The 57,514-nt window shown below is 71.4% G+C and carries 53 protein-coding genes and 1 pseudogene (1 of these 54 only partly in view); 11 read left to right on the top strand and 43 right to left on the bottom strand.

Annotation, left to right across the window (positions count from 1 at the left end; translation table 11 throughout):
- Positions 1–384, top strand: a 384-nt coding sequence (locus ABZS58_RS04775) for a hypothetical protein (protein ID WP_354777616.1), incomplete at its 5' end; no start/stop codon positions are given.
- 1,331 nt (positions 385–1,715) lie between these two features.
- On the opposite strand, the gene ABZS58_RS04780 is transcribed toward ABZS58_RS04775, so the two are convergent.
- The 5 genes from ABZS58_RS04780 to ABZS58_RS04800 form a co-directional block, all read right to left on the bottom strand.
- Entirely contained in the window at positions 1,716–3,137 is a 1,422-nt protein-coding gene (locus ABZS58_RS04780) for a replication-associated recombination protein A (RefSeq protein ID WP_354777618.1), read from the bottom strand.
- A gap of 135 nt (positions 3,138–3,272) precedes the next feature.
- On the bottom strand, positions 3,273–4,049 hold the full coding sequence (locus tag ABZS58_RS04785) for a sugar nucleotide-binding protein (protein ID WP_354778038.1): 777 nt from the start codon (positions 4,047–4,049) through the stop codon (positions 3,273–3,275).
- A 2-nt stretch (positions 4,050–4,051) separates the two neighbouring features.
- Positions 4,052–5,869, bottom strand: a complete 1,818-nt coding sequence (gene aspS, locus ABZS58_RS04790) for an aspartate--tRNA ligase (RefSeq protein WP_354777620.1) — start codon at positions 5,867–5,869, stop codon at positions 4,052–4,054.
- A 57-nt stretch (positions 5,870–5,926) separates the two neighbouring features.
- On the bottom strand, positions 5,927–7,237 hold the full coding sequence (gene hisS / locus ABZS58_RS04795; protein WP_354777621.1) for a histidine--tRNA ligase: 1,311 nt from the start codon (positions 7,235–7,237) through the stop codon (positions 5,927–5,929).
- 6 nt (positions 7,238–7,243) lie between these two features.
- The gene (locus ABZS58_RS04800) at positions 7,244–7,915 is read right to left on the bottom strand and encodes an MBL fold metallo-hydrolase (RefSeq protein WP_354777623.1); all 672 of its coding nucleotides are present in this window, start codon (positions 7,913–7,915) and stop codon (positions 7,244–7,246) included.
- Positions 7,916–8,108: 193 nt separating this feature from the next.
- Between ABZS58_RS04800 and ABZS58_RS04805 the strand changes: the two genes are divergently transcribed.
- Together ABZS58_RS04805 and ABZS58_RS04810 are read left to right on the top strand one after the other, a co-directional pair.
- Positions 8,109–9,011, top strand: coding sequence for a peptidylprolyl isomerase (locus ABZS58_RS04805; protein ID WP_354777625.1), 903 nt, complete (start codon positions 8,109–8,111; stop codon positions 9,009–9,011).
- 37 nt (positions 9,012–9,048) lie between these two features.
- Positions 9,049–9,918, top strand: coding sequence for a peptidylprolyl isomerase (locus ABZS58_RS04810; protein ID WP_354777627.1), 870 nt, complete (start codon positions 9,049–9,051; stop codon positions 9,916–9,918).
- Positions 9,919–10,179: 261 nt separating this feature from the next.
- On the opposite strand, the gene ABZS58_RS04815 is transcribed toward ABZS58_RS04810, so the two are convergent.
- The 8 genes from ABZS58_RS04815 to ruvC form a co-directional block, all read right to left on the bottom strand.
- On the bottom strand, positions 10,180–12,741 hold the full coding sequence (locus tag ABZS58_RS04815) for a bifunctional (p)ppGpp synthetase/guanosine-3',5'-bis(diphosphate) 3'-pyrophosphohydrolase (protein WP_354777629.1): 2,562 nt from the start codon (positions 12,739–12,741) through the stop codon (positions 10,180–10,182).
- A gap of 145 nt (positions 12,742–12,886) precedes the next feature.
- A complete protein-coding gene (locus tag ABZS58_RS04820) occupies positions 12,887–13,414 on the bottom strand; it encodes an adenine phosphoribosyltransferase (protein WP_354777631.1) in 528 nt (175 codons plus the stop codon).
- Between the two features lie 80 nt (positions 13,415–13,494).
- Complete coding sequence (gene secF / locus ABZS58_RS04825; RefSeq protein WP_354777633.1) at positions 13,495–14,640, bottom strand: protein translocase subunit SecF; 1,146 nt, start codon at positions 14,638–14,640, stop codon at positions 13,495–13,497.
- A gap of 2 nt (positions 14,641–14,642) precedes the next feature.
- A complete protein-coding gene (secD, locus tag ABZS58_RS04830; protein ID WP_354777635.1) occupies positions 14,643–16,490 on the bottom strand; it encodes a protein translocase subunit SecD in 1,848 nt (615 codons plus the stop codon).
- Between the two features lie 63 nt (positions 16,491–16,553).
- Positions 16,554–16,931: a preprotein translocase subunit YajC gene (gene yajC, locus ABZS58_RS04835; protein ID WP_354777637.1), complete on the bottom strand. Its 378-nt coding sequence runs from the start codon at positions 16,929–16,931 to the stop codon at positions 16,554–16,556.
- A gap of 152 nt (positions 16,932–17,083) precedes the next feature.
- On the bottom strand, positions 17,084–18,151 hold the full coding sequence (gene ruvB, locus ABZS58_RS04840) for a Holliday junction branch migration DNA helicase RuvB (RefSeq protein ID WP_354777639.1): 1,068 nt from the start codon (positions 18,149–18,151) through the stop codon (positions 17,084–17,086).
- Positions 18,148–18,756, bottom strand: coding sequence for a Holliday junction branch migration protein RuvA (gene ruvA, locus ABZS58_RS04845; protein ID WP_354777641.1), 609 nt, complete (start codon positions 18,754–18,756; stop codon positions 18,148–18,150). The genes ruvB and ruvA overlap by 4 nt, the downstream gene beginning before the upstream one ends.
- Positions 18,753–19,265, bottom strand: a complete 513-nt coding sequence (ruvC, locus tag ABZS58_RS04850) for a crossover junction endodeoxyribonuclease RuvC (RefSeq protein ID WP_354777643.1) — start codon at positions 19,263–19,265, stop codon at positions 18,753–18,755. The genes ruvA and ruvC overlap by 4 nt, the downstream gene beginning before the upstream one ends.
- 150 nt (positions 19,266–19,415) lie before the next feature.
- Here ruvC and ABZS58_RS04855 point away from each other — a divergent pair, with 150 nt between their 5' ends.
- Positions 19,416–20,210, top strand: coding sequence for a 3-hydroxybutyrate dehydrogenase (locus ABZS58_RS04855; RefSeq protein ID WP_354777645.1), 795 nt, complete (start codon positions 19,416–19,418; stop codon positions 20,208–20,210).
- Positions 20,211–20,228: 18 nt separating this feature from the next.
- Complete coding sequence (locus ABZS58_RS04860) at positions 20,229–22,121, top strand: helix-turn-helix domain-containing protein (RefSeq protein ID WP_354778040.1); 1,893 nt, start codon at positions 20,229–20,231, stop codon at positions 22,119–22,121.
- A gap of 276 nt (positions 22,122–22,397) precedes the next feature.
- Here ABZS58_RS04860 and ABZS58_RS04865 read toward each other — a convergent pair whose 3' ends face one another.
- The 20 genes and pseudogenes from ABZS58_RS04865 to ABZS58_RS04960 all read right to left on the bottom strand — a co-directional run.
- Positions 22,398–23,015 carry a TetR/AcrR family transcriptional regulator gene (locus ABZS58_RS04865; RefSeq protein ID WP_354777647.1) on the bottom strand — a complete coding sequence of 206 codons (618 nt, stop codon included), beginning with the start codon at positions 23,013–23,015 and terminating at the stop codon, positions 22,398–22,400.
- Positions 23,016–23,073: 58 nt separating this feature from the next.
- Positions 23,074–24,660 (bottom strand): MFS transporter, encoded by a 1,587-nt coding sequence (locus tag ABZS58_RS04870; protein ID WP_354777649.1) that lies wholly within the window; start codon positions 24,658–24,660, stop codon positions 23,074–23,076.
- Positions 24,661–24,792: 132 nt separating this feature from the next.
- A complete protein-coding gene (locus ABZS58_RS04875; RefSeq protein ID WP_354777651.1) occupies positions 24,793–25,752 on the bottom strand; it encodes a branched-chain amino acid ABC transporter permease in 960 nt (319 codons plus the stop codon).
- A 174-nt stretch (positions 25,753–25,926) separates the two neighbouring features.
- Entirely contained in the window at positions 25,927–26,799 is an 873-nt protein-coding gene (locus tag ABZS58_RS04880; protein ID WP_354777653.1) for a branched-chain amino acid ABC transporter permease, read from the bottom strand.
- A 4-nt stretch (positions 26,800–26,803) separates the two neighbouring features.
- A complete protein-coding gene (locus ABZS58_RS04885) occupies positions 26,804–28,045 on the bottom strand; it encodes an ABC transporter substrate-binding protein (protein WP_354777655.1) in 1,242 nt (413 codons plus the stop codon).
- A gap of 10 nt (positions 28,046–28,055) precedes the next feature.
- Positions 28,056–28,748 (bottom strand): ABC transporter ATP-binding protein, encoded by a 693-nt coding sequence (locus ABZS58_RS04890; RefSeq protein ID WP_354777657.1) that lies wholly within the window; start codon positions 28,746–28,748, stop codon positions 28,056–28,058.
- Positions 28,735–29,496, bottom strand: a complete 762-nt coding sequence (locus ABZS58_RS04895; RefSeq protein WP_354777659.1) for an ABC transporter ATP-binding protein — start codon at positions 29,494–29,496, stop codon at positions 28,735–28,737. Before ABZS58_RS04895 ends, ABZS58_RS04890 begins: the two co-directional genes overlap by 14 nt.
- A 201-nt stretch (positions 29,497–29,697) precedes the next feature.
- Positions 29,698–30,789, bottom strand: a complete 1,092-nt coding sequence (locus tag ABZS58_RS04900) for a branched-chain amino acid ABC transporter permease (protein WP_354778042.1) — start codon at positions 30,787–30,789, stop codon at positions 29,698–29,700.
- Positions 30,789–31,676: a branched-chain amino acid ABC transporter permease gene (locus ABZS58_RS04905; RefSeq protein ID WP_354777661.1), complete on the bottom strand. Its 888-nt coding sequence runs from the start codon at positions 31,674–31,676 to the stop codon at positions 30,789–30,791. Before ABZS58_RS04905 ends, ABZS58_RS04900 begins: the two co-directional genes overlap by 1 nt.
- Before the next feature lie 85 nt (positions 31,677–31,761).
- Positions 31,762–32,484, bottom strand: a complete 723-nt coding sequence (locus ABZS58_RS04910) for an ABC transporter ATP-binding protein (RefSeq protein ID WP_354777663.1) — start codon at positions 32,482–32,484, stop codon at positions 31,762–31,764.
- Between the two features lie 121 nt (positions 32,485–32,605).
- Positions 32,606–33,349, bottom strand: a complete 744-nt coding sequence (locus ABZS58_RS04915; RefSeq protein ID WP_354778044.1) for an ABC transporter ATP-binding protein — start codon at positions 33,347–33,349, stop codon at positions 32,606–32,608.
- Between the two features lie 60 nt (positions 33,350–33,409).
- Positions 33,410–34,621 (bottom strand): substrate-binding domain-containing protein, encoded by a 1,212-nt coding sequence (locus ABZS58_RS04920; protein WP_354777665.1) that lies wholly within the window; start codon positions 34,619–34,621, stop codon positions 33,410–33,412.
- Positions 34,622–34,751: 130 nt separating this feature from the next.
- Positions 34,752–35,114 (bottom strand): hypothetical protein, encoded by a 363-nt coding sequence (locus ABZS58_RS04925; protein ID WP_354777667.1) that lies wholly within the window; start codon positions 35,112–35,114, stop codon positions 34,752–34,754.
- A gap of 145 nt (positions 35,115–35,259) precedes the next feature.
- Entirely contained in the window at positions 35,260–36,468 is a 1,209-nt protein-coding gene (locus tag ABZS58_RS04930; RefSeq protein WP_354777669.1) for a glycoside hydrolase family 5 protein, read from the bottom strand.
- Positions 36,469–36,555: 87 nt separating this feature from the next.
- Positions 36,556–37,215: a response regulator transcription factor gene (locus tag ABZS58_RS04935; RefSeq protein ID WP_354777671.1), complete on the bottom strand. Its 660-nt coding sequence runs from the start codon at positions 37,213–37,215 to the stop codon at positions 36,556–36,558.
- A gap of 28 nt (positions 37,216–37,243) precedes the next feature.
- Positions 37,244–38,296: an ATP-binding protein gene (locus ABZS58_RS04940; RefSeq protein ID WP_354777673.1), complete on the bottom strand. Its 1,053-nt coding sequence runs from the start codon at positions 38,294–38,296 to the stop codon at positions 37,244–37,246.
- Positions 38,297–38,301: 5 nt separating this feature from the next.
- Positions 38,302–39,789 (bottom strand): hypothetical protein, encoded by a 1,488-nt coding sequence (locus tag ABZS58_RS04945; RefSeq protein WP_354777675.1) that lies wholly within the window; start codon positions 39,787–39,789, stop codon positions 38,302–38,304.
- Positions 39,790–39,805: 16 nt separating this feature from the next.
- A complete protein-coding gene (locus ABZS58_RS04950; protein WP_354777677.1) occupies positions 39,806–41,410 on the bottom strand; it encodes a glycosyltransferase family 39 protein in 1,605 nt (534 codons plus the stop codon).
- The gene (locus ABZS58_RS04955) at positions 41,400–42,695 is read right to left on the bottom strand and encodes a glycosyltransferase (RefSeq protein ID WP_354777679.1); all 1,296 of its coding nucleotides are present in this window, start codon (positions 42,693–42,695) and stop codon (positions 41,400–41,402) included. Before ABZS58_RS04955 ends, ABZS58_RS04950 begins: the two co-directional genes overlap by 11 nt.
- 25 nt (positions 42,696–42,720) lie before the next feature.
- A pseudogene (locus ABZS58_RS04960) lies at positions 42,721–43,077 on the bottom strand (GtrA family protein); the annotation flags it as partial.
- A gap of 146 nt (positions 43,078–43,223) precedes the next feature.
- Here ABZS58_RS04960 and ABZS58_RS04965 point away from each other — a divergent pair.
- The 4 genes from ABZS58_RS04965 (at position 43,224) to ABZS58_RS04980 (ending at position 47,898) form a co-directional block, all read left to right on the top strand.
- A complete protein-coding gene (locus ABZS58_RS04965; protein WP_354777681.1) occupies positions 43,224–43,871 on the top strand; it encodes a response regulator transcription factor in 648 nt (215 codons plus the stop codon).
- Positions 43,868–44,926, top strand: coding sequence for a sensor histidine kinase (locus tag ABZS58_RS04970; RefSeq protein ID WP_354777683.1), 1,059 nt, complete (start codon positions 43,868–43,870; stop codon positions 44,924–44,926). The genes ABZS58_RS04965 and ABZS58_RS04970 overlap by 4 nt, the downstream gene beginning before the upstream one ends.
- Before the next feature lie 100 nt (positions 44,927–45,026).
- A complete protein-coding gene (locus ABZS58_RS04975; RefSeq protein WP_354777685.1) occupies positions 45,027–46,682 on the top strand; it encodes an FAD-dependent oxidoreductase in 1,656 nt (551 codons plus the stop codon).
- 64 nt (positions 46,683–46,746) lie between these two features.
- Complete coding sequence (locus ABZS58_RS04980; protein ID WP_354777687.1) at positions 46,747–47,898, top strand: cytochrome P450; 1,152 nt, start codon at positions 46,747–46,749, stop codon at positions 47,896–47,898.
- A gap of 39 nt (positions 47,899–47,937) precedes the next feature.
- Here the strand turns inward: ABZS58_RS04980 and ABZS58_RS04985 are convergent, their stop codons facing one another.
- Positions 47,938–49,290, bottom strand: coding sequence for a hypothetical protein (locus ABZS58_RS04985; RefSeq protein ID WP_354777689.1), 1,353 nt, complete (start codon positions 49,288–49,290; stop codon positions 47,938–47,940).
- A 162-nt stretch (positions 49,291–49,452) separates the two neighbouring features.
- Between ABZS58_RS04985 and ABZS58_RS04990 the strand changes: the two genes are divergently transcribed.
- Positions 49,453–50,580, top strand: a complete 1,128-nt coding sequence (locus tag ABZS58_RS04990) for a sensor histidine kinase (protein WP_354777691.1) — start codon at positions 49,453–49,455, stop codon at positions 50,578–50,580.
- The gene (locus ABZS58_RS04995; protein ID WP_354777693.1) at positions 50,577–51,227 is read left to right on the top strand and encodes a response regulator transcription factor; all 651 of its coding nucleotides are present in this window, start codon (positions 50,577–50,579) and stop codon (positions 51,225–51,227) included. The genes ABZS58_RS04990 and ABZS58_RS04995 overlap by 4 nt, the downstream gene beginning before the upstream one ends.
- Before the next feature lie 239 nt (positions 51,228–51,466).
- Here ABZS58_RS04995 and ABZS58_RS05000 read toward each other — a convergent pair whose 3' ends face one another.
- The 9 genes from ABZS58_RS05000 to pgsA form a co-directional block, all read right to left on the bottom strand.
- The gene (locus tag ABZS58_RS05000) at positions 51,467–51,877 is read right to left on the bottom strand and encodes a PIN domain-containing protein (protein WP_354777695.1); all 411 of its coding nucleotides are present in this window, start codon (positions 51,875–51,877) and stop codon (positions 51,467–51,469) included.
- On the bottom strand, positions 51,874–52,104 hold the full coding sequence (locus tag ABZS58_RS05005; RefSeq protein ID WP_354777697.1) for a DUF2191 domain-containing protein: 231 nt from the start codon (positions 52,102–52,104) through the stop codon (positions 51,874–51,876). The genes ABZS58_RS05000 and ABZS58_RS05005 overlap by 4 nt, the downstream gene beginning before the upstream one ends.
- Positions 52,105–52,220: 116 nt before the next feature.
- The gene (locus ABZS58_RS05010) at positions 52,221–52,976 is read right to left on the bottom strand and encodes a YebC/PmpR family DNA-binding transcriptional regulator (protein ID WP_354777699.1); all 756 of its coding nucleotides are present in this window, start codon (positions 52,974–52,976) and stop codon (positions 52,221–52,223) included.
- 2 nt (positions 52,977–52,978) lie between these two features.
- A complete protein-coding gene (gene pdxT, locus ABZS58_RS05015) occupies positions 52,979–53,590 on the bottom strand; it encodes a pyridoxal 5'-phosphate synthase glutaminase subunit PdxT (protein ID WP_354777701.1) in 612 nt (203 codons plus the stop codon).
- A gap of 8 nt (positions 53,591–53,598) precedes the next feature.
- Positions 53,599–54,507 (bottom strand): pyridoxal 5'-phosphate synthase lyase subunit PdxS, encoded by a 909-nt coding sequence (gene pdxS, locus ABZS58_RS05020; protein WP_354777703.1) that lies wholly within the window; start codon positions 54,505–54,507, stop codon positions 53,599–53,601.
- 195 nt (positions 54,508–54,702) lie between these two features.
- A complete protein-coding gene (locus ABZS58_RS05025; protein ID WP_354777705.1) occupies positions 54,703–55,170 on the bottom strand; it encodes a hypothetical protein in 468 nt (155 codons plus the stop codon).
- A gap of 128 nt (positions 55,171–55,298) precedes the next feature.
- The gene (locus ABZS58_RS05030) at positions 55,299–56,438 is read right to left on the bottom strand and encodes a glycosyltransferase family 4 protein (protein WP_354777707.1); all 1,140 of its coding nucleotides are present in this window, start codon (positions 56,436–56,438) and stop codon (positions 55,299–55,301) included.
- A gap of 8 nt (positions 56,439–56,446) precedes the next feature.
- Positions 56,447–57,373 carry a phosphatidylinositol mannoside acyltransferase gene (locus ABZS58_RS05035; protein WP_354777709.1) on the bottom strand — a complete coding sequence of 309 codons (927 nt, stop codon included), beginning with the start codon at positions 57,371–57,373 and terminating at the stop codon, positions 56,447–56,449.
- On the bottom strand, positions 57,370–57,514 hold the 3' end of the coding sequence (pgsA, locus tag ABZS58_RS05040; RefSeq protein ID WP_354777711.1) for a phosphatidylinositol phosphate synthase. Its footprint extends 509 nt past the window's final position; 145 of the gene's 654 nt are visible here — the last part of the coding sequence; its start codon lies beyond the right edge, outside the window — the gene reads right to left on this strand; the stop codon is at positions 57,370–57,372. Before pgsA ends, ABZS58_RS05035 begins: the two co-directional genes overlap by 4 nt.

A 57,514-nucleotide genomic window follows, 5' to 3' on the forward strand; every position in this document is an offset into this window, starting at 1 on the left:
CTCCAGGTCAGGCTCGCCACGACGCGGTTCGGGCACGGCCCGCTCGAAGGACCGGCGGCCACCGCTCTGCTCCAGGTCAGGCTCGCCACGACGCGGTTCGGGCACGGCCCGCTCGAAGGACCGGCGGCCACCGCTCTGCTCCAGGTCAGGCTCGCCACGACGCGGGTCCGGCACGGCCCGCTCGAACGACCGGCGGCCGCCGCTCTGCTCCAGGTCAGGCGCAGCACGCTCGAACGACCGGCGACCGCCGCTCTGCTCCAGGTCAGGCTCGCCACGACGCGGGTCCGGCACGGCCCGCTCGAACGACCGGCGGCCGCCGCTCTGCTCCAGGTCGGGTTCGGCTCGGCGGGGGTCGGGCGCGGCTCGGCGGCCGCGGGACGGTGACTCGTCGTCGGCGCGACGGTCGTCGACAGGGGCGCGGTGTCCGCCCGGGGTCGCTTCGCGGGCCGGTGAGTCCCATGGGGACGGCGCACCGCCCGGCACCGCACCCGGGCCGGCCTCGGGCACCGACGCCCGGCCGCTGCCAGGCCCGGACGCGCGACCGGCGACCGGGCCGGCGCCAGGGACCGCCGTGCGAACGGCGTCGGGACCGGTGCCGGGAGCGGAGGTGCGACCAGCGGCAGGGCCTGTGCCGGGGGCCGCCCGGCCGGCCGCGGGACCGGCGCCGGGAACCGACGGGCGACCAGCGGCGGGACCGCCCCCGGGAATCGGGGTGCGGCCGGCCGCGGAATCGCCTCCGGGGACCGGGGTGCGGCCGGCCACGGGGCCGCCCCCGGGAATTGGGGTGCGGCCGGCCGCGGGGCCGCTCCCGGGGACCGGGGTGCGGCCGGTGGCGGGGCCTGGCTCGGGGACCGGCGTACGGCCCGTCGCGGGGGCGGACTCGGGCACGGACGAACGACCGGCACCGGGCACGGACGTGCGGCCGGCGACGGGCCCTGTCTCGGGCGGCGGGCGCCGGCCGGCGACAGGCGCGGCACCGGCGGCGGGCACCCGTCCCGAAGGCGTGGCACCGGGCACGGATCCGGTCGACGGCTCGCGACGCCCCGCCGGCTCGGCCTGAGGCTGCCAGGGACCGGTGTCCGGGGCCGCGCGGCGCCCTGCGTCGGCGGCGGCGCGACGCCCGGCCGGCGGGATCTCGGCAGCCCCACGACGCCCGGCCGGCGGTGCCTCGGGGGCGGCGCGGCGACCGGTGGGCTCGGAGGCCTCGGGGGCGGCACGGCGACCGGGCTGGGAGGTCTCCGGCTGCCACGAAGGTGCGGGCTCCGGGGCGCGTCCCCGGGCGGGTACGCCACCCGACGGCGACTCACGCTCGGCCTCACCACGACCGGCAGCACGCCCCGACGACCACGCCGTCGTCGGATCGGCGGCACCACGACGGCCCGCGGCCGGTACGCCACCGGACGGCGACTCACGCTCAGCCTCACCACGACCGGCAGCACGCCCTGGCGACCGCGCGGTCGTCGGATCGGCGGCGGCGCGGCGGCCCGCGGCGGGTGCGCCGGCCGACGGGGACTCGCGGGGGGCGTGCCAGGGGTCGGCGGGCTGGTCCAGGACGTCGCGGGCGGGCTGGTGGGGTGGGGCAGGGGGTTGCTGGAGGCCGTCCTCGTCGCCCCGGGCGCTGCGGAGTTCGGCGAGCCAGCCGAGGTCCTCGTCGCTCGGGCCTTCTTCGGCCTTGCCGCGGCCGCGCCGCTTCTTGGCCTCGTCTCGACCCGATGTCACCGGTGCCGCTCCTCCACCATGCTGGTCGCGCCGTCGGACGCGGGTCCGGGCGCAGGCTCAATGGTCCCCCGCACGATACGCCGCAGTTTCGGCAATCGTTCCGCCACAGCGCGCTCAGCGCCATGGCCCGTAGGGCGGTAGTACTCCCGGTCGTCGAGTCCTTTCGGGGCGTACCGTTGCTGGACAACGCCTCGCGGGTCGTCGTGGGGGTATTTATACCCTTTGCCGTGCCCGAGGCTGGATGCGCCGCTGTAGTGCGAATCGCGTAAATGCGCGGGGACCGCACCGCCGTGTCCGGCGCGGACGTCGGTCATCGCGGCGCCGATCGCGGCGACCACCGCGTTGGACTTCGGGGCGAGCGCGAGATGGATCACCGCCTGGGCCAGGATGATCTGGACCTCGGGCAGGCCGACGAACTCGACGGCGTGCGCGGCGGCCGTCGCGGTCTGCAGCGCGGTCGGGTCGGCCATGCCGATGTCCTCGCTGGCGTGCACGATCAGGCGACGGGCGATGAACCGCGCGTCCTCCCCCGCGACGATCATGCGGGCGAGGTAGTGCAGGGCGGCGTCGACGTCGGAGCCGCGGATGCTCTTGATGAACGCGCTCACCACGTCGTAGTGCTCGTCGCCGTCCCGGTCGTAGCGCAGCGCGGCCACGTCGAAGGCCTGCTCGGCGGTCTCCAGGTCCACGACGGAGGACCCCTGCGCCAGTGCGGCTCCCGCGGCCGCCTCCAGAGCCGTGAGGGCCTTTCGCACGTCGCCGCTCGCCAGGTGTACCAGATGCGCCTCAGCCTCAGGTGCCAGGCTGATCGCGCCGTCGAGCCCCCGGGCGTCGGTGACGGCGCGGCGCACGAGGGTCCGGACGTCGTCGTCCGTCAGCGGCTGCAACGTCAGGTGCACGCAGCGTGACATGAGCGGCTTGATGACGGAGAAGAACGGGTTCTCGGTGGTGGCGGCGAGCAGCGAGACGGTGCGGTCCTCGACGGCGGCGAGCAGCGAGTCCTGCTGCGTCTTGCTGAAGCGGTGCACCTCGTCGATGAACAGCACGGTCGACGGCCCGCCCCGGCGCCGCTCGCGGCGTGCGACATCGATGACCGCCCGCACGTCCTTGACCCCGGCGTTGAGCGCGGACAGGGCCACGAACCTGCGGTCGGTGGCGGCCGCGGCCAGGTGCGCGACGGTGGTCTTGCCGCAGCCGGGCGGCCCGGACAGGATCACCGACATCGGCGAGTCCCCCGACACGAGCTGCCGCAGCGGCGAGCCGGGCACGAGCAGCCGCTCCTGCCCGACGAGCTCGTCGAGGGTCCGCGGGCGCATCCGCACCGCGAGGGGCGCGTCGGCGGCGACGTCGTCGAACCCGCCGGGGAGCGCGGGGTCTCCGCCACCGCCCGGGGGGTGCACCTCAAACAAGCCGTCCACGGCCCCAGACCCTACAGCTTCCAGCTCCACGACCCTTGCGGGCCGCGGTTTCGTGGGGGGCCGCGCCACCCCACACCCCAGTGCGAACGCTTCGCGTCCGCACGCAAGCTCTGCGTGCGCTGTGAAACCGTTTCGTCAGACGGTGCGCGCGGCGAGGCCGAGCAACTTCCCGGCGGCCGACGAGTCGAGGACCACCCGGGCCGGTCGGGTCAGGCCGCTCGCCGCGATGGTCGACGCGGGCACCCGCGACGGGTCCACGCCGTGCCGGGCGGCGACCCTGACACCGAGGTCGTGCCTGGACAGGGCTTCAGGACCTGCGATGTTGAGCACCCCGGCGTGGTCCGTCGCGGCCAGGGCGACGACAAAAGCGGCGAGGTCGTCGACGGCGATCGGGCAGCGGATCTCGTCGGTGAACAGGGCCCCCGCGGTCACGCCCGAGGCCAGGGCGAGGCAGGTCTGCTCGTGGCGGGACAGCGGACCCCGGCCGCCGGAGACGATCAGGGAGGTCCGCACGATCGCGGCGCCCGGGTCGACGGCGGCGACGGCCTCCTCGGCGGCGGCCTTCGCGGCGCCGTACTCGAAGACCGGCGACGGCGCGTCCGCCTCCGTGTACGGCGTGTCACGCCCGGCGAACACGGCGTCGGAGGAGACGTGCACGAGCCGGGCGCCGGCCGACCGCGCGGCGACCGCGACGTTGGCGGCACCGGCCGCGACGACGGCCCAGAGGTCCTCGGGGGACCCGCCGTTGTTGCCCAGGACGGTTGCCGTGTGGATGACGGTCGCTGGTCGTACCGACGCGAACAATGCCGAAAGGGCGGCCAGGTCCCTGACGTCGGTCCTCGGCGCCGGCACGGCCCCGCACAGGGCGGCGACGGCGCCTCCGAGATACCCGGAGGCGCCGGTCACGAGCACCGTCAAGCCTTCGCCTCTGCCTTCGCCTCGACCTTCGCCTCTGCCTTCGGCTTGCCGTCCACGCCCGCCTCGGCGCGCTGCTGCGCGGTGATCGGGGTCGGCGCGCCGGTCAGCGGGTCGAAGCCGCCGCCGGTCTTCGGGAACGCGATCACCTCACGGATCGAGTCCGCGCCCGCGAGGAGCATGCAGATGCGGTCCCAGCCGAAGGCGATGCCGGCGTGCGGCGGCGGGCCGTACTTGAACGCCTCGAGCAGGAAGCCGAACTTGTCCGCCGCGTCCTCCGCGCCGATGCCGAGGATGTCGAAGACCCTCCGCTGCACGTCGCCGCGGTGGATACGGACCGAGCCGCCGCCGATCTCGTTGCCGTTGCAGACGATGTCGTACGCGTAGGCGAGCGCCTCGCCCGGCGACTCCTCGAACCGGTCGATCCACTCCCGGTTGGGCGAGGTGAACGGGTGGTGCACGGCCGTCCAGCCCTTCGCGCCGCCGCCGGTGCCGCCGGCGTCGGGGTCGGTCGGCTCGAACATGGGCGCGTCGACGACCCAGCAGAACGACCACGCGGACTCGTCGACGAGCTTCGCCCGCTTGGCGATCTCGATGCGGGCCGCGCCGAGCAGCTCCTGCGCCTCGCGCCGCTCGGCGGAGGCGGCGAAGAACACCGCGTCGCCGGGCTTGGCGCCGACGGCGTCGGCGAGGCCGGCCAGGTGCTCCGCGGACAGGTTCTTCGCGACCGGGCCCTTCGGCTCGCCGGTCTCGGCGTCCAGCACCACGTAGGCGAGGCCGCGGGCGCCGCGTGCCTTGGCCCAGTCCTGCCAGCCGTCGAGCTCCTTGCGGGTCTGCGCGGCGCCGCCGGGCATGACGACCGCGCCGACGTAGCCGCCGCCGTCGATCGCGCCGGCGAAGACGCGGAACTCGGTGCCGCGCAGGTGGTCCGTCAGTTCGGTCAGCTCGACGGAGTACCGCAGGTCGGGCTTGTCGGAGCCGTACCGCGCGAGGGCGTCGTGCCAGGTCAGCTTCGGGATCTCGGCGGTGATCTCGTGCCCGGCGAGGTCGGACCACAGGGCACGCACGATCGACTCGCCGAGCTCGATGATGTCGTCCTGGGTCACGAACGACATCTCGATGTCCAGTTGCGTGAACTCCGGCTGCCGGTCGGCCCGGAAGCCTTCGTCGCGGTAGCAGCGGGCGATCTGGTAGTACCGCTCCAGGCCGCCGACCATGAGCAGCTGCTTGAACAGCTGCGGCGACTGCGGCAACGCGTACCAGGTGCCGGGCTGCAGCCGGACCGGGACCAGGAAGTCGCGGGCGCCCTCGGGCGTGGAGCGGGTCAGCGTCGGGGTCTCGACCTCGACGAAGTCACGGTCCGCGAGGAGGTTGCGGGCGATCTGGTTGGCCCGGGAGCGCAGCTTCATCGCCTTGTGCGGGCCGGAGCGGCGCAGGTCGAGGTAGCGGTAGCGGTAGCGGACGTCGTCGCTGGCGGCGTCGCCGTCGTCCACCGGCAGCGGCAGCGGCGCGGCCTCGGACAGCACCTCGAGGGCGGTGGCGACGACCTCGACCGCGCCGGTCGGCAGGTCGGGGTTCTCGTTGCCCTCGGGCCGGGCGCGCACCTCGCCGGTGACGAGCACGCAGTATTCGTTGCGCAGCGCGTGCGCGACCTGCATGTCCTCGCGGAAGACGACCTGGACCACGCCGGAGGCGTCCCGGAGATCCACGAAGATCACGCCGCCGTGGTCGCGCCGGCGGGCCACCCAGCCGGCGAGCGTCACGGTCGTGCCGGCGTCGCCGGCCCGCAGGGCGCCGGACTGATGGGATCGGATCACGGGATTTCTCTCTCCTTCGGGCGTGGGCAGGTCCTAGTACTAGCCCTGGTCATTCTGTCACCGCAGGGTCGGGGCCATGTCCTCGGCCGGGGGTGCCCACCCTTCGGCGTCGACCTGCTCCCCGCTCCTGATGTCCTTCACCTGGTCCGGGTTCTCCCCGTTGGCGGGGAACCAGACGAACGGGATGCCGCGCCGTTCGGCGTGGCGGATCTGCTTGCCGAGTTTCGCCGGCACGGGTGCCACCTCCGTCGCGATCCCGCGCGCCCGCAGCGAGGCGGCGATCCGGTTGCTGACGGCCCGCTCCTCCTCGCTCCACAACGCGACGAGGACCGCGGTGGGCACGGGCCGCGAGACGCCGAGCGCGTCGGCCTTGAACAGCAGGCCCAGCAGGCGGGAGACGCCGATGGAGATGCCGACGCCCGGGAAGACGTCCCGGCCCGCGCTGGCGAGGTTGTCGTACCGCCCACCGGAGCAGATCGAACCGAACCGCTCGAACCCGGCGAGCTCGGTCTCGTAGACGGTGCCGGTGTAGTAGTCGAGGCCGCGGGCGATCTTCAGGGTCGCCTGGACCAGGCCGGGGCTGTGCTCGCGGGCGGTCTCCACGACGGCGGTGAGCTCGGCGACGCCCTCGTCGAGCAGCGGGTGCTCGACGCCGAGCTTGCGGACCTCGTCGGCGAAGGACGCGTCCAGCGCGGTGATCCCGGCGAGCGCGAGACACGCCAAGGCCTGCGCCTCCGTGTGCTTCTGCGCGATTTCGTCCGCAACAGCGTTTGGACCAATTTTGTCCAATTTGTCGACTATTCTGAGAATTTCTTCCGGGTCCTCGATGCCGAGACCCCGGTAGAACCCCTCACACAACTTCCGGTTGTTCACCAGGATCTTGACCGGCGGGATCGGCAGTGACCGCAGCGCGTCGCCGATCACCAGCGGGATCTCGGCCTCGTAGTGGGAGGGCAGCGTGTCACGGTCGACGATGTCGATGTCGGCCTGCAGGAACTCGCGATAGCGGCCTTCCTGCGGCCGCTCCCCCCGCCAGACCTTCTGGATCTGGTACCGGCGGAACGGGAACTGCAGCTTGCCGGCATTCTCAAGGACATACCGCGCGAACGGGACGGTCAGGTCGAAGTGCAGCCCGAGGCTCTGCTCGTCTTCCCCGTCGGCGGCCTGCAGCCGGCGCAGCGTGTAGACCTCCTTGGAGGTCTCGCCCTTGCGCAGCAGCTGGTCGAGGGGCTCGACCGCGCGCGTCTCCAGGGGCGAGAAGCCGTACAGCTCGAAGGTGCGCCGCAGCCTGTCCAGGACCTGCTGCTCGGCGAGGCGCTGCTCGGGGAGCCACTCCGGGAACCCGGACAGCGGCGTGGGACGGGTCATCGGTCGCTACCAGCCTTTGTTCGGGGAGTTCTTCGCTTCGCGGAGGTAGGGGTTGCTGCCGCGTTCCCGGCCGATCGTGGTGCCCGGCCCGTGACCGGGCAGCACCACGAGCTCGTCGGGAAGCGTGAGCACCTTGTCGCGCAGGCTCGCGATCATCTGCGGCATGCTGCCGCCGGGCAGGTCGGTGCGGCCGATCGAGTCCTTGAACAGCACGTCGCCGGTGAAGATCTCCTCGGCGCCGCGGAACATCACGGAGCCGCGGGTGTGGCCCGGCGCGTGGTCGACGACCAGCTCGAGTCCGGCGATCTTGAGCACCAGGCCGTCCTCGAGGGGCGCCACGTCCTCGGGCTCGGTCCAGGTCAGCCTGCCGCCGAACAGCGCGGTAAGGTCGGTGCCGAGCCCCTTCGTCGGGTCGGCGAGCATCTCGTTGTCGTCCGGGTGGATGTATGCCGTGATGCCGCGCGCACCGCAGACCGGCGTGACGGAGAACGTGTGGTCCAGGTGGCCATGGGTGAGCAGGACAGCGGCGGGCTGGAGGCGGTGCTCGGCGAGCACGGCCTCGAGGCGGTCGACGACCCCGATCCCGGGATCGATGACGACGCACTGCTCACCGGGCGCGGGAGCGACCACGTAGCAGTTGGTCCCGAACGCTTCGGCGGGAAAACCGGCGACCAGCAAGACGGCTGTCCTCCCTCTGGATTTGACGGTTTCAGGGTCCGTCGATGTCCTCGCATTGACACCTCAGACCCTATCCGGAGGTCAGGTACAGCGAACCGTGACCGGGCGGCGACCATCATTCCGGTTTCTACCCGTACACTCTGGCGGGCGTGTGACGTGGCACCCAAACGTATTTTCCTGGAGGGGAGCACAGGTGGCTTCCAGTAAGAGCCGGCAACGCGCCTTGGCGCGGGCGAAGACCGAGCGGCAGATCGCCCGTCGGGCGGCATCGGCGAGGCGTCGTCGGCAATGGCAGGCCGGCATCGGCGGGGCGGTGGCACTCACCCTGCTGGTCTTGGCCGTGATCTGGAAGACCGGCGGGTTCGACCCCGAGCCGATCCGCGCTTCCGAGTGCGCCTGGACCCCGATCGACGCCGGCAACGGTGTGACCGACGTGGGCAAGCCGCGGACCAACGATGTCGTTCGCAACGGCGTGAAGACGATGACGGTCGCGCTCGGCCAGGGCACGGTGACGACCAAGCTCGACCCGAGCAAGGCGCCGTGCACCGTGGAGAGTTTCACGTACCTGGCGGGCAAGAAGTTCTTCGACAACACGACCTGCCACCGGATGCTCAACGACTCGCTGCTGCAGTGCGGCGACCCGTCGGGGACCGGCAGCGGCGGCCCGGCGTACCGCTTCCCGGACGAGAACAACCCGCCGCCCGCCGCGGCGCCGTCGTCCTCGGCCTCCGCGGACCCGTCGGCGCAGCCGGACACGAGCGTGCTCTACCCGGCCGGCACCGTCGCGATGGCCAACTCCGGCGCCGACACCAACGGCAGCCAGTTCTTCCTGGTCTTCAAGGACATCAAGCTGCCGCCGAACTACACCGTCTTCGGCACGATCGTCGGCGGCATGGACGTCCTGGCCAAGATCGGCGAGGGTGGCTCCGAGCCCGCGGGCGACGGCAAGCCGAAGACCGAGGCCAAGATCAGCTCGCTGACGGTCACCGACGTCGCGCCGCAGGAGGACCCGACGCCCGCCGCGGCGCCGTCCGTCTCCGCGCCGGCCGCGTCGACCTCCGCCAGCCCGGCGGCCAGCGCTTCCAGCAAGTCGTAACTCCACCCCAATCCCTGCTGAGCAAGGAGTACCAACCGTGACCTCCAACCGGGACCGCCAGCGCGCCGCAGCGCGTGCGCGGCTGGAGCGGGAGATGGCCGACCGCGCCGAGCGTTCAGCCGGCCGCCGGCGCAGGAACACGACGATCGCCGCGACGGCGGGCGGGTTGGTGGTCCTGCTCGGCGTGGCGTGGCTGGTGGTCGTCCTGACCAAGGGCGACGACAAGAACACCACGGCGAGCGCGGACCCGTCCGCCTCGGCCTCGGCGGCCTCGACCAGCTGCACCTGGCTGCCGCTGGTCGACCCGTCCGCGTCGCCCGCCCCGGAGATCCCCAAAGAGGTGAAGGACGTCGGCACCCCGCCCACGTCCGGCGAGCCCCGCACCGGGTCCCAGACCATGACCATGGACACCAGCGTCGGCACCATCAAGATCAAGGTGGACACCGCCAACGCCCCCTGCGCGGCCGCCAGCTTCACGTACCTGGCCAGCAAGAAGTTCTTCGACGGCTCGAAGTGCCACCGCCTGGTGACCCAGAGCATCTACGTGCTGCAGTGCGGCGACCCGTCCGGCACCAGCCTCGGCGGCCCGACGTACCGCTACGCCGAGGAGAACCTGCCGACCGGCCGCCGCCCCGCGTACACCGAGGGCATGGTCGCGATTGCCAAGACCCAGAACCCGGCCAGCAGCGGCAGCCAGTTCTTCATCGTCTACAAGGACATCGAGTCCCTGTCGGCCGACTACACGGTCCTCGGCCGTGTCACCGAGGGCCTCGACCTGGTCAAGAAGGTCGCCGAGGCCGGCACCGTCGCCGACCCGTCGGCCGACCCGGCCGCCGGCGCCTCGGGCGACGGCGCCCCGAAGACCGAGGTCAAAGTCAACGCCCTGACGATGAGCGCCGCGAGCTGACGCTCTGCTCGTAGGCAAGGGCCGCGGCTCACTCCGGTGAGCTGCGGCCCTTTTCTCATGTCCCGAGGCGGTTCGTACGCAGGGGTTCCCCGGTCACGGCTCCGCTTTGCTTCCTGGGAGACTCCCCCGCACTCCCGACTACCCGGTGGATCGCTGTCGTCCTGACCCAGCGATCCACCACGCTGTCGGCGGCGAGCGGCTCCGCGCGGCAGCAGGCGAGCCAGCAGGTCCTGCTGGAGGCCTGCGGTGCGGGAAGGGTGGTCAGGCGCCCGAGGTGACGCGGTAGGCGTCGTAGACACCGTCGATGCGGCGGACCGCGGCCAGGAGATGGTTGAGGTGTTTCGGGTCGGCCATCTCGAAGCTGAACCTGCTGATCGCCACCCTGTCGCGGGTCGTCGTCACGGTGGCGGAGAGGATGTTGACGCGCTCCTCGGAGAGCACACGGGTGACGTCGGCGAGGAGCTTGTGGCGGTCCAGGGCCTCGACCTGGATGGCGACGAGGAACGTGGAGGCGCTGGTGGGCTTCCAGTTGACCTCGAGGACGCGCTCCGGCTGCTCCTTGAGGTCGCCGGCGTTGGCGCAGTCGTCGCGGTGGACGCTGACGCCGCCGGAGCGGGTGACGAAGCCGAAGACGGCGTCGCCGGGGACCGGGGTGCAGCAGCGGGCGAGCTTGATCCAGACGTCGTCGACGCCGAGGACCTCGACGCCGGGGTCGGAGGCGGCGGTGCGGGTGCGGGCCGGGCGGGTCGGGGTGGCGGTCTCGGCGATGTCCTCGACGGCTCCCTCCTCGCCGCCGTAGCCGGCGACGAGGCGCTGGACGATCGACTGGGCCGAGGCCTGGCCGTCGCCGACGGCGGCATACAACGCCGCGACGTCGGCGAGGTGCAGCTCGCGGGCGATCGTCATGAGGGACTCGGAGGTCAGGAGGCGCTGCAGGGGCAGGCCCTGCTTGCGCATGGCCTTGACGATCGCCTCCTTGCCGGCCTCGATCGCCTCCTCGCGGCGCTCCTTGTTGAAATACTGCCGGATCTTGGTGCGGGCCCGGGGGCTCTTGACGAAGCCGAGCCAGTCCTGCGTCGGGCCGGCGGTCTCCGACTTCGAGGTGAAGATCTCGATGACGTCGCCGTTGGACAGCGTGCTCTCGAGAGGGACGAGCTTGCCGTTGACCCGGGCGCCGATGCACTTGTGACCGACCTCGGTGTGCACCGCATACGCGAAGTCGACCGGGGTCGAGCCCGTCGTCAGGGCGATCACGTCGCCCTTCGGGGTGAAGACGTAGACCTCCTGGCTGGACAGGTCGAAGCGCAGCGCGTCGAGGAACTCCGACGGGTCGCTCGCCTCCCGCTGCCAGTCCAGCAGCTGCCGCAGCCACGTCATCTCGTCGATGTGGGCGGGCGGGCCGGCGATCGTGGCGTTCTTCGACTCCTTGTAGCGCCAGTGCGCGGCGATGCCGTATTCGGCGGTGCGGTGCATCGCATAGCTGCGGATCTGCAGCTCGACGGGCTTGCCGGTGGGGCCGATCACGGTGGTGTGCAGCGACTGGTACATGTTGAACTTCGGCATCGCGATGTAGTCCTTGAACCGGCCCGGGACTGGCTGCCAGTTCGCGTGGATGACACCGAGTGCCGCGTAGCAGTCGCGGACCGTGTCGACGAGGATGCGCACGCCGACGAGGTCGTAGATGTCGCCGAAGTCGCGGCCCCGGACGATCATCTTCTGGTAGACGGAGTAGAGGTGCTTCGGCCGGCCGGTGACCTCCGACTTGATCTTCGCCGACTTGAGGTCGGTGGCGACCTTCTGGGTCACGGTGCGCAACAGCGAGTCGCGCTGCGGGGTGTGCTCGGCGATGAGCCGGCTGATCTCGTCGAACCGCTTCGGGAAGAGCGTGCGGAACGCGAGGTCCTCCAGCTCCCACTTGATCGTGTTCATACCGAGGCGGTGCGCGAGCGGCGCCAGGATCTCCAGGGTCTCCTTGGCCTTCTGCTCCTGCTTGGGGCGGGGCAGGAAGGTCAGGGTGCGCATGTTGTGCAGCCGGTCGGCGAGCTTGATGACCAGGACGCGGGGGTCCTTGGCCATGGCGACGACCATCTTGCGGATCGTCTCGGCCTTGGCCGCGTCGCCGAGCTTGACCTTGTCGAGCTTGGTGACGCCGTCGACGAGGAGCGTGACCTCGCCGCCGAAGTCGACCTGGATGCGCTCGATGGTGTATTCGGTGTCCTCGATCGTGTCGTGCAGCAGCGCCGCGACCAGGGTCGTGGTGTCCATGCCCAGGTCGGCGAGAATCGTGGCGACCGCGAGGGGATGCGTGATGTACGGGTCGCCGGACTTACGGTATTGCCCCTTGTGGAAGTGCTCGGCCATGTCATACGCGCGCTGGAGCAGCCGGACGTCGGCCTTCGGGTGGCTGGCCTTGTGCTGCGCGATGAGGGGCTCGAGGACCTCGCTGACCGACGGGCTCTGCCACGGCGCGTTGAACCTGGCCAGGCGCGCCCGGACCCGCCGGCCGGTCGGCGCGGCGCCGACCAGGCCCAGGGCGGTGCCGGCCATCGAGTTGGCCGCCTCGGTCAGGTCCTCGGTGTCCTCACCGAGATCGTCCACGGGCTTGCGCGCCGGCATGGCGGGCTGCGCCGAGGGCTGCGCCGCGGGCTGCGTCCCGGTGTAGCCGGGGTCGGTCGAGCGCCGGTTGTGCACCACGCCGCCGTCGGGGGTCGGGAACTGCAGCACGACACCGCCTGCCTCGGCCGTCTCAGGCTCGGTGCCCTGCGGTGCGTGTTGCTGGTCGTCCTGCACGTGGACCGCCTCCGGTGTCGACGCAGCGCCCATCCGCTTGACCGTACCCCCCTTCGGGGATGCGATGTCGCCGGTCACCGGCCGCTCCTCATCGCCGTCAACGCATGAACCGCAAGCGTACCCGCCCCCACCGACATTCCCAGGCTCCAAAAGGGCGGAACAACCGCCGGAACCCGGGTCAGGAGACGGTCAGCAGGGCATGAACCGGACGTGGCGCGATCCGGGACCGCCCGTCGAGGAAGCCCAGCTCCAGCAGCACGCTGAAGCCGCTGACCCGTCCGCCCGCGCGTTCGACGAGTCCGAGGGCGGCCTCGGCGGTGCCACCGGTCGCCAGCACGTCGTCGACGACGAGGACGCGCTCACCGGCGGCGAAGGCGTCCTCGTGCACCTCCAGGGCGGCCTCGCCGTACTCCAGGGCGTAGCTGGCCGAGACGACCGTGCGGGGCAGCTTGCCGGCCTTGCGCACCGGGACGACGCCCTTGCCGGTGGCGTACGCGACGGCGGCGGCGATCACGAAGCCCCGGGCCTCGATCCCGGCGACCACGTCGAAGCTGTCCGCGCCGTGCTCGGCGATGATCGCGTCGATGACGGCGGCGAACGCCGGCCCGTCGGAGAACAGCGGCATCAGGTCCTTGAACAGGATGCCGGGCTTGGGAAAGTCGGGCACGTCGACGGCCTTGCTCGCGATCAGCTCCGAGATCTCCACCGAACTACCTCCAGGCGAAATGCGGCACGGGCGCCGCTTGCGAAGCGACGCCCGTGCCGGTGAACGGAATTTGGTGAACCTCAGCGCCGGCCGGTGCCGGGCCGGCCGCCCGCCCGCGGGCGCTTCGGCTGCCCGGGACGGTTGCTGGGCCGGGCACCCGGGCGGGGCGCCGCGCCGGCCAGCTCGGAGCGCTCCCCCGACCGGCCGATCTCCACGCCGTCGCTGTCGACGACGGGCGCCTGGGTGGCCTGCTTGGCCAGGGCCGTGCGGCGGTTCGCCACGCGGGCCTCGTGCGCCATCAGCCGCGGCTCGCGGACCTTGAGCTCCGCCAGGACGGGCGTGGCGAAGAAGATCGACGAGTAGACCGCGACGCCCATGCCGATGAAGAGCACCAGGCCGAGGTCCTTCAGCGTGCCGGCGCCGAGGAGACCGGCACCGATGAAGAGCAGACCGCCGACGGGCAGCAGCGCGACCAGACCGGTGTTGATGGAGCGCATCAGGGTCTGGTTGACCGCCAGGTTGGCGGCCTCGCTGTAGGTGCTGTTGTTGTTGCCCGTGATGCCCCGGGTGTTCTCCTGCACCTTGTCGAACACGACGACGACGTCGTACAGCGCGAAACCGAGGATCGTGAGGAAGCCGATGACGGTGGAGGGGGTGACCTCGAAGCCGACGAGCGAGTAGACGCCGCCGGTGAGCACGAGGTCGAGCAGCAGCGACGCGATCGCCGCGACCGCCATCCGCCACTCGAAGCGGAACACCAGGTAGGCCGTCACCAGCGCCAGGAAGATCACCAGGCTCAGGAGGGCCTTGTTGGTGACCTGACCGCCCCAGGAGGTGCTGACGGCGCTGTCGCTGATCTGGGCCGGGTCGATGTTGAAGGTGTCGGCCACCTTCTCCTTGATCTCGGTCTGCCGGGCCGCGTCGGTGATCAGCTCGGTCTTGATGACGTACTGCTTGTCACCGACCGTCTGGCCCGTCTTGACCTCGACACCGGCGTCGCCGAACGCCTTCTCGACCGAGTCCAGCGTGCCGACGCTCACCGGCACGTTGTACTGGTTGCCACCCTCGAACTCGATGCCGAGCGTGAAGCCCTTGAACACCATGCTGCCGATCGCGATCAGCAGGGCGATCCCGGCGACCATGAACCAGAGCCGCCGGCGGCCGACGACGTTGACGTTGGCTTCACCACGGTAGAGCCGGGCTGCGATGCCACCTTTGCCACTCATCGTCAGACCTCCTTCGGGCGGTTACGACGGGGGGCGGAGGACGCCACACCGGTGCCTGGACGCTGCTGGTCGGCGACGATCCGGCCGAGGCCGGAGACCCTCGGCGACAAGAACGCTTTGCTGCGCGCGAACAACGTCATGATCGGATGGCGGAACAGGAAGACGACGACCAGGTCGAGGATGGTCGCGACGCCCAGGGCGAACGCGAAGCCCTTGACCGAGCCGATGGAGAAGAAGTACAGCACCGCGGCGGCGAGCAGGGTGATCGCGTTGGCGGAGATGATCGTGCGGCGGGCCCGGACCCATGCGCGCGGCACCGCGCTGCGCGGGCTGCGGCCTTCCCGGATCTCGTCCTTGAGCCGTTCGAAGTAGATGACGAACGAGTCGGCGGCGACGCCCAGCGACACGATGAAGCCGGCGAAACCGGCGAGCGTCAGGGTGAAGCCCATGGTCCGGCCGAGGACGATCAGGGCCATGTAGACCATCGCGCCGGACAGCACGAGGCTGAGCGTGATGACGAGGCCGAGGAGCCGGTAGTAGAAGAACGAGTAGAGCACGACCAGCAGCAGGCCGATGCCGGCGGCGAGGACGCCCGCCTCCAGGTGCGAGCTGCCCAGGGTGGCGGAGATGCTCTGCGCGTCCTGCGGGATGAAGGACAGCGGGAGCGCGCCGTACTGCAGCTGGTTGGCGAGCAGCTCGGTGTCACGCTTGGTGAACTGGCCCGTGATCCGCGCGTCGCCGGGGATGACGCTCTCGATGACCGGCGCGGAGACGACCGTGTTGTCCAGCACGACGGCGACCTGCTTGCTGTCGGTGCCGTTGTTGTAGGCCTCGCGGGTCAGGTCCGTCCACCGGTCCTGGCCGCCGCTCTTGAAGGAGATCGTGACGATCCACTTGCCGTTGGTCGAGTCGATCGACGAGTCGGCCTTCGACACGTCGGTGCCGAGCACCTTGGCGACGTCGAGGTTGTACTTGACGCCGGGCTGGCACGCGACGGCGGGCTGGTCCTCCTTGCGGATCGAGCCGACCGGGCGCTTGTCGAGCTGGGCGCACGTGATGAACGGGATGTTGAACTGGATCGACGGCGGCAGGACCGCGACCTCTTCGGGCGTCAGCGTCTTGAACGGCGCGTAGAGCTGGGCCTTGGCCGGGTCGGCGGACAGGTCGACCGGCGCGGTCTCGGCCGCGGCGGCCGCCAGGACCGAGTCGCCGAGCTTCTTCTGCACCTCGGCGCGCAGCTGCGCGACGTCCGCCGCCACGGGGGCCGCGGATGAGGCGGAACCCGACGCGGACGGCGCGGCGGAGGACGCCGGAGCCGAGGACGCGGGCGCTGAGGCGGAGGCCGACGTGGACGGCTTCGCGCTGGAGGACGCCGACCCCGACGCCGAGGGCGAGGCGGGCGCGGACCCGGACGCCGAGGGCGACGCGGACGCCGACGGCTTGGTGTCGCCGATGTCCTGGGTCTGCCCGAGCACCGTGCGGAAGCGCAGCTCGGCGGTCTGGCCGATCTGCTTCAGCCGGTCGTCGCTCTTGCCGGGCAGGGAGACGACGATGTTGGTGTCGCCCTCGATCAGCACCTCGGCCTCAGAGACACCGAGGCCGTTGACCCGGTTGTCGATGATGTCCTTGGCCGTGTTCATCTGCTCTTTTGTGGGCGGCTTGCCGGTGTCGGTCTTCGCCTGCAGCGTGACCGTGGTCCCGCCGATGAGGTCGAGGCCGAGGTTCGGCTCAAGCCGGTCGCGCCAGCCGCCGTCACCGCCGAACCACACCCAGATGGCGAGCAGAACGAAGATGGTGCCGAGCACACCGAGCTGACGGCCCGGGTGCATCGGTGCCTGAGGTTGTGCCACGGCTGTCGGGTCTCCCTGCACTAGCGCCGGCGGGGTGCGCGGCGTGCTTGTTCGTGGTGGCGGTCAGTCGATCGACTTGGGTGTGGCCCCGGGCGCCGGTTCCTCGTCCGCCGTCTCGGTGACCTCGTCGTCGACGGCGTCGTCGCTGACGGCCTTCTGGTTCACCTTGCCGATCGCAGCCTTGGCGTATCTGGCGGTGACGCCGGGCGCGATCTCCAGCAGGACACTCTCGTCGTCGATCCCACGGATCGTGCCATACAGGCCACCCACCGTGATGATCTCGTCGCCGATGTCCATCGTGGACTGCATGTTCTGGACTTCCCGGCGGCGCTTCTGCTGGGGGCGGATCATCATGAAGTAGATCAGGACGAAGACCCCGACGATCAGCAGCAAACTTGACAAGCCGCCGCCCCCTGAACCCTGCGCCTCGGCGAACAGCACGATCATGCCTTCCGGTCGGCTCGGAACCCAGTTGCCTGGGCGGCCCGAGCGAAGTATGAAGTCCGCGCGGCGGACCGCGGCGAGTCTAGTCGGTGTGTCGGAAGACACGCAGACCGGCATCTATCACGGTCCGATCACGACAGCTTGGGACGCTACGGCTCCAAGCTGAAAAGATCGGGCATTTGCGGCGATAGTCCCCCTGCGTGGGTCCCGCCACCGACGGTACCAGCGGGGACTGGGAGACCGAGATGGCGCCAGGCACTCGGCGTGGCCACCCGCCCACGCGGTGTGCGGGCGAGCAGACCCGTCCGCAGCAGGAAAGGTTCACAGACCTCTTCGACGGTGTCGGGTTGCTCACCGACGGCGACGGCGATGGTCGACAGCCCTACCGGTCCCCCGCCCTGGCGGATCAGCGCGCGCAGCACCGCCCGGTCCAGCCGGTCCAGACCGAGCTCGTCGACGTCGTAGACGGCGAGGGCGGCCTTCGCGGCGGCCAGGTCGACCACGCCGGTGCCCCGCACCTCGGCGTAGTCGCGGACGCGGCGCAGCAGCCGGTTGGCGATGCGTGGTGTGCCGCGGGAGCGCCGCCCGATCTCGACGGAGCCCTCGTCGGTGATCGGCACGTCCAGGATCCGCGCGGACCGGGCGATGATCAGCTCCAGCTCGTCCGGGTCGTAGAACTCCAGCTGGCCGACGAACCCGAAGCGGTCCCGCATCGGGCCGGTGAGCAGACCGCTGCGGGTCGTCGCGCCGACCAGCGTGAAGGGCTCCACGTCGAGCGGGATCGCGGTCGCCCCGGGGCCCTTGCCGACGACGACGTCGACGCGGAAGTCCTCCATGGCGCTGTACAGCAGCTCCTCGGCGGGCTTCGCGATGCGGTGGATCTCGTCGATGAACAGCACGTCGCCCTCGGACAGGCTGGTCAGCACCGCGGCGAGGTCGCCGGCGCGCTCGATCGCCGGGCCGCTGGTCATCCGCAGGCCGGCGGACAGCTCCGCGGCGACGATCATCGCGAGGGTCGTCTTGCCGAGCCCCGGCGGGCCGGACAGCAGGATGTGGTCCGGCGGGCTGCCGCGCCGCAGGGCGCTCTGCAGCAGCAGGTCGAGCTGCTCCCGGACCCGGTGCTGGCCGATCAGCTCGGCGAGCCGCTTCGGCCGGACGCTCTGCTCGGCGGCCCGGTCGTCCTCCCCGGCATAGGCACTGACGAGAGGGTCGGTCACCGGATGGTGCCCAGCATGCGGATCGCCTGCTTCAGCAGCACCGGCACCGGCGGGACGGTGCCCCCGTCGAGCTGCTCGGCGACGGCGGCGACGGCCTGGTCGGCCTGCCCGGCGGTCCAGCCGAGGCCGGTGAGCGCCTGGCGGACCTGCTCGGCCCACGCCGCGCCGGCGCCGACCCCGACGAGCGCCGCGCCGTCGCCGGGCAGCGCGCCGATCTTGTCGCGCAGCTCCAGGACGAGCCGCTCCGCGCCCTTCTTGCCGATGCCCGGCACCCGGGTCAGCGTCGACGTGTCGTTGCCGGCGATCGCCCGGCGCACGACCTCGGGGGTGTGCACGGCGAGGACCGCCTGGGCGAGGCGCGGCCCGACCCCGGACGCGGTCTGCAGCAGCTCGAACAGCTGCTTGGCCTCGTCGTCGGCGAAGCCGTACAGGGTCAGCGAGTCCTCGCGCACGATCAGCGACGTGGCGAGCCGCGCCTCCTGCCCGACCCGCAGGTCGGCGAGCACGTGCGGCGAGCACTGCACGGCGAGGCCGACCCCGCCCACCTCGATCACGGCCCCGTCCGGCGACACGGCGGCGACCCGCCCCCGCACACTCGCGATCATCGTGCTCTCCTCAGCGCCGCCTGGATGCGGTCCCTGGTGCCGCCCCTCCAGACATGACAGATTGCCAGAGCGAGGGCGTCGGCGGCATCGGCGGGGCGGGGCGCGACCGTCAGCCGCAGCAGCCGGGTGACCATCGCCGTCACCTGCGCCTTGTCGGCGGAGCCGTTGCCGCTCACGGCGGCCTTGACCTCGCTCGGCGTGTAGGTCTGCACCGGCAGGCCGGCCCGCGCGGCGACCAGGATCGCGACGGCGCCCGCCTGGGCGGTGCCCATGACGGTGCGGACGTTGTGCTGGCTGAAGACCCGCTCCACGGCGACCGACTCGGGACGGTGCTCGGCGACGAGGGCGGTCAGCCGCTCGTCGAGGTTGAGCAGCCGGTGCGCCAGGTCCGTGTCCGGGTCGCTGGTGACGACCTCGTAGTGCACGAGCTTGCACGGCTTGCCGGGCACGCCCTCGACCACGCCGACCCCGCACCGGGTCAGCCCCGGGTCGACCCCCAGCACGCGCACCGTGACCCCCTCAGACCCCCTCATACGTGTGTTCGACACAGTAGCCGACGCCACATCGGTCCCGGCGACGCGACACACACACCGAGTGCGGCGAAGGTATGTGGGCGGCCCCCATGGGACCCACGCGCGAAGGCTCGTACGTTTCCCGCCATGACGACGCCACATCCCGTCCCGCCGCACCAGGTGGTCTCCCTGGACCTGCGTGGCCGGACCGCACTGGTGACGGGCGCGGGCAGCGGCATCGGCCGCGGCGTCGCCGTCCGCCTGGCCGCCGCCGGGGCGAAGGTGGTCGCCGTCGACCGTGACGCTTCGTCGCTCGAGCTCCTCGCCGACGAGATCGGGCTGATCCCGGTGGTCGCCGACCTCTCCGACCTGTCCGCCGCCGAGCGGCTGCTCGACGGCCACTGGGACGCGGACATCCTGGTCAACAACGCCGGGCTGCAGCACGTCGCGCCGCTGGAGGAGTTCCCGCCGGAGCGCTTCGCCTACATCCAGACCGTCATGGTGGAGGCGCCGTTCCGGCTCACCCGGCGGGTCCTGCCGCACATGTACGCGCGGGGATGGGGCCGCGTCGTCAACATCTCCTCCGTGCACGGCCTGCGCTCGTCGCCGTTCAAGTCGGCGTACGTGACGGCGAAGCACGCCCTCGAAGGCCTCTCCAAGACCGTCGCCCTGGAAGGCGCACCGCACGGCGTCACGAGCAACTGCATCAACCCGTCCTACGTGCGCACCCCCCTCGTCGAGGGCCAGATCGCCGCGCAGGCGGCCACCCACGGCATCGACGAGACCGAGGTCGTGGAGAAGATCATGCTCACCAGCGCGGCGATCAAGCGGTTGATCGAGCCGTCCGAGGTCGCCGAGCTCGTCGCGTACCTGTGCACCGACGCGGCCGGGTTCATCACCGGCGCGTCGGTCGCGATCGACGGCGGCTGGACCGCGCACTAGCACAATGGGGGTGTGACGATGCTGGAGTACCTGGAGCTGCTCGCGCGGGAGGCCGCCGCCGTCGAGTTCGAGGGCCCGCTCGTCGCCGCCCGCAACGCCGGCCTGCCGCCGGACCGCCTCGCCGAGCTGGAGCAGGCGAAGATCGTCGCCCTGCGCGTCCGGGCGCTGCTGGAGCGCCGGCGGCGCCGCGAGGAGGAGCTGTCCGGCCTCTTCGACACCGCCAGCGACCTCGCCGGCCTCCGCGACGTCGACGCCGTCCTCGCCGCGATCGTGCACCGCGCCCGCACGCTGCTCGGCGCCGACGTGGCGTACATGACGCTCAACGACGAGCAGCACGGCGACACCTACATGCGGGTCACCGACGGCTCGATCTCCGCCAAGTTCCAGGCCCTGCGGCTGCCGATGGGTGCCGGGCTCGGCGGGCTCGTCGCGCAGACCGGCAGCCCGTACGTGACGGCGAACTACCCCGAGGACGCCCGCTTCCGGCACACCGGCGACATCGACGCCGGCGTCGGCGAGGAGGGCCTCGTCGCGATCCTCGGGGTGCCGCTGCGGCTCGGCTCGCGCATCATCGGCGTCCTGTACGCCGCGAACCGCTCCGCCCGCCCGTTCGCCCGCGAAGAGGTGTCGCTGCTCGTCTCGCTCGCCGCGAACGCCGCCGTCGCCATCGACACCGCGCGGCTGCTCGGCGAGACCCAGGCGGCCCTGGAGGAGCTCTCCGCCGCCAACGGCATGGTCCGCGCCCACAGCGACTCCGTCGAGCGCGCCGCCGCGGCCCACGACCGCATGACGGCCCTCGTCCTGCGCGGCGCCGGCGTCGAGGACATCGCCGAGGTCGTCACCGAGGTGCTCGGCGGCGACCTGCTGGTCCTGGACGCCGACGGCCGCCGGCAGGCCAGCGTCGGCGTCCTGGACCCACCGGACGCCAGCGCCTTCGCGGAGGCGCTCGCCGCCTCCCGTACCGAAGGCCGCAGCGTCCGGCGGGGACCGCTCTGGCTCGCCGCGGTCGTGGCGGGTGCGGAGAACCTCGGCGCGCTGGTGCTGCGACCAGACCGGCCCCTCGTCGACGCCGACCAGCGGATCCTGGAGCGGGCCGCGGTGGTCACGGCGCTGCTGCAGCTCTTCCGGCGCACCGTCGCCGAGGCCGAGGGCCGGGTCCGCGGCGAACTCCTCGACGACGTCATCACCCGCCCCGTCCGCGACGCCGACTCCCTGCGCACCCGCGCGAAACGTCTCGGCGTCGACCTGGACGCCCCCAGCGTCGTCGTGGCCGTCGGCGAGGACGCGGTCGCCGGCGGCTCGGCCCGCCAGCGTGCGGTGTCGTGGGCGCAGACGTACGCCCAGACCCGCGGCGGCCTGGCGGCGGCGCGCGACGGTCACGTGGTGCTGCTCCTGCCCGGCGACGCGGCCGGCCCCCTGGCCCGGGCCGTCGCCCGCGACCTCGGCAAGCTCCTCGGCCGTCCGGTCACCGCCGGCGCCGGCGGTCCCGCGACCGGTCCCGCGGGCATCGCGGCGGCGTACCGCGACGCGGACCGGTGCGTCATCGCCCTCGCCGCGCTCGGGCGGGGTGGGGCCGGGGCGAGCACGGCCGAGCTGGGCTTCGTGGGACTGCTGCTGGGTTCGGCACCGGACGGGCGGGACCGGGACGTGGACGCGTTCCTCGGCTCGACGATCGGCCCTGTCGTGGACTACGACGTGCGGCGTGGGACGGCGCTGGTCAAGACGCTCGAGGCGTACTTCGGCGTGGGCGGCAGCCTGGCCCGCGCGGCGGAGCTGCTGCACGTCCACGTGAACACGGTGACGCAACGCCTGGAGCGCATCGGCCAGCTGCTGGGCGCGGACTGGCAGAAACCGGAACGCGCCCTGGAGGTCCAGCTGGCCCTCCGCCTCAACCGCCTCCGCAGTCACTAGCCGGCTGTTACCCGCCGGTCGCCTTCGGCGATAGCTCGCTGCCCCACCGCTTCGCGGCGGGTCCCGCCGGGGGATTCTCACCCCGGACCCCCAATGCGCCGCAGGCGGCGCACAGCCGCGCGTGCCGCGCTGGCTGGGATCCGCTCACGCGGCATCCCGGTGGCCGCCCTCCCCATGATCCGGAAGACTTCGTGCAGCCAGAGGTACACAAGGTCTACCGGATCACTGCGGTGCGGCGTACGGCGCCGGGTTGGTCGAACGAGTGCCCGTGGAGCGTCAGGCGCGGGCGCCGCGGAGGACGGCGTCGACCAGGTGCTCGGCGAAGCCCTCGTCGGGCACCGCGGGATTCCACCGCAGTATGTTCTGCGCGATCGCCGGGCCCGACAGCATGAGCAGCGTCAGCTCCACGTCGAGGTCGGCACGCAGCTCGCCGCTCTCGACGCCGCGCAGCAGGACGCCGCGCATCACGTTGCGGCGGGGCTCGACGACGCCGGCCTGATACACCTTGTGCATCTCCTCGCCCTTGACGAGCTCGGGCAGCAGGCACGCGGTGACCTTGCCGTAGTGGTGCATGCGTTTGGTGCGCATGCCGGCGATCAGGGCGACCAGGTCGTCGCGGACAGAGACGCCCGCGGGCTCGGGGACGGGACCCTTCATCGTGGTGACGGCGTCGATGAGGAGGGCTTCCTTGTTGGGCCAGCGGCGGTAGATCGTCGCCTTGCCCACGCCGGCCCTCGCCGCGACCGCCTCGATCGAGAGGGCGTCGGCGCTCTGGCCGCCGCTGAGCAGCTCCAGGACCGCCTCGATGATCGCTTCGTCCGCGCGGGCGCTGCGGGGCCGGCCGGGACCCTTGCGGTCCTGGTCGGCCACCACATCCACGCTCGCCGTCGTCATGGCTTCCATTGTTCCCGAGATCCCACCCGGAAGCCACTGGCGGCTCGTTCGCCGGTCATCACACGTCTACCAGCTCGACACCCTGCTCCTCGGCGAGGCTCGCCGCGGTGCTGGGCGCGGGAGCGGTCGCCGGGCGCTTGCCGGGCAGCCAGATGAAGGCGACCGCGGCACCGAGGACCGCGAAGACCGCGGAGCCGATCGCCGAGTAGTGCATCGCGGTGATGAAGGCGTCGTTGGCGTGCTGGATCAGCGCCTGCCCGGCGGGCCCGGCGTTCGCCGCGACACCGTACGCACCGGAGATGGACTCGTCGGCGACGGCCTTCGCGGCGGCCGGCAGGCCGGTCGTGGAGGACTCGACGCCGCTGCGGTAGTAGGAGCTGATGACCGCGCCGAGGGTGGCCACGCCGAGGGCACCGCCGACCTGGCGGATGGTGTTGCTGACGGCCGATCCGACGCCGGCCTTCTCACGGGGCAGCGCGGCCATGATGGCCTCGGTGGCCGGCGGCATCACGTTGGCCATGCCGACGCCCATGATGAAGAACAGCGCACCGACGACCCAGATCGGCGTCGAGGCACCGATGAAGATCCAGCCGGTGAGGCCGAGCGCGACCAGGAGCAGACCGGTGGTGCTGACCGCCTTGGGGCCGAAGCGCTTGACCATGGCGGCGCTGCGCGGGGCGAAGACGATCTGACCGAGCGCGAACGGCACGAACAGCGCGCCGGAGGCGAGCGGGCCGTAGCCGCGGACCAGCTGCAGGTAGAAGGCGCTGGTGAACATGGCGCCCATCGCGGCGAAGAAGACCAGGCCGATCATCGCGGTGGAGGCCGAGAACTGGCGGTTGGCGAAGAGCCGCACGTCCAGCGACGGGAACTCGATGCGCCGCTCGTACAGGACGAACGCGGCGAGGACGACGACCGACGCGACCAGGGCGCCCCACGACTTGAGCTCGCCGAAGCCGGACTCGCCGCCTTCGATCACGCCGTACGTCAGCAGCGTCAGGCCGATGATGGACAGCACGACACCGACGAAGTCGATGCGGCCCGGACGCGGGTCCTTCGACTCGGGGATCAGCACGCTGACGAGGACGACGCCGGCGACGACGATCGGGACGTTGATCAGGAAGACCGAGCCCCACCAGAAGTGCTCCAGGAGCAGGCCGCCGACGATCGGGCCGATCGCGACGCCGAGGCCGACGGCGCCGGCCCAGACGCCGATCGCCTTGCCCCGCTCGCGCGGGTCGAAGACGTTGGCGATGATCGACAACGTGGACGGCATGACCGCCGCGGCGCCGAGGCCCATCAGGGCGCGGGCCCAGATCAGCTGGGTGGGCGAGTCGGCGTAGGCCGAGACCAGCGACGCGATGCCGAAGAGCACCAGACCGACGGTCAGCGTGATCCGCCGGCCGAGGCGGTCGGCGAGGATGCCGGCGGTGAAGAGCAGGCCGGCGAAGACCAGGGTGTAGGAGTTGATCGACCACTCCAGCTCGCTCTGGGTCGCGCCCAGGCCGTGCACGGGGTCGGCGATCGTGCGCATCGCGACGTTGAGGACGGTGTTGTCCAGCACGACGACGAGCAGGCTGATGACGAGCACGCCGAGGATGGCCCAGCGTCGGGGATGTCCTGTGTTGGGTGCGGCTGCGTCCATGTGTCGATGCCCCCATTGAGCGAACGCGCGATACGATACGGAACAGTTCCGTATCCTCAGCCAACGTAAGGGAAGGCGAAGCGATACGGAACCGTCTCGTATCAGAATGTGCGGACGGTCACAAAGCAGCGGTCAGCGGAATAACCGCCGCATCAGCACCACGGCCGATCCCCACAGCCCACGCCGGAAGAGCAGCACGACAAGCGCGAAGATGCCGCCGGTCACCAGGCCGATCAGCGTGAAGCCGGCCTGCGACAGCTGGTCCTCCAGGTTGACGACGAGCGCCGCGCCGACCACTCCGCCCCACAGCGTGCCGATCCCGCCGAGCACGACGAGGACCACGCCCTTGCCCGACGTCGTCCAGTGCACGACGTCCAGGGACACGAAGCCGTGCGCGACCGCGAACAGCCCGCCGCCCAGCCCCGCGACGAACGCCGACAGCACGAAGGCGAGGAGTTTGTACCGATGTGCCGGATACCCCAGCGCCCGGGCCCGCGCCGGGTTGTCCCGGATCGCCACGAGCACCCGGCCGAAGGGTGAGTGCACGATCCGCCACGCGAGCAGCATCCCGAGCGCCGCCAGGGGCAGCGCGGCGTAGTAGAAGTAGTACGGGTCGGACAGGTCGAGCCCGAACAGCTCCCGGGGCACGCTCTGCAGCCCGTTCTCGCCGCCGGTCACCGACGACCACTCGTTGGCCACGAAGTACACCATCTGCGCGAAGGCCAGGGTCACCATCGCGAAGTAGATCCCGGAGCGCTTCACCGCGAGATAACCGATCGGCACCGCGAGGGCCGCCGCGGCGAGCGCGCCGCCGAGCACCGCGACCGGGAAGGGCACGCCGGCCCGCGCCGCGATGAGCCCCGCGGTGTACGCCGAGGTGCCCCAGAAGGCGGCGTGCCCGAAGGACAGCAGGCCGCCGTACCCGAGCAGCAGATCGATGGCGACGGCGAACAGCGCCCAGCAGAGCATGTCGACGGCGACCGCCGGATAGAGCCCGTTGGGCAGCCAGAGCGCCACCAGCGCGCCGACGGCCAGCAGCAGCCAACCGGCCCACCGCGGAGTGCGGACCCGCTGCAGGATCAGCGCGGTCATGCCGCCACCTCCGCTGCGCTCCGGCGCCGGCCCGACCCAGCGACCGCACCCATGATGACCAGACCTCCGCTCCGCTCCAGCCTGGTCATGCCGTCACCTCCGCTGCGCTCCGGCGCCGGCCCGACCCAGCGACCGCGCTCATGATGACCAGACCTCCGCTCCGCTCCGGCCTGGTCATGTCGGCAGTTCCTCCCGCCCGAAGAGCCCGGCCGGCCGGAAGAGCAGTACCAGGGCCATGACCAGGAAGATGAGGGTCTGCGCGAGCAGCGCCGGGCCGTAGGCCTCGCTCCACGCCTGCAGCAGCCCGATGCCGAAGCCCGCGGCGACGCTGCCGAAGACCGAGCCGAGCCCGCCGATGACGACGACCGCGAAGACGCCGATGATGAGGTCGGCGCCCATGAGCGGGTTGACGGCCCGCATCGGCGCTGCCAGGACCCCGGCGAGCGCCGCGAGGGCGACCCCGAAGCCGAACACGGGTGCGATCCACCGGCCGACGTCGATGCCGAGGGCCCGGGTGAGCTCCGGCCGCTCGGTCGCGGCCCGCACGACGGTGCCGACCCGGGTACGGGTCAGCAGCCACCACACGGCGACGCACAGCAGCACCGCGACGCCGAAGACGAACACCCGGTACGCCGGGAAGTCGAACAGCCCGAGGTCGACGGTGCCGCGCAGGCCGGCCGGGGCGTCGTAGGGGTTGGACTGCGATCCGTACCGCGACTTCACCACGTCCTGCAGCATCAGCGTCAGCCCGAAGGTGAGCAGGAAGTTGTACAGCGGGTCCAATGTGGACAGCCGGCGGATCAGCCCCCGCTCCAGCAGGACCCCGAGGAGCCCGGCCACCAGCGGCACCGCGAGCAGTGCCCACCAGAACGAGACCCCGACCTCGGCGAGCAGCACGTAGGCGCCGAACGCGCCGATCATGTAGAACGCGCCGTGGGCGAAGTTCACCACCCGCAGCATGCCGAAGATCACGGCCAGGCCGAGGGCGAGCAACGCGTAGAAGCTGCCCCCGACCAGTCCGTTGAAGGTGTGGGTGAGGAAACCCATCGGACTAGAGCTTGCAGTCGGCCGACGGGGCGCGGAACGCCTCCTGGGCGGGGATCGTCTTCACGATCTGCTCGTAGTCCCAGGGCTCCTTGACCTCGCTGCCCGGCTTGACCTTGGCGAGGTAGACGTCGTGCAGGACCCGGTGGTCGGCGGCGCGGAACTCGCCGTTGCGGAGGAAGAAGTCGTTGACCTTCTTCCCTTCGAGCTGCCGCACGACGGCGTCGGCGTCGTCGGTGCCGGCGGCCTGCACCGCCTCCAGGTACTGCAGCGCCGCGGAGTAGTTGGCGGCGTGCGCGAAGGTCGGGCGCTGCCCGCCGGCCTTCGCGGCGAACTTGTCGGCCCAGGCGCGGTTCTCGGCGTCGAAGTTCCAGTACCACGCGTCGGTGAACGTCGTGCCGGCCAGGGCGTCCGGGGTCAGCGAGTGGATGTCGGTGAGGAACATGAGCCCGACGGCGAGCCCGACGCCCTTGTCCCGCAGCTTGAACTCGTTGTACTGCTTCACCAGGTTCACCAGGTCGGCACCGGCCTGCATGGTGCCGAGCACGTCCGGCTTCGGGTTCAGGGTCGGCGCCTTGAGCAGGAACGTGGAGAAGTTGTCGTTCGGGAACGGGGTCGGGTCGCTCGCCACGACGCTGCCGCCGCCCTTGGCGATCGCGGCCTTGAAGGACTTCTCCATGTCCTGGCCGAAGGCGTAGTCGGGGTAGACGATGTACCAGTTCTTCGCGCCGGCCTGGGTCGCCGCCGTGCCGGTGCCGTTGGCGAGCATCGCGGTGTCGTAGGCGTAGTGGAACGTGTACTTGTTGCAGGACTTGCCGGTCAGGTCGGTCGTGGCGCCGGAGATGTTGAAGTAGAGCTTCTTCTGCGCCTTCGCGACGTCGGCGACCTTCAGCGCGGCCGAGGACGTGGGCACGTCAAGGATCGCGTCGACGCCGAGCCGGTCGTACATCTCCGCGGCGCGGGTGTTCGCCACGTCGGGCTTGTTCTGGTGGTCGGCGGTCTCGACCGAGATGTTCTTCGTGATCGCCTTGTCACCGTACTTGGCCTTGAAGTCCTCGATCGCCATGTTCACGGCCACGACGGAGTTCTTGCCGGACAGCTGCGCGTAGACGCCGGACTGGTCGTTGAGGACGCCGAGCACCAGCTTGTCGCCGGTGAGCTTCGAGTCGCCGCCGCCGCGGGGACCACCGCCGCCGCAGCCTGACAGCGCGACGCAGAGCGCGGCACCGGCCGCGAGAGTCTTTTTCACGAAATATCCCCTAGATCCCGAGGTGTGCGAGGAGTTCGGCCTCGCGGGAGTGGATGTCGGTGTTGTCGAAGGTGCCGACGATCCGCCCCTCGGCGAGGAGGTAGTGGCGGTCGGCGACCGTGGTGGCGAAGTGCAGGTTCTGCTCGACGAGCAGGACCGTGACGCCGTGTTCCTTGGCCCGCCGCAGGATCTCGCCGACCTGCTGGACCAGCAGCGGTGAGAGCCCCTCGGTGGGTTCGTCGCAGAGCAGGACGGTGGCGCCCATCCGCAGGACACGGGCGAGGGCGAGCATCTGCTGCTCGCCGCCGGAGAGCTTGGTGGCGGGGCTGGAGCGGCGGGTGTACAGCGCCGGGAACGCCTCGTGGACCTGCTCCAGGCTCCACGGGGCGGGACCGACGACGGGCGGGAGCGTGAGATGTTCGGCGACGGTGAGGGTGGCGTAGGCGCCGCGGTCGTCGGGCACCCAGCCGAGGCCGCGGCGGGCCCGCTGGTGGACCTTGCGGCGGGTGAGATCGTCGCCGGCGAGCCGGACGGCACCGGACTGTTGAGCGTGCAGCCCCATGACGCAGCGCAGCAGGGTGGTCTTGCCGGCGCCGTTGCGCCCGCAGAGCGTGACCACCTCGCCCCGCTCGATGTTCAGGTCGACGTCGCGCAGCACCTGCGCTTCGCCGTACCACGCGGAAAGGCGCTCAATGTGCAGCATCGGAGCTCCCGAGATAGGCCTCGACGACCCGCGGGTCGGCGCGGACCTCCTCATAGGGGCCCTCGACCAGCACGCGGCCGGCCTGCAGGACCGTGACGGTGTCGGCGAGCCGGCCCACGACGCGCATGTTGTGCTCGACCAGCACCACCGTGCGGCCGTCCCGGACGGCGGCGATGAGCTCGACGGTGCGGTCGACGTCCTCCAGGCCCATGCCGGCGGTGGGCTCGTCCAGCAGGAGCACCTTCGGGTCGAGCGCGAGGGCGATCGCCAGCTCCAGGGCGCGTTTCCGCCCGTACGCGAGGCTGCCGGCCAGGGTCTCCCCCGCGTCGCCGAGGCCGACGAGGTCGAGCAGCTCCCCGGCGCGGGCCGAGAAGCGGTCCAGGAGCCGGTGGCTGCGCCAGAACGACCAGCCGAGACTGGTGGCGCTCTGCAGCGCGAGCTCCACGTGGGTGCGCGCGGTCTGCTGCGGGAACAGGCTGGTGATCTGGAACGACCGGGCGACACCGAGCCGGGCGACCCGCTCCGGCGGCAGGCCGGTGATGTCGTCGCCGCCGAGCTCGATCCGCCCGGCGGTCGGCGCGAGAAACCCGGTGAGCAGGTTGAACAGTGTGGTCTTGCCGGCGCCGTTGGGACCGACGAGCGCGTGCACGCTGCCGGCCGCGACGGTCAGGTCGACCGTGTCGACGGCCCGGAACCCACGGAAGTCACGGGTCAGACCGCGCGCGGTCAGGGCCGCGGGACCGTCCAAGGGTTTATCCAATGGGGACACACCTCCTCCAGGCGGGTGACGCGTTGCGGCGAACGCTATGACCGGCGCCACACCCAGGCCCATGGAGGCGATCCATACATTTACCGGCGTGACCGTGTGCCCGGTCGCCACACAAGAAAGACGCCGATCGATTCGAGGAAGATCGAATCGATCGGCGTCCGGAAAGGCAGGTGGATCCCGTTATCGGCGGTCGGGGATCCACCTGGCGAGTGGGCCCAGACGGGTCCGCAGCCCGGCGAGGCCGCCGGGGAAGAAGTACACGGCGAGGATGAACACGGTCCCCAGCACGAACAGCGGCTGGGACAGCGGACCGCTCAGCACACCCGGCAGGCCGTCGACCGCGTCGGACCGGCCGAACGCGACGAGGCGGTAGTCGAGGTACGTGAAGAGCATCCCGCCGATGAGCGGGCCCCACCGGGTGCCGGGGCCGCCGAGGACCACCATGACCAGCAACGTCAGCGTCTGGTCGGACGCCGCCACGTGCGGGGTGGCGCCGCCGATCAGCAGCGCGTACATGGCGCCGGCCATCCCGGCGAGGCCGCCCGCGACGGTGAACGCGAACAGCTTGTACCGGTAGGGATCCAGGCCGAGGACCCCGACGCGGCGTTCGTCGTCGCGGATCGCGGCGAGGACCCGCCCGGCGGGCGCGTCCGCGATGGCGTGCACGACCAGGACGGTGATGACGGCGACGCCGACCGCGAGCCAGTACAGGTTGACGGTGTTGGTGACGCCGATGAGCGCGTCCGGCACCCCGGACGTGTCCATCGGCAGGCCCTCCTCGCCGCCGGTGAGGCTGCCCGGGTCGCGGCCGATCGTGATCGCGCCGACCTGGGCGAAGGCGAGCGTGACCATGGCGAACGCGATGCCGTTGGTGCGCAGCGCGATCGCGCCGAGCGCCGCGGCGACGGCGGCGGTGCCGACGATCGCCAGCAGCACGGCCTGCCACAGCGGCAGGCCGGCCTTGGTGACGAGGACGTCGGTGCCGTAGACGCCGCCGGCGAAGTACAGCGCGTGCCCGAAGGACAGCAGGCCGGTGCGGCCGAACAGCAGGTCGTAGCCGGTGGCGAGGGCGCCGAACACCAGGCAGAGCGCGAGCAGCTGCAGGGTGCCGGGCTTGTTGACCGCCGCGTCGAAGACGCCCGGGATGGAGATCGACCAGTACGGCAGCGCGATGAGCACGACCAGGAAGACCAGCGGCCCGAAGCGGGCGGGATGCCACTTGCGGCGGTTCTTCGGCGAGGTGCCGCCGGGGGTCACCACGGTGTCCGTCATCATGAGGTGGCGACCTTTCCGGTGATGCCCTGCGGACGGACGAGCAGCACGATCGCCAGGAGCGCGACGACGCAGATGTCGCCGAGGCCCGGCGAGGTGTAGTTGACGAACTGCTGGAGCAGCCCGACGGCGACGGCGGCGTAGGCGGCGCCGACCACGGAGCCCATGCCACCGATGACGACGACGATGAAGCCGAAGATGAGCAGCGAGCTGCCGCCGGTCGGGGAGATCGACCCGGCGTAGACCCCGCCGAGCGCCCCGGCGAGCGCGGCCGCGGCGCCACCGATCGCGAAGACGAGCGTGAAGGCCCGCCGCACGTCGATGCCGAGCGCGGTGACCATCGACCGGTCCTCGACGCCGGCCCTGATGACCAGGCCGATGCGGGTGTACTTGAGGAAGGCGAGGAGCCCGCCGAGCACGAGGACGGCGGCGCCGATGAGCAGGAACCGGTCGTTGGGCACCCGGGCGCCGGCGATCTCGGTCAGCTCCTGCGTCCACTGCGGCCGCGGGTAGGTGCGCGGGTCGGCGCCCCACGACGCCTGCAGCAGCGCCACGCCGGCCAGGGACAGCCCGACGGTGACGAGGACCTGCTCGATGGTGCGCGAGTACAGCGGCCGGATGAGCACCAGCTCGACGAGCGCGGCGACGGCGGTGCCGCACACCACGCCGAAGATCACGGCGAGGACGAAGCCCCACCCGGACGGCCCGGCGCCGGGGAGGTTCGCCGACGCCCACCAGGTGCCGTACGCGCCGACGGACAGGAACAGCCCGTGCGCGAAGTTCAGCACGTCGGCGAGGCCGAACACGAGCGCGAGACCGGACGCGACGAGGAAGTACAGGGCGGCGAGCCCGAGCCCCGTCAGCGTCAAAAGCACAAACGTGCTCATGACGTCGCCTCCGCTGCGCTCCAGCGCCGGCCTGAGCCGATACTGAGCCCATGACGAGCGGCCCCTCCGCTACGCTCCAGCCCGCTCATGAGTGCTCCCCCTTGCCGACGCCGAGGAGCGCCTTCGTCTTCTCGGTGTAGTCGAGCAGGTCGCCCGCGCTGCCGGTGTACGCGACGCGGCCGTTGGCGATGACGACGGCGTGCCGGGCCATCCGGCGCACGACGGCCAGGTTCTGCTCGACGAGCAGCATCGGCACGACCCCGGCGACCGACTCCAGGGCGGCGGCGACCTCGGTGACGACCTTCGGGGCGAGGCCCTTCGTCGGCTCGTCGATGAGCAGCAGCCGGTTGGGGTTGAGCAGCACCCGGCCGATCGCCAGCATCTGCTGCTGACCGCCGGACAGGGTGCCGGCCCGCTGCCGGGCCCGCTTGCGCAGCTCGGGGAAGAGCCCGTGCACGGTGTCGTAGTCGGGGGTGACACCGGCCCGCTCGGCGAGCCGCAGGTTCTCCGCGACGGTGAGCCCGGCGAAGACGCCGCGGTCCTCGGGCACGTAGCCGAGGCCGTCGCGGATCAGCCGGAACGTCGGCTGCCGGAGGATGCTGCCACCGGAGTAGGCGACCCGGCCGGTGATCTCCGCAGCGCGGGGCATGAGGCCGAGAACGGCCTTCAGCGTGGTGGTCTTGCCGACGCCGTTGCGGCCCAGCAGCGCGGTCACGCCCTGCGGCTGCACGCTGAACGTCACGCCCTGCAGGATGTGCGAGCCGCCCACCTTGACCGACAAATCGGAGATATCGAGAATGGCGGTCACGGTGCCGCCTTCCCGGACATGTCCGCTGCGCGAACATATCCGAAATTTCGGTTATGTCGGGGAGCGAAGCGAGTCGACATAACCGCGCTCACGTGCCGGCCTGAGGTTGACAGAGGATGTCTCACAGCTTCTCCCCCAGGTAGGCCTCCTGGACGGTCCGGTCGGCCATGACGACCTCCGGGGTGTCGCAGATGAGCAGCGCGCCGTGGTGCATGACCGCGACCCGGTCCGCCAGGTCCAGAACGACGTCCATGTGGTGCTCCACCATGAGGACGCTGCGCCGCTCGTCGCGGGTCAGCGTCTTGATCAGGGCGACCAGGCCGGGGACGTCCTCGGCGCTGACGCCGGCCATCGGCTCGTCGAGCAGCAGGACCTTCGGCTCGCCGGCGAGCAGCAGCGCGATCTCCAGCTTCCGCTTCTCGCCGTGGGCGAGGGTGCCGGCCAGGGTCCGGGCGCGGTGGTCGAGCCCGACCCGCCACAGCACCCGGGCGCCCCGCTCGGCGATGTCCTTGTCGGACCCCGGCAGCGGGAAGGGCCGGATCGACCCGCCGCGGCGGGCCTGGACGGCGAGCCGCACGTTCTGCTCGACGGTGAGCGAGCCGAACACCGACGAGGACTGGAAGGTGCGGCCGAGACCCCGGCGGGCCCGGCGGTGCGGCGCGAGCCGCGTCACGTCCTGCCCGGCGAGCATGACCGAGCCGTCCGTCGGTCGGCGCAGCCCGGAGATCAGGTTGAACAGCGACGTCTTGCCGGCGCCGTTGGGGCCGATGACGGCGAGGAACTCGCCCTCGGCCAGGTCGACCGACACGTGGTCGACGATCGCGACCTCGCCGATCTTCCAGGTCAGCCGCCTGGTGGACAGCAGGCCGGTGGCCGGGGTGTCAACCACCCCGGCCGCCGGTGCGTTGCTTCGGGGGAACAAACCTCAGCCCTTCATCTGCACGACCGGCGGGGTCGCGTCGGCCGGGTCGATCGCCTTGACGAGTTCCGGCTTCATGTCGGCGCCGGAGCCGGAGAACTTGCCCTGGAACATCGGCTGGAGCAGGGCGTGGTCCTCCTTGCGGACGGTCAGCTTGCCCTTGACGCCGTCGAAGCTCCAGCCCTCCAGGGCGGTGACCATCTTGTCGGCGTCGTCGCCGCCCTCGCCGGCGGCCCGCACGACCATCTGCGCGGCGGTGAAGCCGTCCGGGTGGAACAGGTCGAGTTTGCCGCCCTCGACACCCTTGCGCAGCGCGGCGGTGGCCTCGTTGTCGCTGGCGCCGTCGAAGTAGTGCGCGAGCAGCGACAGCCGGCCGCCGGCCGCGCCGAACGTCGCCCACGACGCCCGCTGGTCGATGCCGGTGACGACCATGGTCGAGCCGAGCACGCCCTGCTGTTCGAGGGCCTGCCACATCGCGGGGGCGGTGGTGCCGGCCCACGCCACGAAGATCATGTCGGCCTTGGCGCCCTTGGCCTGCGCGGCGAAGCCGGTGAACTCGGTCGCGCTGGCCGGCACGAACAGGTTGTCGACGGTGGCGCCGGCGCCACCGATGACGGCCTTGACCGCGTCGGCGTTGGACTTGCCGAAGGTGCCCTCCTGCGCGAACACGAGGACCTTCTTGCCCGTGGGCGACGGCAGGTAGGACTTCGCCGCGAGGACGTCCTGGTAGGACTGGCGGCCGGAGCGGAAGGTGTACTTGTTGACGCCGGTGACCGCGTCGGACGCGGCCGGGCCGGAGATGAACAGCACCTTGTTCTGCGCGGCGAGCGGCGCGACCTGGCCGGCGACCGCCGAGCCCGTGCTGCCCGCGATGATCTTGTAGCCCTGGCCGATGAGGTCCTTGGCGGCGGAGACGGCCTTCGCCGGGTCACCGGCGTCGTCGACCTCCTTGACCTCGACCGGGCGGTCGCCGACCTTGCCGGTGCCCTTGGTCGCGAAGGCGAGGCCCGCCTTCCAGCCCTCGATGTACTGCTTGCCGTAGCCGGCGAGCGCACCGGTCTGGGAGTACACCAGGCCGACCTTGATCGGGGTGCCGTCCTTGGCCGGCTCCTGCGCCGCTTCCTGGGGGCTGCTGCACGCCGCCGTGAACGTCGCCGCGATGCCCAACCCGAGCGCCGCGAACAGTACCCGCCGCGGCGCAGTCGTCTGCCGAATCACGCTTCCTCCGTGTGAACGCCTTGTTAAGGCCAGCGCCTGCTGGCGGTGTTCGCACACGCTAGGAGTGGCGTAGGGCACCGAGCTATGTGGGGACACCACACAAGTCGGCCGGGTTGCCCGGTTTCAGGGCCTACGACAGCGCCACGAGGTCGAGGAACGCGCCCAGCATGGGCAGAAACACGGGCGAATGCTCACCCTCGGTGACGAACAGCATGTGGTCCGCACCCGGCAGGACGGCGATCGCATTGCTGCCGCGGTGCAGCCCGGGCAGCCGCTCGGCGAGCACCGCCACGCTGCGCTCGACGGGGACCTTCTCGTCGGCGGCGCCGAACAGCGCGAGGATCGGGCAGCGCAGGTGCGGGATGAGCGCGGCGGGGTCGGCGCTCATCGCCCGGGCGAAGAAGGCGAGGGTCTCCACCGTGTCGTATGGCGCGGCACTCACGATGCCGTGCCAGCCGAAGCCGGCGAGCCGGTCCCGTTCTTGAACAGGCATGAAGGCCCTCCCCGCGCTGAACATAACAGCGCGAGGAGGGCCATCGACGACGGCTCTCTCACCAGCTCCGCGGGGTGGCCCCCACGGTTCCGTGGGGGGTTCCCACCCCACACCCCCCATGCGCCGCGAGCGACGCACTCAAGCCTTAGGGCTTCTTGGCCGCCGGCGCCGACTGGTGCGACTTGAGCAGGTCCATCTTGGCCTGGTCGATCGTCTTCCAGTCGTCCTTCAGGACCCCGCCGGTGTCGCCGGAGTTGGGGTTCCACGACCAGTAGGTGTAGCTGAGGCCGTTCTCCTTCAGGTACGCGATGAGGTGCCGCTGCCAGATGCCCTCGAGGTCCTTGTTGCCCTGGGCGTCGACCTCCGCCACCGAGCGGCCGCCGAACTCACCCATCAGCACCGGCGCCACGTTGTTCTTCACCAGGTAGCCGAACTGCTTGTCCCACAGGGCCGGCATGTTGGCGGGGAACGCCTTGTCGGTGAACCACTGCTGCGACCACACCTTGGGGCTGTAGTCGTGCGCGGAGTACACCAGCTTCGACTGGTCCTTCAGGCGGACCGGGTCCTTGGCCGCGCCCTGGAGGTTGCCGCCCCACCAGTACCCGTCGCCGTCGTAGGACTCGATGCCCTCCACGACGATGAGCCAGTTGGGGTTCTCGGCGAGGATGGCGTTGCCGGCCCGCTCGGCGGCGGCGCGCCAGTCGGTCTTTTCACCGCCGGTGCCCCAGGTGGCCTCGCCGTGCGGCTCGTTGTGCAGGTCGGCGCCGACGACCAGCGGGTTGTCGCGGTACTGCTTCGCGAGCTTCTTCCAGTCGCCGATCCAGCGCTCCTCGCTGACCTTGTCGGTGTACCAGAGGTTGCTCTGGCCCTGCGAGGTCGGCCGGTGCCGGTCGAGGATGACCATCATGCCGCGCTTGGTGATGCCCTCGACGACCTTGTCCATGATCTGCGGGCCGGTGAGGCCCTCCAGGGTCGGGTTGAGTTTGTAGTCCACACCGTTGGGCTTGGCGGTGGCGTCGAAGAGCTCGTTGCTGAAGGGCAGGCGCACGGAGTTGAACCCCTGCGCCGCCATCTGGTCGAGCATCTCGTCCATGGAGCGGGACCACAGCCCGTGCGGGGCGAACGTGTTGGTCTCCAGGCCGAACCAGTTGACGCCGGTGAAGGTGACTGTGGCACCGCGAGCGTCGACGATCCGGTTGCCTTCGGTGTGCAGCGGCAGCTGCAACTGCCGGCCGGCCGCCGTCGGCGGGCCGGACTGCTCGTTGGAGTGCTTCATGACAAGACCACCGGTGGTGACAGCGGCGGCGGCGAGCGCAAGGGTGGCGCCGAGCCACACAAGACGGGAACGCTTCAAGACCTGTCCTCACGTACGACGACGTCGGGCAGGTCAAAACCTTACGGATTCGGAAATATCAGGTCAGCGTACGAATGTCCGAAATGCTCATGGTGCAAGTGTAGGAGCGTCCCAGTCCGCGGCTCGTACCACCGCCTCGAGCTTCGACCGGGCGCCCATCTTCGACAGCAGGTGCCGCACGTGGCTGCGCACGGTGGTGTAGCTGATGCTCAGCTCCCGGGCGATGTCACGGTTGTCCATGCCGGACGTCATCAGGCTGAGGATCTGCCGCTCCCGCGGGGTGAGACTGTCCAGGCGCCGGGCGTGCTCGGCGGAGCGGTGCGAGCGCTCCCGCCGCCGGGCGAGGAGCTTCGCCAGCTGGCGGGCCGGCACCAGGATCTCCCCGTCGATCGCGCGGCGGACCGCGTCGGCGACGTCGGCGCCGGCCGAGCTCTTCACCAGGTAGCCGGCGGCGCCGGCCTCCAGGGCGGCGAGGATGACCTCGTCGCTGTCGTCGGCGCTGAGGAACACGATCGCGACGTCCGGCTGGTGCGACCGCAGCGCGGCGACGGCCTCCGGTCCGGTGCCGTCGGGCAGCCAGTAGTCGCACAGCACGACGTCGACCCGCTCGACGTCGGCGAGGTGCTCGACGTCCCCCACGCCACCGGCGATGGCGACGACGCGCAGCTCCTTGTGCTCGTTGAGCAGCGCGGCGAGGCCTTCGGCGACCACCTGGTGGTCCTCGACGATCAGCACGCGGTAGCGCATCGGGTGGCTCCTTCGGACGGCAGGCGCATCAGGCGCCTCCTTTGGATTGCAGGTCGGCGCCACGCGGCACCCAGAACGTGACGGTCGTGCCGCTGCCGGGCGAGCTGCTGATCCGGAACCAGCCCCTGGCCAGGGCGGCGCGTTCCCGCATGAGGATGAGGCCGAGATGCCCGGCCGGGGTCTCGAAGTCGGTCTCGACGTGCTCGGTGCCGACGCCGTCGTCGACGACCCGGACCAGGTAGCCGCCGTCCCGGTCGCCGAGGATGACCCTGCACTCGTCGGCGTCGGCGTGCTTGGCGACGTTGGCGACGGCCTCCTGCAGCATCCGGTAGAGCAGCAGCCGGGTGGGCAGCGGCGGCTCTTCCTGCAGCCGGTTCTCCAGGTGTACGTCCAGCGAGTGGTCCTGCGCGAGCCCGTCCAGGAGGTCCTGGGTGGCGGCGGCGAGGCCGTCGCTGGACAGTTTCGGCGGCCGGAAGTCGAAGATCAGGCGCCGGAGCCGGTCGGCGGCCAGGGCCAGGCTGTCCTCCAGCTTGCCCAGCAGCTCCAGGTTGCGTGGCTCGCGCAGCCGGCGGCGCAGGTGCTGCAGCCGCAGCATGGCCGCGGTGATCACCTGCAGGCTGTCGTCGTGCACGCCGGCGGCGATGCGGGCCCGCTCCCGCTCCTGGTTGAGGATGACGTCACCGAGCGCCTGCCCCTGTTCCTCGCCCGCCTGCCGCATCCGCGCGAGGCGGTGCTCCAGGCTCGCCCGGGACAGCCCGCCGGACCCCTGGTCGTCGACGGCGAGCACGACCAGGCCGCTCGGATCCCCCGGCAGCGTGCGCAGCCGCACGTCGACCGGCAGCTCGGCTCCGTCGGGCCGGCGGATCGCGGACGTCGTGTAGACCGCCTCGTCGCCGCCGTCGGCGGCCGGCAGGGCGGCCCGCGGATCACTGATGAGGAGGTCCTCGACGCGGCGGCCGACGAGGTCGGCGGTGGCCCGGTCGAAGAGCGACTCGGCGGCACTGCTGGCGAGCCGGACCACCCCGGCGGCGTCGAGCACGACCAACGCCTCCGGGGCGGCCCGAAAAGCCTGCCAGTACACCGGGGCTACTTCTCCAGATCCTTCGGCAGCACGTACGGCTTCGGGGTCGGGATGTCGACCGGGCCGCCGGAGCTGTCGACCTTGAAGTTGATCGTCGCGGTCGAGCCGCTGAGCTGCCCCCGCAGCTCGAAGATGACGCTGTTCTCGGTGTCGCCGGGGATCGTGTACTGCCCGACGGCGCGGGCCGCGCCGCTCTTGTTCACCCGGAACGCCGACACCAGGTCACCCTTGGCGCCCTTGGACGTCTTCACGTACACGTGGACGGCCTCGTTGGGCGCGAACTGGGTGGCGTAGAAGTTGACGACGGTGCCGGGCAGGCCGCCGTACGCGTTGGTGCGGGCCTGCGGCGTGTACGGCAGGATCGTGAACCCGGTCGAGGTCGCCGCCCGGCTCTGCTCGCCGATGAACACCAGCGCCTGGGCGCCCTTGAGCTGGTAGGGCATGGTGAGCCCGGCGCCCTTGAAGCCGCCGGCGCCGTCGGTCGTCACCGCCATGACCGGTTGCCCGCCGGCGGAGTTCAGCCGCACCAGGACCCGTTCGCCCGGTGCGAAGCCGACGCCGGAGAAGGTGATCGACTGGGTCGCCTTCACCGCGTACGGCGCGAGCTTGATCGACGGGTACAGCCGCAGCACCTGGAACGGCGCGCTCGCCGCCGCCCCACTCGTCTTGCCCACGACCACCAGACTGGTGGTTCCGACGGCTGTCACACCGACCTTGATCGGCGTCTTACCCACGGAGCCATCCTCGTCGGCCTTGAGGGTGAGGGCGGGGTCACCATTGATCCTCCCCCAGAACACCTGCAGCTCCTCACCCGGCGAGAACCCCTTCACGGTGAGGTTGATGACGTCGCCGGGTTTGCCGACGACCGCGGACAGCGTCGCCTGCCCGGCGCCCTGGGCGACGGCCGCCTCGGCCTTGGCGACCTTGTCGCTGCCGCGCGCCTGGGCGGTCACCTCCAGCACCGGGGTGGTCATCTTGGTGGGGAACGGGAAGTTGACGGTGAAGATGCCGTACTTGCCGGCCTTCGCGGTGCCGACCTGGACCGGCTTCACCGCGTTCTTCGCGGACTTCTTGGACGGCTGCGCCGCCGTGGCGGACGGCCCGAGGTACACGTCGACGACGGAACCCTGGTCGAAGCCGGAGCCGCTGGCGGTCACGGTGCCACCGAGCCGCACCAGGCCCGGGTTCAGCGTGATCATCGGCTCGCCGCCACCTTGGACCATGACCCCGTTGAGGTCGACGGTCGGCGCCTTCGGTGCCTTCGTGGTCGGCGCTTCGGTCGGGGTGTCCCCGCCGCCGCCGAACGACGGCAGTCCCGGCGCCTCGATGCCGAGCGCCGGCAGCACCGACCGCCCGACGCTGATCAGCAGGAACGTGGCGACCGCTGCGATGAGCAGCCGGCGGCCGGAGATCTTCGGCCGGGTCACCCTCCGGCGGCGCGGCCGTTTGCCGGTCGTGCCTGCCGGTGCCCGGCGGCGCTTGAGGGTCTGCATCGTCACTCCTGATCGCTCACGAGGTTTTACCGATCTTGATGATCTGCAGTGAGACGTCGCCGCGGGTCGCCTGCCACACGGTCTCCCCGTGCTGGTCGATCGCCTCGATGATCCAGGTCTCGCCGCCGCGCTCCAGCGCGTCGCGCATCTTGTTCGACATCACGACGTAGTCGACGTTCTCCCAGCTGGAGGCGAAGACCTTGTCCCGCACGTCCGGGTCGGACGTGGCCTTGTAGTGCGGATGGGCGTTCTTGTACGGCGGGTCGTTGTCGTGCAGCGCGACCCAGATGTCGTCGTCGATGATGAGCTTCGCGCTGGGCGGCACGTTCGCCTTGATCCACGCGACCTGCTGCTCCTGGAGGCTGGTCAGCGGCAGCCGGTACGCGTCGCTGAACTCCAGCTGGCCCCTGGTGTTGTACTTGACGAGGAACCCGCCCGGCATGACGAGGATCGGCACCAGCAGGCAGGCGACGAGCACGGCCGCGCCGGCGGGCTTCGTGCGCCGGGTGAGCCAGCCGAAGAACATCCCGAGGTTCAGCGCGAACAGCGGGACCATCGGCGCGATGTAGAAGTCGAGCAGGGCACTGCGGGTGAGGTAGAAGCCGTAGCCGACCGCCATCAGCGCGCAGGCGAGCAGCGGCGCGCGCAGCCGCTTGTTGTTGCGCCCGGCGAACAGTCCGAGCAGGGTCACGGCGGCGCCGGCGATGAGGATGTAGCGGTCCTTGAACAGCCAGCTGTCGTGCAGCAGGCTGGTGAACGACAGGCCGTTGCTGCTGTTGGAGTTGCGGTGCAGCTGCCACCACACGGTGTAGAGCAGCGACACGTGGTCGCCCGGGGTGGCCGCGGCGAGACTGAAGTTGAAGCCCTCCGGGAACAGCTCGTTCTTGATCTGCGCGAAGAGCAGGTAGCCGATGACCGGAGCCAGGGCGGCGAACCACCAGAACGACAGCCCGAAGCGCCGGTTCGACTGCTCCTTGACCGTGCGGTGCAGCAGGTACGCGCAGCCGGGCAGGATGAACAGGGCGTTCTCCTTGGTCACCAGCGCGAGGCCGAAGCACGTCCCGGCGCCCATCACGGTGACGATCCGGCCGTCCTTGCGGGCCAGCAGGTACAGGCCCAGCAGGATCCACAGCATCATCAGGTTGTCCAGCAGGACCTGGCGCTGGTAGTACACGCCGAGCGGCGACACGTTGAACACGAACACGGCCAGGAACGCCCCGGCTTTGCTGCCGGTGAAGCGCCGGACCGTCTCGTACAGCAGGAACACCGAGATCAGGTGCACGATGAGCATCAGCACGCGGCCGGTGTTGATGGCGTTGCCGAAGGCGTTGAAGCCGCCGGGCAGGACCGCGACCCAGCCGGCGATCGCGAGCCAGCCCATCGGCGCGTGGTCGTAGAAGTACGTGTACGGCGACAGCTTCGCCTCACGGAGCACGGACCAGGCCTGCTCCATGTAGATGCCCTCGTCGGTGAGGTACAGCGGGTAGCGGAACATGTTCCAGCCGTGCGTCACCAGGCCGATCGCCAGGCTCAGGATGATCAGCGGCCAGCCGCGGGTCTGCGGCTTCGGTGCCGGCTTCGCCGCGGGTGTCGCGGGCCGGTTCAGGACATCAGCCGACATTGGTCAGCTCCGCAGTCTCCGCCGCGGTGCGGTGCGCACCGACGTGGGCCGTCTTCTCCCAGTTGCGTTCGCCCTTGACCTGCCGCCACAGGGCGCGGGCCGCCGCGTAGGACAGCACCATCTGGTACGGGAACCAGGTGATGGCCATCTTCACGACCGTGCCGGGGGTGGCCTTCAGCCCGTGCGCACCGGTGAACTCGTAGAGCCCGACGACGCTCATCACGAAGTGCGCGCCGAGCATGAGCACCGGCAGCCACGACATCATCGCCACCGGCACCGGCACCGTGAGCACGAACGCGGACAGCAGCGCGATCGGCAGGTAGATGCCGAGCATCGCCTGCACGTGCGGGAAGGCGAGGGTGTACCAGGCGAGGAACCGCTGCCGGCGGGTCGGCATGAGCTTCCAGGTGCCCTTGCCGAGGGTCTGCATGAAGCCTTGACACCACCGGGTCCGCTGCTTGATGAAGCTCTGCAGCGTCGGTGGTGTCTCCTCCTTCGTGACGTACCGGTCGTCGTAGACCACTCGGACCTTCTCCCCCATGCTGGAGAGCCGCAGCCCGATGTCGGCGTCCTCGGTCAGGTTCGACTCGTCCCAGCCGCCGAGGCGCTCGATCAGGGTCCGCTTGAAGAAGACGGTGTTGCCGCCGAGCGGGATCGCGCCGTTCTTCGCGTGGTAGTGCAGCCGGCTGCGGAACCAGAAGAAGTACTCCAGGACGTTGAACGTCGAGTACCAGTTGGAGTCGAAGTTCATCAGCTGCACCCCCGCCTGCACGCAGCCGACCTCCTCCGACGTCATGATGGTGTTGACGATGTCGAACAGCTGCGGCTGGACCTCGTCCTCCGCGTCGAAGATCGCCACGACGTCGTTCGTGGCGTACCGCAGCGCCGTGTTGAGCCCGTGCGGCTTGTTGATCGGCCCGTCGTCGAACACGACCACCTCGACGTTCGTGCGGCCCATCGCGCGCAGCCGGTTCACCTGCGCCTGCGCCTGCTCGATCGTGCCGACGTCGTCGGCGGAGCAGACCACGAGGATCTGCACCATGTGCGGCGGGTAGTCAGCGGACGCGGCGCGGGCGATGGTGTGCTGGATGACCTCCTCCTCGTGCCGTGCCGGGAGGATGGCGGTGAAGGAGAGTACCGGCGTAGCACGTTGATCGGGCACCCGCGCCTTGGCGCCCGCCTCCGGCTGGTCCCACGTGTAGATCATGAGATACAACGCGTGCGCCGCCTGCACTGTCAGCACCAGCGAGATCAGGGTGAGGATGGTCAACACCAGCTGTTCCATCGGTGCGTTCACTCCAAATCCACTTCGAGCTGACGGCGAAGTTGACTGCGAACCCGGCCACGATGCCGATGAGGTTCGCGGGCAGGTAGTGCATACCGAGCGCGACCAGCAGCTGGACAGCGACGACGTTGACCGGCAGCGCGGCGAGACCGGCCAGACTGAAGTAGGCGAAGCGTTGCAGCGACAACCTGCGCCGCCGGAACGTCCACAGTTCGTGCAATATGTAGTTGGTGACCAGCGCGAGCTCGACCGAGGCGACGGTGGCGGGCAGCAGCGCCAGTCCGAATCCCCCGTGCAGCACGAGCAACGCACCGTTGTTGACCACCACACCGCCGGCTCCCACCAGCGAAAACCGGCCCAGCCGGCGCAAGTTGGGCGTCACGATGTAACGGTGCCCCTGTTTGTGAGGGGCGACATCACGCCCCGGTCGGTCCGGGGCGGCGACCTTCGTCCTCCCCCATTCGGTGTACGCCGAACGGCACCGGCGACGTGGTGATTCGCCGCCGCACCGGGGTATAGCGCGCGGCGATGAGTATCAGGATCTTGATCGCCGACGACCACGCCATGGTCCGCGAGGGCCTGCGCGGCTTCCTGTCCCTCAGCGGCGACCTGGAGACGGTCGGCTTCGCCGTCGACGGACGCGAGGCCGTCAGCCTGGCCCACGAACTGCGCCCCGACCTCGTCCTCATGGACCTGCTCATGCCGGTCCTCGACGGGATCTCGGCGACCACGGTGATCCGCCGCGAGCTGCCCGCGGTCGAGGTCGTCGCCCTCAGCGGCTACCTGGAGCCGCAGCTCATCGCCGACGCCCTGCACGCCGGCGCGGTCGGGTACCTGCTGAAGGACACCTCCTCCGACGAGCTGCACCGGGCGGTGCGGGCCGCCGCCGCGGGCCAGGTGCAGCTGTCCCCCGCCGTCGCGGCGCGGCTCGTCCGCGACGTCCACGTGCCGGCCGCGCCGCCGCAGCTCACCCGGCGCGAGGAGGAGGTCCTGGTGCTCCTCGCCCGGGGGCGGGCCAACGGGCAGATCGCCCGGGAGCTGCACATCGCGCCGCAGACGGTGAAGACCCACGTGAGCAACATCCTGCAGAAGCTCAACGCGGAGAGCCGCACGCAGGCCGCCCTGTACGCCATGCGGGTCGGGCTCGTGCCGGTCCACGCGGCGGCCCCCAGTTGAGGCACCTCGCGGCGCTGCACGCCCTGCTGCGGATCGGCGCCCCGGTGGACGAGGTCCTGCACTCGGTGTGCGACCGCGCCCGGCGTGCCCTTCCAGCGGCTGCGGTCCTCGTCGCAGACGCCGCCGGTCACGTACGAGCGGCGTCCCCGACCGGTCCGCCGCACGCCCTGCGTGGCGACGCCGATCGATACATCGCGCTGCCCGGGGCCGCCGGCCCCGCCGACCTCGTGGCGGCGGTGGTGCGGGCCGGGCGGCCCGTGCGGCGCGGGGTCCTGTGCTGCGTGCCGCTGCCCGCGTCCGACGGCGTCCCCGGCGCGCTCGTCGCCGTGGGCCGGCGCCGCCCGCCGCACCCGCGCCGCCTGGAGGCGTTCGCCGCCGTGGCCGCCCTCGCCCTCGGCACCGACGCGCGGCCGGCGACCCGCGAGCGGGAGCGGCTCGCCAGGGAGCTGCACGACTCGGTGGTGCAGACGCTGTACGGCATCAGCCTCGGCGCGGGCACCGCCGCCGAGCTCGTCCACGGCGACCCCGCCAACGCCCGCGCCTCGCTCGCCTGGATCCAGGAGACGGCCAGCGCCGGCCTGAGCGACCTGCGCGGCATCATCGTCCGGCTCCGCCCGGAGACCCTCGTCGGCGCGGGCCTCGCCGCGGCGCTGCGGCGCATCGTCGACGCGCTGCACTTCGCGCCCGGCACCGGCGCCGTCCCGCCCGGGTGGGGCCTGCAACTGGACGCCGAGCCGGCGGTCAGCCCGCAGGTCGAGGAGGCGCTGTACCGCATCGCCCTGGAAGCCCTCGGCAACGCCGCCCGGCACGCCGGCGCCTCCCAGGTGACGCTGCGCCTCGCCGGCGACGACACCCGGGTGGTCCTCGAGGTCGTCGACGACGGTGTGGGCTTCGACCCCGGCGCGCTGCTGGCCGGTCAGGGCCGGCTCGGCCGCCTCGGCCTGCGCTCCATGCGCGAGCGCGCCGAACTCGCCGGCGGCACCTTCGACCTGATGAGCGCCCCGGGCGCCGGCACCGTCGTCCGCGCGACCCTGCCCGCCGTCCTCATGGGGTGAGGCACCACCCGGCGTCGTCGACCGGCCGCACCGCGCGCTGACCGGCCCGCCGTCCTCATGGGGTGAGGCACCACGGGCCGCGGCGGGGTGAGGTTGGGGCATGCGCGTGGTAGTGGATCTCACCAAGTGTCAGGGCTACGCCCAGTGCGCCTTCCTGGCGCCCTCGTCCTTCCGGATGCAGGGCGACGAGGCCCTCATGTACGACCCCTCCCCCGCAGACGACCAGCGCGAACGCGTCCACCGGGCGGCGGCCGCGTGCCCCGTCCAGGCGATCCAGATCGACCGGCTGTCCGTGCAGGACATGCCACCCGTCCACAGCGGGGACCACCCGTCCCGCATCGTCGTCATCGGCGCCTCCCTCGCCGGGCTCCGCGCCGCCGAGGCGCTGCGCGAGGAAGGGTTCACCGGGTCGCTGACCCTCATCGACGGCGAGGACTGCGAGCCGTACGACCGCCCGCCCCTGTCGAAACAGGCCCTCAGCGGCCAGGTCGCCCCGCACGCCACCGCCCTGCCGCACCGCGCGGACCTCGACGCCACCTGGCGGCTCGGCTGCACCGCGATCGGCCTGGACCTCGCGGAACGCCGGGTCCGCCTGGAAGACGGCTCGTCCGTGCCGTTCGACCGGCTGCTCATCACCACCGGCGTCCGCGCCCGGCCGTGGCCCGACCCGGTCGAGGCGGCCCTGGACGGCATGTTCGTGCTGCGCACCCGCGACGACGCCCAACGCCTCCACGAACGGCTCGCCCTCCTCGCCCCCCACGGCACCGCCGCCCACCTCAGCGCCTCGCAGGGTCCTGCTGAGCAGCGCGACGCGGGTGGAGGCACACCACGCGTCCTCGTGATCGGGGCTGGGTTCGCCGGGTCCGAGGTCGCGTCCACGTGCCGGTCGATGGGGCTCGACGTCATCGTCGCCGAGGCCGCCGCCACCCCGCTCGCCGGGGCGCTCGGCGGGGTCATCGGCGCCGTCGCGGCCGACCTGCAGCGCGAGCACGGCGTCGACCTGCGCTGCGGCGTCACCGTCGAGGCGATCGAGGGCGACCCCGACGGGCGGGTCCGGCGGGCCAGGTTCTCCGACGGCACGGAGGCCGACGTCGCCGTCGTCGTCGCCGCGCTCGGCGGGGTCCGCAACGTCGAATGGCTCCGCGACTCCGGGCTCGCCGTCGGCGAGTGGGGCGTCGCGTGCGACGCGGGCTGCCGCGCGTTCGACGTCAACGGGCTCGTCCTCGACGACGTGTTCGTCGCCGGCGACGTGGCCCGCTCGCCGAACGCGATGTTCGGCTACCAGTTCCTCGCCCTGGAGCACTGGGCGAACGCCGTCGCGCAGGCCGAGGTCGCCGCGCACAACATGGTCAGCGACGAGTCGGACCGCTGGCCGCACCTGCACATGCCGTCGTTCTGGTCGCTGCAGTTCGGCACCAACATCAAGGCCGTCGGCGTGCCCACCTTCTCCGACGAGGTCGTCGTCACCCAGGGCTCGGTGCAGGAACGCCGGTTCGCCGCCGCGTACGGGTACAAGGGCCGCCTCACCGCCGCGGTCACCTTCAACCACGGCAAGTGGCTGCCGTTCTACGAGCGGCTGATCGAGCAGGCCGCGCCGTTCCCGCCGGAGTTCACCACCGTCGAGCAACCGGACTCGATGGTGCCGGTCCCCGCCGACGTCCCCGACCCGAAGTTCCTGGCCCGCGACGCGACCGTGGTCGTCACCGGCCACGATCCCAGCTCCCGGTCCGCGTCGTTCGTCAGGAGTCCCCGATGACCGCTTCCGCGGGCTCCATGTCCGCCTCGTCCGCCTCGTCCGCGTCGTTCGTCAGGGGTTCGCGATGACCACTTCCGTCGGGTCCGTGTTCGGCGCCGTGCTCGACCCGGTGAACCGGCACGATCCCTATCCGCTGTACACCTCGCTGCGTCGCACCCCGGTCGGCCGCGAACCCGACGGCACGTGGCTCGTCACCACGTTCCGGGAGATCTCCGCGCTGCTGCACGACCCGCGGATCAGCTCGGCGACCGACCCCGAGACCGACCCGATCGGGCTGGCGCCGAGCTTCCTGCGCACCGACCCGCCGGAGCACGACCGGCTGCGGCGCCTCGCCACCCGGCAGTTCGGCCCGCCGCACCGCCCGACGCTCGTCGCCGACCTCCAGCAGTCCTTCGAGGGCATCGTCGACCGGCTCGTCGCCGACCTGCCCGCCTCCACCGCGGACCTCGTCGACCAGTTCGCCTACCCGCTGCCCGTCCTCGTCATCTGCGAGCTGCTCGGCGTGCCCCTGGCCGACGAGCCCCGCTTCAAGGCGTGGATCGACCAGGCCCTGTCGCAGGACAACCCGCGGCAGACGGCGGCGTTCCGCGAGCTCGCGGACTACATCGGCGACCTCGTCGACGCCGACCCCGAGCCGGGCCTGCTGCGCTCCCTCGCCAACGACGACGGCCCCGACGGCCGGATGACCCGCGACGAGCTGGTCGGCACCGCGCTGCTGCTGCTCATCGCCGGCCATGAGACGACGGTCAACCTGATCGCCAACGCGTCGCTGGTGCTGCTGCGCGAACCCCGCTGGCTCGACCGCCTCCTCGCCGACCCGTCGTTCGCCATCCCGCTCGTGGAGGAGGTGCTGCGCTGGGACCCGCCGGTGCAGTTCCTGCCCTGGCGCACGGCCCTGGACGACATCCCGATCGGCGGCACCACCATCCCCGCGGGCTCGTCGGTCACCCTGCTCCTCGCCGCCGGGAACCGCGACCCGGGGCACGTCAGCGACCCGGACCGCTTCGACCCGGACCGCCGCCCCGTGCAGCACCTCGGCTTCGGCGACGGCATCCATTACTGCTTCGGCGCCCCGATGGCCCGCCTGGAGGCGCAGGTGGCGTTGCGGGCCCTGGCCCCGGTCCTGGCAAGGGCCCGCCTCCTGGAGGATCCGCCGCAGTACCGCCCGAGCCCGATCCTCCGCGGCCCACGCCACCTGCGCGTGGCCCTGCAGTGACCGCCGCCCCGCCCGCGGGCGTTCCGGGCGGCGGGCCCGCTACGGGGCGGGCTGCGGCTGGGGCTCCCTGGGCTCCGGCTCCTGGGCGGGAGTCCCCGCCCAGGCCCGCAGCGGGCGGGACGGCAGGGCCCTGGCCAGGAGCCCGTAGCCGGCGAGGAGCAGCAGCGGGCTGAGCACCGACAGCGGGCCGACGCCCACCGCGAGGAACGCCACGACACCGAGCCCCGTCAGCACCGGCACCCACCAGCGGACCAGGCCGTCGGCGGCGGCGCCGATCGGGACCGCGATCAGCCCGAGCAGGCTCACCAGCATCGCCGGGACCGCCCAGCCGAACGCGAACAGCGCGTAGCCGCCGAACGCGTCGCTGACCTTCTCCGCGAGCTCCGCCGGCACCGTCAGCCGCACGGCCAGGTCACTGTAGTCGCCGACCATCAGGCCGCTGAAGTGCATCAGCGCGAACGCGGTCACCGCCGCCGCCACGGTCGTGAACCGGCGGCCGCGCCGCATCATCAGCAGCATCCCCGGCACGAACAGCAGCCACGACAGGTGCAGCAGCAGCGCGCTCGCCTGCGCCAGGCCCGGCTGCCGCACCGCCTCCGCGATGTCCGGCGACAGCCCCGGCACCGTCAGCAGCCCCGCCCCGAACACGACCGGCGCGGCGACCAGCCCGAACCGGCCCACCCGGTCCTTGAACACACCGAACGTGTCCGGCTCGTCCGCCGCCCGCCCGGGAGCCGCACCGCCGGTCGCCGCGTTCTCCCGGTCCACCGCCGCGCCCGGCGCACCGGCGGCCGCGCGGAACCGGGCGAGCTCGCGGCACGCGAAGCCGTACGCGACCAGCATCACGACCGGTCCCGCGAGGTTCAGCGGCAGCGGTGAGATCGCGAACTGCAGGTACAGCAACGAACCCAGCAATGCGGCGGACGCCGTCCACCAGGAGATGACCTTCGCATAGGCCGCCGCGACCGGGGTCAGCAGCAGCGCCACGGCCCAGCCGGCCAGGCCCGGGATCTGCCAGCCCCACACCGCCCAGTCCATCGACTGGAACGCCGCGTCGACGCGCCGGACATCGGCGTCGGGCAGCGTCTGCTCCATGGCCAGCAACGCCAGGTCGTACGCCATGAGCGCCGAGAACGTGACGAGCCCGAACACGGCCGCGCACCACGCGACGCGCGCGAGGACCGCGCCGCGGCGGCGGATCGGCCGCAGCAGCCCCAGGAACGCCGGCACGAACAGCACCCATGCCCAGTGCAGCAGCACCGAATGCCATTGGATGGCGTCCGGATGCGCCCGGTAGATCCCGCCCCCTTGATCGTCGCCGAGCGCCGGATCGACGGCCGTGGCGACGGCGAGGACCGCCGGCGCCAGGACGAGCGCGAGTCTTATCAGCATCGTGTACCCCTTGAGTCCGCGTTGGACGAGCACAGTACGAACGTGCCGGTCCAGCGGTCGCCCGCACCGTGACGGATTTCGCCTCCGCCGCGAGGGGGACGCCGCGTCATCCGCCGGGCGGTCTCGCCCGCCCTGAACAACCCTTACGGTCAGCTGGTGAGGATGAGCAGGACAGATCTCGTGCTGGCGGGCGCCCTGCTGGCGTTCGCCCTGACGGAGGAGGCGGTGGCGCACCAGCCCGGCGACTGGTGGCCGTGGGCCCTCGCGGTGTCGGTCCCGCTGGTCGCGCTGCGCAGTGTCGCGCCGCTGACCGTGCTGCTCGCCAGCGGCGTCGGCGGTCTCAAGTACTGGTATCCGGACCAGATCGTCAACTACCGCCTGTGGCAGCTCGCCGCGATGATCATCGCCGCGTACACGGTCGGCCGGCACGTGCCGCTCATCGGCGTCGCCGGCCGCCTGGCCCGGGCGCGCGGGGTCGCCGGGCTCGTCCTCGCCTTCGCGACCGGCGCCGCCTTCTGGCAGGTCGACCCGGTCGACCCGATGGGGGCGTTCTTCTTCCCCGTCGCCCCGTGGATCCTCGGCACGGTCCTCGCCGTCCAGCACCGCCAGAGCGCCGACGCCGCCACGGCCCGCGCCTCGATCCGCGAGCAACGGTTCCGCGAGGCCGTCATGGAGGAGCGGGTCCGCATCGCCCGCGAGCTGCACGACATGGTCGCGCACAGCGTCACCGTCATGACCATCCAGGCCGGCGTCGTGCGCCGCCGCCTCGACGCCGGCCTCTCCGTCGACGTGGACCTGCTGCTCGGCATCGAGTCCTCCGGCCGCGACGCCGTCGGCGAGCTGCGCCGCACGCTGGGCCTGCTGCGCGGCTTTCCCGATGCGGCGATGGCGGCGCCGGTCGGCCTGGACCGCCTCGACGAGCTCCTCGCCCAGGTCGGCGAGGCCGGCCTGACGGTCACCTTCCAGTGCTCGGGGACGCCGGTGGCGTTGCTGCCGGCGGCGGACATGTCGGCGTACCGCATCGTGCAGGAAGCGCTGACCAACGTGCTGAAACACGCGGGCCCCGCGGCTGTGACGGTGTCGTTGCGGTATTCCGGCGACGGGGTGCACCTGTCGGTCGTCGACTCCGGCGGCGCTGTCCCCGTCCCTGGCCCCGCCCCCGGCGCCGGCCAGGGCCTCATCGGCATGCGGGAGCGTGTCTCCCTGTTCGGCGGCGACCTCGACGCGGGCCCGGTGTCCGGCGGCGGCTTCGCCGTCCACGCCCGCCTGCCCCTGCTGGTCGCGTCATGATCCGTGTCCTCGTGGCGGACGACCAGCGCATGGTGCGGGCGGGCCTGCGCATGGTGATCGAGACCGAGCCCGACATCCAGGTCGTCGGCGAGGCGGGCGACGGTGTCGAGGCGGTCACCCTGGCCCGCCGCCTGCTCCCCGATGTGGTGCTCATGGACATCGCGATGCCCCGCCAGGACGGCCTCACCGCGACCCGCGTCCTGCTCGCCACTCCGAACCCGCCGCGCGTCATCGTGCTCACCACGTTCGACACCGACGAGAACCTGCACGACGCGCTCCGCGCCGGCGCCAGCGGCTTCCTGCTGAAGGTCTCCTCGCCGGAGCACCTCATCACGGCGATCCGCGTCGTCGCCGCCGGCGAGGCCATCCTCGACCCCGCGGTGACGACCCGGGTCATCGCCTCCTACGCAGGCACCCCCGGCCCGCAGCCCCCGCCGGAACTCGCCGACCTCACCCCACGCGAGACCGACGTCCTGCGCCTCGTCGCCCGCGGCATGTCCAACGGCGAGATCGCGGCGGCCCTGACCGTCGGCGAGGCCACGGTGAAGACCCACGTGGCCCGCGTCCTGATGAAACTCGCCCTCCGCGACCGCGTCCAGGCCGTCGTCTACGCCTACGAGTCAGGCCTCATCCGCCCGGGCCGCTGAGCTCCGGTCGCGGCACTCGACCTCGAGGCCGGACAGCAGCAGCGTCCGGTCCCGCACGCACGTGGGCTCCCCGCCCGACAGCGTCACCCTCCGGCGGCCCGCGAACACGTCATCACGCCCTATTGAGAAAAATCGCGGTCACCGACGGCAACGGCCCCTGCCCGAGACGGGAGGGGCCGTTGCGGCAGTGCGGGCGTCAGGCTTCAACCAAGGTCATGACCCCGTCGGGCGAAAGACGATCACAACTCCGGCGCGGTGCTGATCCGGCGCTGTCGCAGCTCGGGTACGAACCGCGCCACCGTCTCGAAGTCGGCATCCTCGTGCAGGACCTCCAGCTTCAACCGGATCGCGGTCGCCGCCACCAGCAGATCAGTCACCGACAACCCCTGGTGCGCACTGTGCGACGCCAACTCCCGATGGATGACAGCGGCCAGCTCCCAGGCCCCGTCCGGCACGGCGACCGCAAGACATGCATTGTGCACATCCAGTTCCAGCTCCACATATCCCTTGGCGTCCGCGATGCACAGCGTTTCCAGGAGCACCGGCATACAAACGGAGATCAGTCCGCGGTCGACAAGGTCGTACCACAGCGGGTCGACCTGGCGGCGCAGAATCCTTACGAGCGCACTGGTATCGACGAGATATCTCACTTGTCGATCTCGTCCAGGGCGCTGTAGTCGAACGCACCCTCGTCAGACATCTGCTGAAGACGTTCCAGCGCATGTCGCCGACGCGCTCGCCAACTCTCGACGTACTGCAGCAGTGCGGCGTTCATCGCCTCCACCTCAGAGGCGCCGCCGAGGTGGCGTTGCGCCTCGGCCAGAAGCTCACCATCAAGGCCGGAGCCGGAAATCTTGGTTACCGCGATCTCAGTCATGGTCACCCCCTCACACTGCCACCATAGGGCCACAAGATACAACTCGTGATCTGCCACAGAAAGCGTACGGCGCTCCGACCCGCATGCAGGTCGGAGCGCCGGTGCGAACGAAGGGTTCAGGCCTCGACGAGGGCCATGACCTCGTCGGAGACGTCGAAGTTGGCGAAGACGTTCTGGACGTCGTCGCAGTCGTCGAGGGCGTCGATCAGCTTGAAGACCTTGCGGGCGCCTTCTTCGTCGAGGGCGACGGTCACGCTCGGCACGAACGAGGAGTCGGCGGACTCGTAGTCGATGCCGGCGTCCTGCAGGGCGGTGCGGACGGCGACCAGGTCGGTGGCCTCGCTGATGATCTCGAAGGCCTCGCCGAGGTCGTTGACCTCTTCGGCGCCGGCGTCGAGGACGGCGAGGAGCAGGTCGTCCTCGGTGAGCTCGCCGGCCTTGGGCACGATGATGACGCCCTTGCGGGAGAACATGTAGGAGACGCTGCCGGCGTCGGCGAGGTTGCCGCCGTTGCGGGTGAGCGCGACGCGGACCTCGGTCGCCGCGCGGTTGCGGTTGTCGGTGAGGCACTCGATCAGGATCGCGACGCCGCTGGGGCCGTAGCCCTCATACATCGCGGTCTGCCAGTCGGCGCCGCCGCCGATCTGGCCGGAGCCGCGCTTGACGGCGTTGTTGATGTTGTCATTGGGCACCGAGTTCTTCTTCGCCTTCTGAATGGCGTCGAAGAGCGTGGGGTTGCCGCTGACGTCGCCGCCGCCGGTGCGGGCGGCGACCTCGACGTTCTTGATCAGGCGGGCGAAGAGCTTGCCGCGCTTGGCGTCGATGACCGCCTTCTTGTGCTTGGTCGTCGCCCATTTTGAATGCCCGGACATGGCTAACCCTCCGTCGTCTGGCCCGCCTCACGCGCCATCTCCACGAAGTACCGATGAACTCGGAGGTCGCCGGTGAGCTCGGGATGGAAGGCGGTCGCGAGCAGGTGCTGCTGCCGAACCGCGACAATCCTACCGGCGCCCGCGCCGGCGCTGACACGACCCAGCACCCGCACGTCGGGACCGATCTGTTCGACCCAGGGGGCGCGGATGAAGACGGCGGAGAACGGACCGCCCTCGATGTCCGAAATGTCGACGCTACCTTCGAACGAGTCGACCTGTCTGCCGAAGGCGTTGCGCCGGACGGTCATGTCGATCCCGCCGAAGGGCACCTGGTCGGCGCGGCCGTCGAGGATCGTGCCGGCGAGCATGATCATGCCGGCGCAGGAACCATAGGCGGGCATGCCGCCGGCGATCCGTTTGCGCAGCGGCTCGGTCATGCCGAACTCGATCGCCAGCTTGCTCATGGCCGTGGACTCGCCGCCCGGGATGACCAGCGCGTCGACCGAGTCGAGCTCTTCGGGGCGCCGCACCGGCCGGGCGATGACGTCCAGCTCGGCCAGGGCGTGCAGGTGTTCGCGCGTATCACCCTGCAGGGCGAGCACACCGATGATCATGCCGGCGGTCACCAGCCGCGCTCGGCGAGACGGTGTGGCTGCGGGATCTCTTCGACGTTGATGCCGACCATGGCCTCGCCGAGGCCGCGGGACACCTTCGCGATGACGTCGGGGTCGTCGTGGAACGTGACGGCCTTGACGATCGCGGCGGCCCGCTGCTCGGGGTTGCCGGACTTGAAGATGCCGGAGCCGACGAAGACACCCTCGGCGCCGAGCTGCATCATCATCGCGGCGTCGGCGGGGGTGGCGATGCCGCCGGCGGTGAAGAGCACCACGGGCAGCTTGCCGGTCTCGGCGATCTCCTTCACCAGTTCATACGGCGCCTGGAGCTCCTTCGCGGCGACGAACAGCTCGTCCTCGGGCAGCGAGCCCAGCCGGCGGATCTCGCCGCGGATCTTGCGCATGTGCGTGGTGGCGTTGGAGACGTCACCCGTGCCCGCCTCACCCTTGGAGCGGATCATGGCGGCGCCCTCGGTGATGCGGCGCAGGGCCTCGCCGAGGTTGGTGGCGCCGCAGACGAACGGCACGGTGAACGCCCACTTGTCGATGTGGTTGCTGTAGTCGGCGGGGGTGAGGACCTCGGACTCGTCGACATAGTCCACGCCGAGCGCCTGCAGGACCTGGGCCTCGACGAAGTGGCCGATGCGGGCCTTCGCCATGACGGGGATCGAGACGGCGGCGATGATGCCGTCGATCATGTCGGGGTCGCTCATGCGGGACACCCCGCCCTGCGCGCGGATGTCGGCGGGGACGCGCTCCAGGGCCATGACGGCGACGGCGCCGGCGTCCTCGGCGATCTTCGCCTGCTCGGCGGTGACGACGTCCATGATGACGCCGCCCTTGAGCATCTCTGCCATGCCCCGCTTGACCCGGGCGGTGCCGGTGACTGACGAGCTGGTGCTGGGCGACTCGGACACGACGAAGCACTCCTCACAGGGATGAACGGGATTCACCTCAAGTTTACGCCGACCGGGTGACAGGTTCCGACGTCCAATGGGAACCCCGCGGCCCACGTTGGGGTTCACAAGCACCGCGAAACCCGGAAAATGATGATATTTCCGGTTCAGTGGGCACGGAGTGCCTGACAAACCGGAAACACGGTCGACCGGGGATCAGGGCAGCGAGGGGTCGTCGACGTCGAAGTACGCCGGGCGCGGGTGCTTGCGGGTCAGGCGGAACAGCCGCACCAGCACCCGGCGCCGCACGGCGAGCGCGTCGCGGACCACGTCGTTGTGCACCTGCCTGGCCAACGCCACCCGCCGGCTGACCTGCACGAGCGGGCCCACGACGTCCTGTGGGCCGGCCGCCGCGTCGCGCAGGTGCCGGGTCAGGTCGTTCTCGGCGACCTCGCGGTCCTCCGGCTGCGCGTCGACGGCGATCCGCGCCGCGTACATGAGCGTCGGCAGCTGCGCCGCCTCCGCGAGCGCCACCGCCGCCACGGCCCGCCGCAGCAGGTGGGCGTCGAGCGTGGCGTACGCCGCGACCGCCCGCGCGTGCAGCCGGTCGACCCGGGCCGCGAGCCAGGTGAGGTAGGTGGCCACCAGGACCACCACCGCCACCACCGTGATCACCCACCACACGGCGGGAAGCCTACGGGACGCGCAGCGTCACCCTCGACCGGCCAGCGGCCTACGGGACGCGCAGCGTCACCCCTCGACCGGCCAGCGGCCTACGGGACGCGCAGCGTCACCCTCGACCGGCCAGCGGCCTACGGGACGGGCTGCTCCACCACGGCCCCGGCGACCTCGATCACCGTCGAGTAGACCTCCAGGACCCGTTCGGCGACGACGGGCCAATCGTACGCCGACACCACCGTGGCCGCCCGCGCCGCGAGAGCGGCCCGGCGGGCGGGGTCGTCGAGCAGCCCGGCGATGGTCGTGGTGAGCGCGGCGCTGTCGCCGACGGGGAAGAGCGCGCCGGCCCGCCCGCCGTCGAGGACCCGCCGGAACGCGTCGAGGTCGCTGGCCACGACGGTGGCGCCGGCCGACATGGCCTCGGTGAGGATCATGCCGAACGACTCGCCGCCGGTGTTGGGCGCCACGTAGATGTCGACGCTGCGCAGCATCCGCGCCTTGTCCTCCTCGGACACCTTGCCGAGGAACACGATCCTGTCACGGAACGTCAAGATGTCCGGAAAATCGGACATCACCTCGTCGACATCCCCCGGCCCGGCCACCAGCAACCGCAACCCGGGCCGCGTGCGCGCCAGCGCGACGAACGCCGTCAGCAGCAGCGGAAAACCCTTCCGGGGCTCGGTGAACCGCCCCAGAAAGCCCAGCGTCCCACCCGGACCCGGCCACCCGGGCAGCGGCGTGGCAGCGCGGTACCGCGACACCTGCACACCGTTGGGGATCTCCCAGGCGGACCCGCCCAGGTGCTCGACCTGCACCTTGCGCGCCAGCTCGCTCACCGCGATCCGCCCCGTGATCTTCTCCAGCACCAGCTGGAGCAGCCCCTGCGCGGCGGCCAGGGCCCGCGACCGGGTCATCGCCGTGTGGAACGTCGCGACCACCGGCCCGCGCGCCGACAGCACCGCCAGCATGGACAGGCTCGGCGTCAGCGGCTCGTGGACGTGCAGCACGTCGAAACGGCCCGCGGCCATCCAGCGCCGGACCCGGGTCGCGGAGATGAGGCCGAACGACACCCGCGCGACGGATCCGTTGTACGGCACCGGCACGGCCCGCCCGGCCGGCACGACGTACGGCTGCTCCCCGCTCTCCTCGTCGCCGGGCGCCAGGACACTCACGTGGTGGCCGAGGGCGATGAGGGTCTCCGCCAGGTCGCGGACGTGGTTCTGCACGCCGCCGGGCACGTCGAACGAGTACGGGCAGACGATCCCGATGCGCAACACGCCTCCTAAGTCTTCACGACGGGCGAAGCGACGGCGGGGCTGTCGATCCAGAGCCGCTGCAGCATGTGCCAGTCCTGCGGGTTGCGGGCGATGCCCTCGGCGAGGACGTCCGCGACCCGCTGGGTGAGCAGCCGGACCCGCACGTCCAGGGCCCCTTCCGCGGGGTCGGGCAGCGGGATCGGCCCCTCCAGGCGGCCGGCGGCCGCGTCCGGGTCGAACCACATCGACACGACGTACAGCGGCGCGCCGGTGCGCAGGGCGAGCAGCGCCGGACCGGCCGGCATCTTCGTCCGGCCGCCGAAGAAGTCGACCTCCACACCCCTGGCGGTCAGGTCCCGGTCGGCGAGCAGCGGCACCACGTACCCGGCCCGCAGGCGCTCCTCCAGCACGTCGAACGCGGGCCGTTCGCCGCCGACCGTCGGAAGGATCTCCATACCCAGCGAGCGCCGGAAATGCAAGTACCGCCGGTAGACGCTCTCCGGCTTGAGCCGTTCGGCGACCGTCACGATCGGCCAGCCGTTGGCGGCCACCCAGGCGCCGGCCGCGTCCCAGTTGCCGCCGTGCGGCAGGGCGATGACCGCACCGACCTTGTCGGCGACGTTCTGGGCGAGCAGCTCGTGGCGCTCCAGGCGGAACCCGCTCAGCTGCTCCGCCTTCGAGCGGCCCGGCAGCCGGAACGCCTCCAGGTAGTAGCGCGCGTAGGAGCGCAGCGCCCGCTCCACCAGGTCGGCGAGCTCCGCGTCGGACGGCCCGTCGCCGACGACCCGTCGCAGGTTCGACGCGAGTGTGGCCGTGCCCTTGCCGGCTTTGCCGCGACGGTACCGGCGGGCGCCGAGCGACGCCCCAGCGGCGAAGAGCGGCCACGTCACGGACCGGGGAAGCTTCGGGATCAGCGAGAAGGCGGCACCGTAGCCGAGCTCCGCAAGGTTCACGGAGCGACCCGATCGCCGGCGGCGGCGTCCTGCGCGGCGGCGATGTCGCGGGCCTGCCGGTACACATGCGCCGTACGCTGCCCGATGGTGATCAACGACAGCAGGACCAGCAGCCACAGGGCCGACTCCATGCCGTACTTC

The organism is Dactylosporangium sp. NPDC005555 (assembly GCF_040605635.1).
Classification (GTDB): domain Bacteria; phylum Actinomycetota; class Actinomycetes; order Mycobacteriales; family Micromonosporaceae; genus Dactylosporangium.

Bases quoted from the DNA above. Each gene is read 5' to 3' on its own strand.
- ABZS58_RS04975 (WP_354777685.1), top strand. From the start codon at position 45,027: ATGCGCGTGGTAGTGGATCTCACCAAGTGTCAGGGCTACGCCCAGTGC.
- ruvA (WP_354777641.1), bottom strand. From the start codon at position 18,756: ATGATCGCGAGTGTGCGGGGGCGGGTCGCCGCCGTGTCGCCGGACGGG.
- ABZS58_RS04945 (WP_354777675.1), bottom strand. From the start codon at position 39,789: ATGCAGACCCTCAAGCGCCGCCGGGCACCGGCAGGCACGACCGGCAAA.
- ABZS58_RS04870 (WP_354777649.1), bottom strand. From the start codon at position 24,660: ATGGACGCAGCCGCACCCAACACAGGACATCCCCGACGCTGGGCCATC.
- ABZS58_RS04925 (WP_354777667.1), bottom strand. From the start codon at position 35,114: ATGCCTGTTCAAGAACGGGACCGGCTCGCCGGCTTCGGCTGGCACGGC.
- hisS (WP_354777621.1), bottom strand. From the start codon at position 7,237: ATGACCCGTCCCACGCCGCTGTCCGGGTTCCCGGAGTGGCTCCCCGAG.
- ABZS58_RS04990 (WP_354777691.1), top strand. From the start codon at position 49,453: ATGAGCAGGACAGATCTCGTGCTGGCGGGCGCCCTGCTGGCGTTCGCC.
- ABZS58_RS04875 (WP_354777651.1), bottom strand. From the start codon at position 25,752: ATGACCGCGCTGATCCTGCAGCGGGTCCGCACTCCGCGGTGGGCCGGT.
- ABZS58_RS04985 (WP_354777689.1), bottom strand. From the start codon at position 49,290: ATGCTGATAAGACTCGCGCTCGTCCTGGCGCCGGCGGTCCTCGCCGTC.
- ABZS58_RS04935 (WP_354777671.1), bottom strand. From the start codon at position 37,215: ATGCGCTACCGCGTGCTGATCGTCGAGGACCACCAGGTGGTCGCCGAA.
- ABZS58_RS04955 (WP_354777679.1), bottom strand. From the start codon at position 42,695: ATGGAACAGCTGGTGTTGACCATCCTCACCCTGATCTCGCTGGTGCTG.
- ABZS58_RS05005 (WP_354777697.1), bottom strand. From the start codon at position 52,104: ATGACTGAGATCGCGGTAACCAAGATTTCCGGCTCCGGCCTTGATGGT.
- ABZS58_RS04890 (WP_354777657.1), bottom strand. From the start codon at position 28,748: ATGCTGCACATTGAGCGCCTTTCCGCGTGGTACGGCGAAGCGCAGGTG.
- ABZS58_RS05010 (WP_354777699.1), bottom strand. From the start codon at position 52,976: ATGTCCGGGCATTCAAAATGGGCGACGACCAAGCACAAGAAGGCGGTC.
- ABZS58_RS04815 (WP_354777629.1), bottom strand. From the start codon at position 12,741: ATGGGCGCTGCGTCGACACCGGAGGCGGTCCACGTGCAGGACGACCAG.
- ABZS58_RS04880 (WP_354777653.1), bottom strand. From the start codon at position 26,799: ATGGGTTTCCTCACCCACACCTTCAACGGACTGGTCGGGGGCAGCTTC.
- ABZS58_RS04865 (WP_354777647.1), bottom strand. From the start codon at position 23,015: ATGACGACGGCGAGCGTGGATGTGGTGGCCGACCAGGACCGCAAGGGT.
- ABZS58_RS04995 (WP_354777693.1), top strand. From the start codon at position 50,577: ATGATCCGTGTCCTCGTGGCGGACGACCAGCGCATGGTGCGGGCGGGC.
- ABZS58_RS04860 (WP_354778040.1), top strand. From the start codon at position 20,229: ATGCTGGAGTACCTGGAGCTGCTCGCGCGGGAGGCCGCCGCCGTCGAG.
- ABZS58_RS04965 (WP_354777681.1), top strand. From the start codon at position 43,224: ATGAGTATCAGGATCTTGATCGCCGACGACCACGCCATGGTCCGCGAG.
- secF (WP_354777633.1), bottom strand. From the start codon at position 14,640: ATGAGTGGCAAAGGTGGCATCGCAGCCCGGCTCTACCGTGGTGAAGCC.
- ABZS58_RS04855 (WP_354777645.1), top strand. From the start codon at position 19,416: ATGACGACGCCACATCCCGTCCCGCCGCACCAGGTGGTCTCCCTGGAC.
- ABZS58_RS04905 (WP_354777661.1), bottom strand. From the start codon at position 31,676: ATGAGCACGTTTGTGCTTTTGACGCTGACGGGGCTCGGGCTCGCCGCC.
- ABZS58_RS04950 (WP_354777677.1), bottom strand. From the start codon at position 41,410: ATGTCGGCTGATGTCCTGAACCGGCCCGCGACACCCGCGGCGAAGCCG.
- ABZS58_RS04980 (WP_354777687.1), top strand. From the start codon at position 46,747: ATGACCACTTCCGTCGGGTCCGTGTTCGGCGCCGTGCTCGACCCGGTG.
- pdxT (WP_354777701.1), bottom strand. From the start codon at position 53,590: ATGATCATCGGTGTGCTCGCCCTGCAGGGTGATACGCGCGAACACCTG.
- ABZS58_RS04900 (WP_354778042.1), bottom strand. From the start codon at position 30,789: ATGACGGACACCGTGGTGACCCCCGGCGGCACCTCGCCGAAGAACCGC.